Below are 57,671 nucleotides of genomic sequence, written 5' to 3'. Positions count from 1 at the left end.
TATTGGAGTAACGATGCATATAGTTAAAGAAGGTAATTAAAAACAAGCAGAGAACTATAATGTATATAAATATAAAGGGAATGATTTTGTTGAAGCAGCATATCTCTATTGAAGTTGATTTAGAAACTTTAGAAAACAGACAAAACGTTATTGGGAATATATATTTCGTTATTGACTACCATCGTTATTTTCCCGAAGAAGGATGGTCTGATTTCGTTGTTATTATATTATCCAGGTGGATTAATTCAATTAAGGGGTTAATGGTTTCTGGTTTCGGAAGAACTTTTGAGTTTGATTTTATGGACGGCACCCCACTTGTCTTAGCTAAGAAGTTAGATAAAGAAAATTTAGAATTACGCTTTTGCATGGATGAGGCAGCAAAACGCCAAGTCATTCTAACGGCAAATTGTTCAATTAAGGAAGTTAGAGATTCAATCCTGTCTGTTTCAAAAAGAGTAATAAGGTTATTTGAAAGAGAAAATTGGAACAGGGAAGATATTGATGAACTTAAGGGCCTAGTTTTATCTTTAGAACGATACCCCTTTCCTTATTAAGCTACCGGGTGCTTATTCAAAATACATACCTTTTTTTAGGGGGAGGAAAAGTTTTAATGGGGACATACTGGACTATTCAGACCATTGATGCTTGGGAAAATGCTAAACAACTTGGTTTTCTTAGTGGTGACCCGAATAAAATTTGGCCAGAATTTAGTGATGCTTATAATTGGATGATGCAACAAATGAAGAAGAAAATTCCTAAATACACAGGTGAATATCCAATCTGGCTCTGGACAGAAAAACCAGACTTACGAAGATATGGGCATCTTAATAAAGGAGAACGAGGAGTGCTTCTGAAAGTTGAAATAGAGGATAGCAGATTATTATTGTCAGATTTTATGGCATGGCACTCCGTTATTTATAATACTTATTTCTTCATAGATGAAGACGAGGATCACTTGTTTTATACTTCCAATAGAACGGCCATTGAGGAGAGTTGGCAAAGAATTTTTGATTTGGAGTTTTTAGAACAAAACTCAAACTGGGGTGACGTACGTATTCAAGGGGTCACAGGAAAATTAACCTTAGATGAAATTTCTATAGTAAGGGAATTTATTGCTCGTTAATCTATTAAGACTTCATAAACAGACTTTAGCTACTTAGGCCAAACAGATTTGTGAAAAATTGTTCTTAAAAACGGGTGCTTTAGCATAAGAACAAAGTGACATAAATGTGGGAACTTCATTGGAAGTTCCCTAATTTTTTGATTTTGATGAAGATGCTATTAGCGTATGAAATCGCACACGAAAACGCAAGACCATAATTTTTATTATAGTGTATGCCAATGGGTATGTGGTTTAAGATGCGATTTTAGCCCTAATTTCCTTAATAAACCTTAATAAATCAATAAAAGGTGGAGCAATTTCCATTACAAATTACACTGAGAAATGGGTTGCTTTTATATATGGTTTTATAGGTGCGGGTACTTCAAAAGAGGACGGCTTAATGCCCTATGCGGGCTTCTTTTTTCAACAATTCACTATGCAACGTGGAAATCCATTATCAATTTGATATTATTGAATAGTAATGTTATATCAAAATGTATCCTATATAATGTAATAAATAGGGAACAATACTGTCTAGCATCTAGGAGGAGTATCATGCAGAAATACCATTGGGGAAAAATTGTTTTCTTTTCCTTGTTTTTTTTAGTGCCTATCTTAATATTTGGAACCAGCTTTGCTAAGTCTGCCAGAAAAGTAAATACGCAAGAAAAGCCAATAACAGTCTATTTAGCTGGGGATTCGACTGTATCTAACTACTCAAGCTCGTTGGCACCTAGGGCAGGATGGGGACAAGTTCTCAATCAATTTTTCGATAATCAAGTTGTTGTGAAAAACGCAGCGACCCCTGGCAGAAGTTCAAAAAGCTTCATTGATGAAGGGCGACTTGATACGATCTTGAATAAGATTGGTAAAGGAGACTATCTTTTTATCCAATTTGGCCATAACGATGAAAAAATACAGGATCCAAATCGGTACACTGAACCGTATTCCACATACAAAAGTTATTTAAAACAATATATTGATGGTGCACGTGCTAAACAAGCTATACCTGTTCTTGTGACCCCCGTCGAACGAAGATATTTTACAATGGATGGAGTCCTAAGTAGGACGCACGGTGATTATCCGGCTGCGATGAAGGAACTTGGATTAGAAGAACATGTACCGGTCATCGACCTTACCGCTAAAAGCCATGCATTATTTCAGAAGCTTGGACCAAAAAGTACGAAAGATGTGTTTCTTTGTCTTGATGCTCAAGAGAATGGGAACTATCCAAATGGTGTTCAGGATAATACTCATTTTCAGAAGACCGGGGCTAAGATGATTACTCAACTAGTTATTGATGGGATCAAAGAATCTAACCTAATGACACTCACCAACCACTTAGAAAAAGACCACAATGAATGAGGTCTTTTTCTCTTTTTTTCATATCTACATAGTTAACATTAAAATATCTAAGTTCGATAGGTGAGTCGATCCAGAGTCTCGAATGTTTTTTAAACGATTTATATCCAAAATGTCAATCGTCCGTTTGGATAGTCGGATTACCTTTTGACTTTTCCATTTATTAAGTATTTTATTTACGGTAATCCTAGAGGTTCCTATGTACCGGGCAAAAGAGGTTTGGTCAATGGAAAAAATTCCATTTTCATTAATGAGCTTTAATAAATAATGTGCCATCTGTTGTTCAACAGGGGAGTTAAGAAAGGAAATAATTTCTGCTAATATCCTAAATTTATAGATTAGTGAATTAGTAAGAGTACATGCAGCTTCAGGGTGTTCAGTACAAATTTTTGCTAGTGCTTCATCCGAAAAATGATAGATGACAGAGTGAGATGTTGTGATGGCTGAGGTTAAATAAGTTTCCTTTCTAGCTCCATGCTCACCAAACAACATTCCTTCTGGAACATAATTCACGGTGCGTTCCACACCTTCTTGAGATAAAAGGGTAATCTTTATTCCTCCCGTAGACAAGAAAAAAAATCCTCTCCCAGGCTCTCCTTGATGGTAGACAACCGAATTTTCCTCTAGCTCAAGTTTTTTTCCATAATGTAAATATGGTGTCCATGCATATCGAAGATTCTTCATATGATCACATCCCCAAGCAGGTTCTTTAATTCCTCGGGTTTTCGAATGAGTACTTTTTTACCATGAATCTCTACGATTTGTTCTTCTTTCCATTGCTTTAAAATTTTATAAATGGTAATTCTAGTTAAACCCGTACATTTGGTTAAATCTTGCTGGGTGAGGGGAACTTCAAAATTTTTAAATTCGTAACAGATATTCATTAGAATGGCGGCTAGTTGTTGCTCAGGTAAAAGAGTATCCAAATATATTTTATCAGCTAGAATATGCATTTTATGTATGACGGTTTTGATTAACATATTTAGAATAGAGGGTTGATTTTTTATTAGTTTTTGAAAATGATCACATGAGAAAAAATAAAGAATGGAGTCATTAACAGCTGTAGCCGTTGTAAAATGGGGCTGTCGGTCCATCGCTTGAACACCTAATAGTTGTCCAGGAATGGCAATGTTTAATAAACGCTCTTTTCCCATTGCAGTTGTTGTCGTCACTTTAATTAACCCCTGTTGGATATAATAGAATCCTTCCCCAGTAGTGCCTTGCTGGTAAATACAAGCCTTTTCCTTAAAAAATTTTCTTGTACCAAACTGCAAACATGTTTCCCAATTAATATCACTATCAAACAGGATTGCCACGAAATCAACTCCTAAGTGAAATTTGACTGCATTGGTAGAGGAATGTCTAAATGATTTTTGATAACGCTTACATTATTGAAAACACCTTAATGAAAAAGTTTAATAGGTCTTTTCAACTTAACAATAGTGTAAAAGAATTTTGATATTTAGAAAAGAAAAAAGTATTTTTTCAGAAAAAATGTTAAATAGACTACAATTACTCAAAATATTCAGATTTATAATATCCCTATGAATCATAAGGAGGATGTTTATGGGAATTCGTACGGGAGAACAGTATATTGAAGCATTAAAATCTCGGAATCCAGAAGTTTGGCTATCGGGAAAAAGAATTGAAAATGTCTTTGAGGAACCAGTTTTTAATCAGCCTATCCTTGAAATGGCAAAGTTGTATGATTTACAGCATGATCCTCAATATCAAGAGGACATTACACATATTTGTGAAGAAACGGGTGAAAGAATTTCGAATGCATTCTTGGTGCCTAGAAGTTATCAAGATTTAGATGCTCGAAGAAAAACTTTTGAGGTCTTTGCAAAAGCAACATTTGGTTTAATGGGAAGAACTCCTGATTTTCTAAATGTCGTTGTAACTTCCATGGCGAGCAATTCAGAGTTCTTGGATAAATATAATCCTGAATGGGGGAAAAACATTCGGGCTTATTTCAAGTATGTTCGAGATCATGATTTGTTTTTAACTCATGCTATTATTAACCCTCAAAATGACAGGAGTAAATCTTCGCATGAACAACAGGATATGTTTACCCATTTAGGTGCAGTGAAAGAAACTCCTGATGGCTTAGTCGTAAGGGGAGCTAAAATGTTAGCAACTCTTGCTCCAATAACCGATGAAGTGATTGTATACTCTTTCCCTGGTTTTAAACCTGGAGATGAGCGTTATGCACTTGCCTTTGCACTTCCACTTGATACCCCAGGTCTTCGTATTTTATGTCGTGAAGCAATGCAAGACGGAAAACGACCAGTTTACGACCATCCATTAGCATCAAGATTCGAGGAAATGGATGCAGTCCTTGTGTTTAATGATGTTTTAGTGCCATGGGACCGTGTCTTCCTTTATAACAATGTGGAAGCTGCTAATCTACTTTATCCGAAAACTGGAATTGGGCAGCAACCAGCCCATCAATCGGGAGTAAGAGGGTTAATTAAGCTTCAATTTGCTACTGAAGTGGCTTGTAAGATAGCTAATTCTATTGGCGTAGATGGATACCTAAATGTTCAAAATGATTTAGGTGAATTGGTCCAATCGGTTGAAACCATTAGAGCTTTGCTTAGGATAGCAGAATATGAATATGAAGTGCTGCCATCTGGTGAGGTTATGCCGGCCTATGCATCACTAGAAACCATCCGGGGGTTACTGCCAAAAATGTACCCACGTGCGATTGAAGTCATGCAAATTATAGGTGCTGGCGGTCTTTTGATGTCTCCTACAGATGCCGACTTCCAAAATCCGGAGTTAAGAGAGGATTTAGAGAAGTACTATCTTGGAAGAGAGGGAGTATCCGCAGAAGAACGTGTTCACCTCTTTAAACTTGCTTGGGATTTATGCGGTGAGGCGTTTGGACAAAGGCTTCTTCAATATGAACGCTATTATACAGGAGACCCAATTCGGAAAAGAGCAATTTTCTATAACAACTTCAAGAGGAAACATTCTTTTGAGCTCGTTGATGAAGCGATGAAAATATTTGAACGCAAAGGTGAAGTGCCCAGTTTATAAAAATAATTAGTTAAATATGGGGAGGTGTGATCGATTGAGACGCTAACAGATGGAGTTTTGACACTTACGGGTTCTGTAATTGCTATAGGTGCATTTGATGGGGTTCATAAAGGACATCAAGCCGTGATTAAGCAGGCGGTGAAAAAGAGCCGGATCTCACAAGTCCCCAGTGTAGTGTATACATTCGATCCACCTCCTCGACATTTTTTTAAGGGTGTTCAAACATTGACTTCTATTGAAGAAAAGCTGAGAAGGATCTCAATGTTAGGTGTAGATTATGTGATTGTTGCTAGTTTTAATGAATGGTATGCAACTCGTCCACCTGAGGATTTTATCTGTGAATTATCGAAACTTAATCCGATGGAGATTACGGTTGGTTCCGATTTTCATTTTGGTAAAGATAGAAAAGGTGATGTGAGTCTTTTAGAAAAGTATTTTAGGATACATGTAGCATCACCTGTTTATTGTAATGGAGGCAAACTTATTTCATCTACACGAATTCGACAGCTTATTTCAGAAGGTGATTTTAAGCAGTCCTATACATTGCTGGGGTGGCAAGCAGGAATTGACTAACAAATAGGCTTGGTATAACGGAGGTTTTAGTATATGAAACTATTGGGGATTTCAGGAACAATAATTGGAGCAAAGACGAGTATTGTTGTCCAAAAGGTTCTAGAGGAAGCAAAGAAATACCAACCAGATCTTGAAGTAGAACTCTTGGATTTAAGAAATTATGAAGTCCAATTCTGTGATGGTCGTAATCCTTCTTCCTACAACGAGGACACAAAAAAGGTTCTTGAAGCGATTCATTCCGCTGATTTTTATATTATCGGTACACCGATTTTCCAAGGATCTTTATCAGGTCCGCTCAAAAATTTATTTGATTTGATTAATCCAAAAGATTTTCGCAATAAAGTGATGGGGTTTGTTGCCACAGGCGGAACATATCAGCACTACCTTGTGATCGAAAATCAATTGAAACCAATTGCCGGCTTTTTTCGGGCGTTTGTTGCACCTGGGTACGTATACGTTAATAATGATCATTTTAATAAAGAAAATGAAATCATAGATTCTGATGTACTATCCAGAATCTCAGCCTTAGCGAAAGAAGTGGTCTTCATGCAGGAGGCATTTAAATCGTCAGAAGAAAAATTAGTAGGAATAGTTCATTAAGTCTATGCCAATCGTTGAACTGAAAATAGTAGAAGGCAGAGAACCCAATGTCAAAAAGAAGCTAGTGAAAGATATCACCGATGTCATTGCAGAAAATCTTAGTGTTCCACATGACAAGATTCGGATTCTGTTATATGAAATTCCTTCAGAAAATTGGTTCGTTGGGGGAACCCCTAAATCTAGCATACCTGAAAATTGAGAGGAGACGATTATTCATGTCACATACATTGAAACCAATAAACCTTTGGGGGTTTATTGAAGAAAACAAGGACTTACTAAAGCCGCCAGTTAATAACAAAGTAGTTTGGAAAGATTCAGAATTGATGTTTATGGTCATCGGTGGCCCCAATAAACGACGCGATTTTCACGTGGACCCTTCTGAAGAGATTTTCTATCAAATTAAGGGTGATTGCTACGTTGAGATTATTAATAACGAGGGAAAGCGAGAAGTCATTACAGTGAAAGAAGGAGAAGTTTTCCACCTGCCTGCGAATGTTCCTCATTCCCCACATCGAGTCGCTGATACAATCGGTATTGTCATCGAAAGAGACAGAGCTACAGGAGAATTAGAGGATTTTGTATGGTTCTGTGATGAATGTGATCATGAGATGCACCGCGTTACCGTTCAATTAACAAATATTGAAGTTCAAGTGAAAGAAGCAATCAACGGGTTTAATGGAAATCTTGAACTTCGTACTTGTAAGAATTGTGGACATATCATGCCGGAAGAAGCGAGTGAATGGAAATGCGAGTAGATTTTCATACACATATTATCCCTGAAAATTTTCCGGACTTTGCGAGCAAGTATCAAAATAACAGGTGGCCGGTGCTCCAGCCAACTTGTTCATGTGGTGCCAATATTATGGTGGATGGCAAAGTTTTTCGAGAAGTGACAGACCAGGTTTGGAGCCCTGAGAAACGAATTAGTGATATGGAAAAAGAAAATGTAGATATACAGGTTTTATCACCTATTCCTGTTACCTTTTCTTATTGGGCACCGATTGAAGAAGCAATAGCCATGGCTCAATTTCAAAATGATTTTATTGCTGAGACAGTTTCACAGCATCCTAGCAAATTTATCGGTTTAGGAACGGTTCCTCTGCAAAATGTGGAGGCTGCTATTCGTGAATTGGATCGCTGTGTCCATGAGCTTGGATTAAAAGGAATTGAAATTGGTACAAATATAAATGGGAAAAACCTTGATGATGAATCGTTATTAGACTTCTTCGCAATGTGTGACAAATGGAATGTTCCTATATTCGTTCATCCGTGGGAAACATTAGGAAGTGATCGATTAGCTTCTCATAACCTAATGTATACCGTCGGTATGCCAAGTGAGACAGCATTAGCTGCCGCAAGTTTAATACTCGGTGGAGTTATTGAGAAATTTCCGGGACTAAAAATTTGTTTTTCTCATGGTGGGGGTTCACTTCCTTACATCCTTCCAAGACTAGATCACGGGTGGAATGTGTGGCCGCACTTACAGATGACGGAAAAGCCGCCAAGTTTTTATGCAAAGAAATTTTTCTATGATTCAATCGTCAATAGCCCGGTAAATATTAAATTCTTAGTTGAAAAATTTGGAGCAGAACAAGTGATTATGGGTTCTGATTATCCATTCTTACTCCGTGAAACTCCACCAGGAAAAATCATAGATGATACTTTAACACTTACCGAAGCTCAGAAAAGAGCCATGTTAGGTGAAAACGCATTACGATTCTTAAATTTACCGGTTAATCAACTAATCTAGCAGGAAAAGAGATGAGAACATGGTTGAAAAAGTGATGACACCAGAAGAGAGATTAGCAAGTCTTGGTTTGAAGTTGCCGCCTCTTCGCTCCGCTTCTGGAAATTATGTTAGCTGTGTTCGGACAGGGAATCTTATTTTTACCTCGGGTCAGGGTACAGATGAATATCGTGGGAAACTTGGTGAAGATGTATCTATAGAGGTTGGGTATCACGCCGCAAGACAGTGCATGCTTAATCTTTTAGCGGTTGTTAAACATGAGCTAGGTGATCTTAGCAAAGTAAAACGGGTGGTCAAAATTCTTGGTTTTGTCAACAGTACCACTGACTTTACAGCACAACCAAAAGTCATGAATGGCTCTTCTGATTTATTGGTTGAAGTGTTTGGGGAAAAGGGAAGGCATGCGAGATCGGCAGTAGGAATGGCACAGTTGCCTCACAATAACGCAGTTGAGGTTGAAATGATTTTAGAGGTTGAGGATGGTGATCAAGATGAGTAAATTGCTTGAAAAACAGCTACAAATCAACGATGCAAAGCTTTTTATTAATGGAGAATACGTTAATGCTATTTCAGGAGAAACCTTTGACACGATTAATCCAGCAACCAATCAAAAGTTAGCTTCAGTCGCAAGTGCAAGTGAACAGGATGTAGAAAGAGCTATACAAGTTGCACAACGAACCTATGAAAGTGGGATATGGAGCAAGATGCCAGTTGAAGAGCGAGCAAAAATTCTCTGCCGCATGTCCGACCTAGTGATGGAACGTGTAGATGAGCTAGCTTTAATCGAAACTTTAGATGTAGGTAAGCCTATTAAAGAAAGCAGAGATTTTGACATCCCTAGAGCAGCATCCAATTTACGATTTTTCGCTGAAATGGCTAAATATATCCATCATGAGCATTATGAACAATCCAAGCATATGAGCTATACAAAATATGCGCCAGCAGGTGTAACAAGTTTAATCATTCCGTGGAATTTACCTTTTATGCAAATGACTTGGAAGGCTTCAGCTGCCCTTGCTGCAGGCAATACAGTAATTGTTAAACCAGCATCCTATACCCCGTTGAGTGCAGTCATGTTAGGTGAAATTGCCAATGAAGCAGGATTACCGCCCGGAGTGTTGAATATACTTACAGGACCCGGTGGAACAGTGGGTACTGCGATGACTACTCATCCGAACGTTCGTCGAATATCCTTTGTTGGGGAAAGTTCGACTGGGAAAACGGTTATGAGAAATGCCGCATCACAGTTAATTCCCGTTTCATTAGAATTAGGTGGAAAATCAGCCAATATTGTGTTTGAGGATGCAGATTTAGACGAAGCAGTTGCGGGATCTATTGAGGCAATTTTTAGAAATCAAGGAGAAATTTGTTTAGCAGGCTCACGATTGTTAGTTCAAGAATCCGTTTATGATAAATTCCTCGAAAAATTTGTTGCAGCCGTTAAGAAAATCAGAGTGGGGGATCCATTGGATGAAAGTACAGATATGGGTGCTCTGATTTCCAAAAGTCATTTAGAAACTGTCGATAATTATGTGCAAATAGGAATCTCTGAAGGTGCGAAGCTGGCAATTGGCGGCAAACTAGTAGAAGGTTTAACACAAGGGAATTTTTACGAACCTACAGTTCTCTTTGATGTAAATAATAAAATGAGAGTGGCACAGGAAGAAATTTTTGGCCCAGTATTAGTAGTCATTCCGTTTAAAACGGAAGAGGAAGCGATTCAATTAGCTAATGATTCAATTTATGGCCTCGCAGGCGTCGTTTGGTCAAACGATTTAAGACGTGCCCACCGTGTAGCAGCCCAAATTAATTCAGGCTTATTCTGGATTAATTGTTGGTACTATCGTGATTTAAGAACTCCATTTGGAGGTTCGAAAGCTAGCGGGATTGGTCGAGAAGGCGGACGTCACAGCTTTGAATTTTATACAGAGGCCAAGACCATCACAATGAAATTATAAGATTGAAAGAGAAAGGTGGCTGATTGGCCACTTTTTATCTATAGGCTGTGTTAAAGAGCTATGATAAGTTTTATACCCTGTTGATTGGAGTGGAAGGCACGAAGACTCCTGTGGGAGTATGGTTCAGGGGAGACCCCGCAGGCGCAAGCGCCGAGGAGGCTCGCCGAAACACCCACGGAAAGCGAAGTGCCTGGAACGGAAATCAACAGACAAATTCAACAAAACATATCTATAAAAATAGTAAAGGCTGGTGCAGGACAATTGAAAACTTTAGTAGAATCGATTGCTCATGAATTACTTGAGGCAGAAAATCTTCAACATTCCGTAGCTCCATTAACACAGCGCTTTCCTGAGTTAAATGTGACTGATGCATACCAAATACAGCTAGAAGTAATTGATAAAAGATTGAAAGAAGGGCACGAGGTAATCGGGAAGAAGGTAGGACTTACAAGTGTGGCAATGCAGCAAATGCTTGGTGTGAATGAACCAGATTACGGCCACCTGTTAGATGATATGAAAATAGCAGACGGTGAAACCGTGAAAATAGCTGAATTCATAAGTCCTAAGGTGGAAGCGGAAATAGGTTTTATTTTAGCCCACGATTTAGTAGGGCCAAATGTGAATTACCTTGATGTATTAATGGCTACCAAATATGTGGTGCCTACTATAGAAATTATAGATAGCAGAATAACAGATTGGAAAATTAAATTAGTTGATACAGTGGCAGATAATGGATCATCAGCAAGGGTTGTCGTAGGAAATAAGCTATCAATGATTGAAGGCCTTGATTTACGAACTCAAGGAATGGTTCTTTATAAAAATGAAGAACTTGTGGCAACTGGGTCCGGAACAGCCGCGCTTGGCCATCCAGCCCAAGCAGTGGCCTGGTTAGCTAATAAATTGCATGAATTTGGTATTCATCTAAAAGCGGGTGAGCTCATTCTTCCTGGAGCACTTTCTAGTGCCATTGCTGTAATAGAAGGCGACACGATTACTGCAAAATTCGGTCCATTAGGAACGGTTACCGTCACATTTGAGTAAGGGAGGTTTTTTTATGGGGAAATTAAAAGCTGCGATTATTGGTTCGGGCAATATTGGAACGGATCTTATGTATAAGCTTGAAAGAAGTGATTGGTTAGAATTAACGGCCATGATTGGGATTGATCCAGAATCAGATGGATTGAAACGAGCACATGAACGAGGCCTTCAGGTTTTTTCAAATGGAATTCAAGGACTCGTAGATTCACCTAACCTTGCAGACATCGTTTTCGATGCTACATCTGCTAAAACCCATGTTAGACATGCGAATATTTTAAAAGAATTAGGTAAGCTGGCCATTGACCTTACGCCTGCAGCTAGAGGTCCATTTGTATGTCCAGCTGTAAATATTGATGCACACTTGAATGAATGGAATGTAAATATGATAACTTGCGGCGGTCAGGCAACAATCCCGATTGTTCATGCCATTAATCGTGTGGCTGATGTAACATATGCTGAAATCATTGCCACAATTTCCAGCAAAAGTGCAGGTCCCGGAACAAGGGCAAATATTGATGAGTTCACGATTACTACACGTAGGGGGATTGAAGAAGTTGGTGGTGCCGATCAAGGTAAAGCCATAATTATTTTAAATCCAGCAGAACCTCCTGTGATTATGCGTGACACTGTTTTTTGCGAAGTGAAGAATTTGGATAGAGACAGCATTCTCCAATCTATTTATGAAATGATTGATACTGTAAAACAATATGTCCCAGGTTATCGATTAAAACAAGAGCCATTATTCGATGGAAATAAAGTGACTGTATTCTTGGAAGTTGAAGGGGCAGGAGATTACTTTCCTAAATATGCCGGGAATTTAGACATTATGACAGCGGCAGCAGTAAAAGTGGCTGAAGATTTTGCCCGTGCCCAATTAGGACAAAAAACGGTAGGAACTGCCGCATTGGATTAATCATTTATGGGGAGGACATAGAAAGATGAATGTAAGTAAGAACCTGCCAATCAAACTTACCGAGGTATGTTTACGGGATGGAAGTCACGTCGTTGCACACCAATACACAGAAGATCAGGTACGTTCGGTAACACGTGCTTTGGATCGTGCTGGAATGCACTATATTGAAGTGAGTCATGGTGATGGCTTAGGAGGATCAACGCTTCAGTACGGTCGTTCATTAGTAAATGAAATGAAATTAATCGAAGCGGCAGTAGAGGAAGCAAAACAGGCAAAGATTGCCGTATTGCTGATTCCTGGAATCGGCACGGTCCATGAATTGAAACAAGCACATGGGCTTGGGGCTGGATTGGTTAGGGTTGCAACTCATGTAACTGAGGCAGATGTATCAGCACAGCATATTGCCATGGCGAGAGAGTTAGGGATGGAGTCATTTGGATTCCTCATGATGGCCCACATGGCACCCGTTGAAAAATTAGTGGAACAGGCAAAACTCATGGAGAGCTATGGTGCACAAGCAGTTTATGTGACGGATTCTGCCGGTGCCTTATTACCTCATCAAGTTCGTGAACGAATTCGTGCCCTAAGAGACTCCTTAGATATTGAAATAGGTTTTCATGCTCATAATAATTTATCACTTGCCGTTGCCAATACGCTGGTTGCAATTGAAGAAGGGGCTACCCGTATTGATGGAAGTGTTCGCTGTTTAGGAGCAGGTGCAGGGAATACACAGACAGAAGTGTTGGTTGCTGTATTAAACAAAATGGGAATCGATTTAGGGATTGATCTTTACAAAATGATGGATCTTGCTGAGGATATTGTAAAGCCGTTAATTCCTGGTTCACAGGAAATTAGTGAGGGTAGTTTAGTTATGGGATATGCCGGTGTTTATTCTAGCTTCCTCCTCCATGCCGAACGAGCAAGTAAACGCTTTAATCTAGATCCTCGTGATATTTTACTTGAACTTGGAAAAAGAAAGGTAGTTGGCGGTCAAGAAGATATGATCCTTGATATTGCGGCTGAAATGGCAAATAAGAACAAAGTGGAGGTTCAATCATGACACTAATGCAAGGAACAGAACAAGAGATTGTAGAGTACCTGCTAGAGGCAGAGAAGGAACGGCGAGAAGTAGAAAAAATCACCACAAGTTATCCATCTTTAACGTTTGAGCAGGCCTACGAAATACAACAGAAATTAATTGAACGTAAAGAACAGGAGGGGCAGCGTCGAATCGGTGTAAAGCTGGGATTAACGAGTAAGGCGAAGCAGGAGATGATGGGGGTTCATGAAGCGATTTATGGTTACTTGATGGATGATATGCTTGCGCCTGAATGGGAACCGTTACAATTTAGCGGGTTTATCCATCCGAAAGCAGAGCCTGAAATTGCTTTTTTAATTGATGAAGACATCCAAGGTACTTCTGTGACAGCAGAAGACATCTTAAGAGTAACTAAATATGTGGCACCAGCGATCGAGATAATTGATAGCCGCTATTTAGATTTTAAATTTACACTCGTTGACGTGGTAGCAGATAACTGTTCGTCTTCCAAATTCATTGTTGGAAACAAGTGGGTATCACCTAATGCTCTTAACCTGAAAGAAATTGGCGTGTATATGTCAAAAAATTCAGAGGTAGCTACGGTTGGTACAAGTGCCGCTGTGTTAGGCCATCCTGCCACAGCTGTTGCCTGGGCTGTAAATAAGCTTGGAGAAAAAGGATTAGGACTAAAAAAAGGTGACATCGTTCTTAGTGGTGCGATAACCGAAGCGATTAGCTTTCAAGCGGGAGATACCATTCTCGTGCAGTTTGCAGAGCTAGGAAGTGTATCATTTTCCTGCAAATGAAATCATAATCAAAAAAATAGAACGGTAATACTTTAACCTGTGGAGGGGCTAAATGGTGAACAAACATACTCATTTGAATAAAGGGAATGAATCTGAAATTGGATTAAAGCGAGCATTAAAAACCAATCAGCTTGCAATGATTGCCATGGGGTGTGCTATTGGAACAGGCCTTTTCCTTGGTAGTGGTCTGGCTATTAGTACAGCAGGACCGGGTGTTTTAGTAAGTTACGGAGTTGGTGCCATTATCGTCCTCCTGTTAATGGGCTGCCTTTCTGAAATGACGGTGGCTCATCCTACCACAGGTGCTTTTGGTACGATAGCTGAGAAATATGTTAGCCCACTCGCAGGATATCTTGTGAAATATTCCTACTGGGTAGCAAACGTTCTAGCTGTTGGGGTTGAGGTAAGTGCCATTGCTGTATATATGAAGTACTGGTTTCCTCAAGTGCCCGGAATGGTTTGGATATTATTATTTGCGGCGGTTCTTATTATTGTCAATGCAACAAGTGTAAATGCTTTTGGTACATTTGAATATTGGTTTTCAATGATTAAGATTAGTGCTATCGTTGGATTCATTTTGCTAGGATCATATATTCTATTTGGTGGTTCACATCAGTCCGATTTAGGGCCGGAAAACCTAGTAAATGACAAAGGTTTTTTACCGTTCGGATGGTGGGGAGTATGGGTTGCGACTTTTATTTCCTTATTTAGCTTTTTAGGAACAGAATTGATTGCGGTTACAGCTGGTGAAGCGAAGGATCCAGATATTGCAGTGCCGAAAGCGTTGAAAGCTACTGTTTTCCGCTTATCCACCTTTTATATTTTAACAATTGGCATCATGTTAATGATCGTACCTTGGAAATTAGCAGGTGTTGAAGTAAGTCCTTTCGTAAAAGTAATGGATCTTTTAAATATTCCAGGGGCGTCAGGAATTATGAATTTTATTATCTTAACAGCCGCCTTATCATCTATGAACAGCCAATTATATGCCTCTACGCGCATGATGTTCTCTCTATCCAAAGGAAATGATGCACCTGCATTTTTAGGGAAATTAAGTAAAAAAGGAGTTCCAATAAGGGCGCTAGCTGTTTCTACATTAGGAATTTTTCTTGCTGCATTAGTAAATGCTCTATTACCAGGTTCCTCCTATGCATTTATGATGGGCATTTCCATGTTTGGTGCTATTTTCACCTGGTTTATGGTGTTTGTTTCACATTTATTTTTCAGAAGAAAGTGGGAGAGGTCTGGCGGCCGAAAATTGCCGGTAAAAATGCTAGGATTCCCATATTTGACGGTTATTGGGGCAGTTCTTTTATTAAGTTTAATGATCACAACATGGTTTACAGACTTTAAAATCATGCTTCAATTTGGTGTTCCATGGTTACTTTTTTTAACTATTTCATATTATCTTTTTAAAAAGAGGTCACCCAACCAAAATCCAGAAAAGAGATTAGATGATATTCTAACCGAAAATGTTAATTAAGTGAGTAGCGGGATTTTAATAAAAATGGGGGAGGCAAAAATAAATGAGTACGCAAGAAAAAAACACAAAGATAGAACTAGAAAAAGAGATACAAACAGATTTCCAGAAATCAATGTCGTACGGAGATTACCTCCACCTTGAAAATATTTTATCAAGTCAAAGTCTGGTATCCAATCACCATGATGAAATGTTATTTATCATCATTCATCAAACAAGTGAGCTATGGATGAAATTAATTATTCATGAACTGACATCGGCGATTGGGTATATAAGCCGCAATGACCTTGAACCATCCTTTAAAATTCTCTCAAGAGTTTCTAGAATTCAACATCAATTAATCCAGTCATGGAGCGTCCTTTCTACTTTAACACCGGCAGAGTACTTGGAATTTAGAGATAAACTGGGGAAGGCTTCAGGATTTCAGTCGTATCAAAACCGACTCATTGAATTTGCATTAGGAAACAAAAATGTTCATACATTAGCAGTCTATCAGCATCAACCTGAGCTTTACGAAATAATGCAAGAGGCACTTGGAAAACCAAGTATATATGATGCAGCAATCAATGCTCTTGTTGCACGTGGATTACCTATTGATCAAGAGGTTATCAATCGTGATTTGTCAAAAATCTATGAATTCAATGCAAGTGTAGAAGAAGCATGGCTTACGGTCTATCGTAATGTTGATCAATATTGGGATTTATACGAATTAGCAGAGAAATTAGTTGATATTGCCAACCAACAGCAATTATGGCGTTTTAACCATTTGAGTACAGTGGAGAGGATCATTGGGCATAAGCAGGGGACTGGTGGATCTTCTGGTGTAACCTATTTAAAAAGAGTTTTAGACCAACAGTTTTTCCCTGAGCTTTGGAGTTTACGAACAAAGCTTTAATTAGTAGTATTTTCTATCCATTCACATAATTCATATACTCATATATTATTAGTATCAGAAGATCTAACGTGTGAATGGAGGAACATTGTGAACACAGACCAGGCTTTTGACTTTTTAAGAGAAGCAGGAGTTACAGAGGATATTTGTATTCAAACAGTCAGGCGTTGGCTTCGTGAAAGAAAAATTAATTACGAGGGTAACGGACTTCAAAAATCAGGGTACATACTGGAGGATACAGATCAGGCCTTTGACATGTTGTTAGATGCAGGTGTCCCGCAAATTATGAGTACACAACTAGTGAGACGCTGGCTCAGAGAAGGCAAGATTCAAAATGTAGGCAATGGGACACGGGAAAATGAAAGCATTCCAAAAGATAATGTTATAAAGCGTGGCGCGAGTACTGATCTAGAAAAAATGATCCGTCAATTTAAAGCAAAAATCAAAGCGCAAGAAGAGCATATAGAAGGAATGGAAAAGCTGCATCAAAATTCAATCAACACCTTAATTCAGCAGCGAAATAAACTAAAGATTGAGATTGCTCACATAGACAAAGAAAAAAATGAACTACAAATGGAAATGAAAAAGCTTCTTCAAGAGAATATTACATTGCGTAATGAAATGTTAAAGCTTAAGGAGGAACTTTCTAGAGGATCCAAAAAGGAGCAAGAGCAACAGGCACACACGCCTCCTCCCCAGATGCAGACAAACTATCGTCATAAATTAGGTCTTTCAAGAACAGCAAGTTCTAGAGACGTTTTAGCAGGGTATAAAAAATTATTAAAAATCACCCACCCTGACCACGGGGGAAATGCAGCGGCATTTCATTATATTAAAGCCGACTATGATCAATTCAGAAGTACAATAAAAGAAAAATAAAGTTGGGGACAGTCCCCCGCTGCTTTAGCGCAGTGGGGGACTGTCCCCAAAATCTACTAACAGTCGTTATGTTTTTTTAGGTGCAGTGGTGGTGGAATGAGCCAACCTTTTTCTTTATTTAGACGTAAGACTTTTGCGCCAAGTACTGCCTTTTGGTTATGAAATTGTCCATACATCATAGCCACATCTTCACGAATAGATTTTCCGATGACCTGACTACATGCAACTAATCCAGCAGCGATATCAACTGAAAGGGTAGCTGCAATGGCTGGGTCTGGAATTCTTGCTCCTACAGGAATATCATCTAAACATGCTTCAGGAGGTTCAGGTGCAGCAGGAGGTAACCCAATACCGTTTTCCTTTAACAACACTTCAATCTGCTTTTTCTCCTGTTGGCAATTTTCGATGGCCTCGGCGATTAATTTCTTTAGATCGTCATCACCTGCATGGTTCATCATGGTTTGGTAACCAGCAATCATACTGTTTCCAGCTAATAACGATGCCCAAATATCAAAAACTTCTCCATAATGTAAAGGCTCTTCTTTAGGGTTTCCACTTAATATCCCCATTGTAACCCTCCTTATTTTATAAGAAAATTTATTCACTTGAAGTGCCACCTTTCTTGAAGCACATCAAATAGTCTGTCCAAGTTCGGAAAAAATAATTGATAAATTAAATTACTTATTTGTAAATTCCTAAGTGAAAACGAGCGCATTTAAGCGCTCGTTTGAAAACTAACGACGGTGTTCGACTAGGTCGATGGCGCCTAAAACAATATGTGCTAAACCAAAACCAAATATTGTATTAGCAACCATTTTATTGGATCTTCGTCTATGTTTTAATACGTAACCAGTAGCTGTTGCAGCAGTTCCTAAAGCCGTTGGTATTAAACCTTCACGAATATTCAATTAGACCTACCTCCCACTTATCATTAGACACTTAAGGCAAATGTCCTTCATTAGTTTTTGATAGAAGAGAACAACCTATACTTTATGAAAAAGGTTATATTTTTTTAATGAAAGAATAAATTCGCTAAAAATAATTAACCTAAAGAGAGTGGTTATATTAGGAGAAAAGAGGGAGTTCAATTATGGAGCAATCAGGAGTAAGCAATAATCATTCGGTTCAAACACACTTAAATAACTATAAAGAAGGAATTGGAACATATACGCAAATGATGCCAGATTTAATAGGCGCATATAATGAATTTACAGGTGCGTGTTTTAAAGAAGGAGAGATATCACAGAAAAATAAACACTTGATAGCTCTTGGCATTAGTGTTTACTCACAGGATGAATATTGTATCATTTATCATACAAAGGGTTGTTTGGACCAAGGTTGTTCGGAAAAAGAAATCTTTGAAACCATTGGAGTTGCAGCAGCCCTCGGAGGCGGGGCAGCAATGAGTCAGGGAGTTACACTCGTGCAGGAATGCATCAACCAACTATCGAGCACAAAACATTAAGATACTACAAAAGAAGTAGGTCCGAATTGACCTGCTTCTTTTTGTGTCCATTTAATAAACTGTAAAACTGATTACAGTTTTTAACATTAATTTTTCAATGTTTGTTCATAATCTGTTCATAATTAGCTTGTATGCTAGATGTTAGGATATTTGGCACAAATCTCATATACTAAAATCAATTAATTTATGTCATAATACGTTTCTAGTAAAGGAAGGTGTAAAAATGAATAAGATTCTGCACAGAAGTCAAAGTATTTTCAACAAATATATTGGCTTTTTCTTTTTAACAGTAATATTCCTTTGGGTTAAAACATATATAGTTCAATTAACACAGTTTCATTTAGGAATAGAAAACTCCTTGCAAAAGTTTCTATTATTCATGAATCCATTGGGTTCATCATTGATATTTTTAGGTTTTTCATTCTTTCTTAAAGGAAGAAAGAAGTATATTGGATTAGTAGTTATTGAGTTTCTTATGTCGTTTCTCTTATATGCCAATGTATTATTCTACCGATTCTTTAACGACTTTATTACACTTCCAACGTTAACACAGACCCAAAATTTTGGGGATGTAAGTGGAAGTGTTGTTACGCTTTTAAGACCATATGACTTTCTATTTTTTATCGATACACTTATTTTAATAGGATTGCTTGTTTCCCGTGTAATTAAAATTGAAATGAAAGATATGAATCGCAGGAAAGCATCCGTTCTTTTTTCCTTATCATTAGCCATTTCATGTGCCAATTTATCATTGGCAGAAGTTGATCGCCCTCAGTTATTAACAAGAGGATTTGACCGTAATTACATCGTCAAATATTTAGGTATGTACAATTATACGATTTATGATGCAGTTAAAAGCACAAAAGCTTCTGCACAAAGAGCGATGGCAAGCAGTGATGACGTAACGGAAGTCATTAACTATACAAAATCAAATTATGCAGCACCGAACCCTAAGTACTTTGGTGCTGGAAAAGGGATGAACGTCATTTACTTGCATCTTGAATCGATGCAGAACTTCCTTATTAATTACAAGTTAAACGGGGAAGAAGTCACACCATTCCTAAATTCAATGGTAAACGAAGAAAATACCATGTATTTTGATAACTTTTACCATCAAACTGGACAAGGTAAAACATCTGATGCCGAATTTATGTTAGAAAACTCATTATTTGGTTTACCGCAAGGGTCAGCATATACAACTAAAGGTTTAAATACGTACCAAGCAGCACCGGCAATTTTAGGTCAACAAGGCTATACATCAGCTGTGTTCCATGGAAATTCAGGAAGCTTTTGGAACCGAAATGAGATTTATAAATCCTTCGGCTACAACAAATTTTTTGATGCAGATTATTATGATTTGAAATCTCAGGATCTAGCAGAATATGGATTAATGGATAAGCCATTCTTTAATCAATCGATTCCATTATTAGAAACACTACCACAGCCGTTCTATACAAAATTTATTACAGTATCAAATCATTATCCGTACCCAATTCCTGCAAAGGATGCGACAATTGCACCAGCAACAACAGGTGATTCATCAGTGGATACTTACTTCCAAACGGCTCGTTATGCTGATGAAGCTATGAAGCAGTTTGTTGATTACTTGAAGCAAACTGGCTTGTACGATCATTCTATTATTATTATGTATGGAGATCATTATGGTATTTCGCAAAACCATAATAAAGCAATGAAGCAAATAATGGGTAAAGAAATTACTCCTTTCGAAGGCTCTGGATTGCAACGTGTACCATTATTTATCCATGTTCCAGGCATGCAGGGCGGAGTGAACCATGAATATGGCGGTCAAATTGACCTTCTTCCAACTCTACTTCATCTTTTAGGCATTGATTCAAAAGAGTATGTACAATTTGGTACAGACCTATTATCTGAACAGCACGATGATCTTATCCCATTCCGAAATGGAGACTTTGTAAGTCCAACGATCACTTCTGTAGACGGTAAGTTCTATGATTCAAAAACAGGTTTGAAATTGGGCAAGAATCAACTGGAAGAGGCAAAAAACTATCAGAAGTCAGTCATGCAAAAATTAGCCCTATCAGATAAAGTGGTAAACGGAGATTTATTACGTTTCTATACGCCAGATAATTTCACACCGGTAGACCGCTCAAAATATGACTACAAAAAAGCGGACAATTCAACAACCGAAAAATAAATTCAAAAAGACTGCCTAAGAATTTCTTGGGCAGTCTTTTTTATGCATTAATTCAATTACTTTTCCTAAAGCTAAACAAGAGAAAATGTCAATGATAAGGGTGAAAGCGGATGGGAAGGGTTTGGGGTATATATAAAACTGACTGGATCAATATTTTTAGAGTTCCAACCGTTGTGTTATTAATTTTCGCTCTAATGGTATTACCATCCGCTTATGCTTGGTTTAATATCAAGTCTATGTGGGATCCATACAGTAACACTTCCGGCATTAAAGTCGCTGTTACGAACGGAGATGTAGGAGCTGAACTAAATGGTAAGAGGATCAATGTTGGAGATGAAATTATCCATACCTTAAAAGAAAATCATAAGCTTGGCTGGATATTTGTAAACGAGGGTCAGGCGGTGAGAGGAGTACGAAGCGGAAAATATTATGCATATTTAATTATTCCCAAGGACTTCTCCAAAAAGTTAACGAGTATTTTAGAAATAAACCCACAAAAGCCTAAAATTGAGTTCGGAGTAAATGAAAAAATTAATGCGGTTGCCCCTAAAATTGCGAGCTCGGGCGCCTCAAGTGTGACATCGCAAATTAGTCAAGCTTTTATTAAGTCGGTAGGTGATGCGATTTTTTCGGGATTTTTCAAGGTAGGGGTGGAATTGGAGAAAAATTTGCCATCCATTCAAAAAGTGGAAAATCAGATCTTTGAGCTTGAAAAGGCATTACCACAGATTCATGAATTGGGAGCGAAAGCAATAGAACTTGAAGGGGAATTGCCGGAATTACACGAGAAAGGGCAGAAAGTGATTGAACTGGAACAAAGAATCCCAGAGATTCAAAAAGCAGGGGAAAGTATATTAAAGGTTGAAAGTGCTTTACCTCGCATTCATGAAGCTGGTGACAAGATTGTAGCTCTTCAAGGGAAGATGACAGATTTAAAAGGGGCCTCTTCTATTATTTCGGATGTTTTAACGAATATTTCGGATATCGAGAAAAAAGTACAGGAGGCAATTGCAAGTGCACAGGAGTCGGATCAGGTTAATACAGATGAAAATCAGGAAGCGTTAAGGAAGTTTCAAGCTGAATTAGAAAAAATTCATGCAACAGTGCAAGAAATTCATTTAGGGCTTAAACAAAAAGTAACCTCGGTGGAAAATGATATGGCCACTGCTTCTAACTTTATTAGTAATGAGTTGCCTGTTGTTGAACAAAAAGTACATAAAGCAGCTGATTTTGTAAGGACCGACTTGCCGAAATTGGAGGATGATATTAGAAAAGCAGCAAATCTTGTTCGTACAAAACTTCCTGAAGTGGAAAAGATGATTCACAAAGCAGCCGATTTTGCTAGAAATGATCTTCCAGGATTTGAGTCACAAATTAAAAATGCAGCAAATAAGATTCGACAATTCGAGAGAAGTGTGAATATTAATGATCTGATTGAACTTTTAAAGCATGATCCTGAGAAAGAAAGCAGCTTCCTTTCTAATCCCATACTATTAGAGACAAAAAGGATCTTTCCAATCCCTAATTATGGTTCAGCTATGTCACCTTTTTATACGATGCTGGCACTTTGGGTTGGAGCGACACTACTTATAGCCTCCCTTAGAGTAGATGTAGAAAATCCTAATGGTGACTATCGTGGTTATCAGATGTATTTAGGGAGACTCCTGACTTTTTTGACCATTGGAATATTTCAGGCTGCCATTGTCTCTTTAGGAGATTTGTTTTTAATTCACGCGTATGTAGTTGATAAGCTTTGGTTTGTATTGTTAAGCATTCTTGTAAGCATGGTATTTATCATCATCACGTATACTTTATGTTCTGTGTTTGGCAATATTGGAAAAGGGTTAGCAATCATTTTCTTGGTCTTGCAAATCTCGAGTTCCGGTGCAACTTTTCCAGTAAGTACGACATCATCTTTTTTTCAAGCATTGAATCCTTTTATGCCATTCACTTACGCGGTAAGCATGCTTCGTGAGACGGTTGGAGGAATGGTAAGAGAGGTGGTTATAAGGGATATTATGTACTTATTGGCTTTTGCAACAGCAAGTTTCCTTTTAGCCCTTGTCTTAAAAAAGCCTTTAGAGAACAGGATTGAACGAACAGCACAAAAGGCAAGAGCCACGAAAATTATTCCTTAAAGAAAGAGCAGCCTAGTAAGCTGCTCTTTCTTTAATCACTCTTTAGAGTTACCGAATAATGGTCTCAAGGGCAACTTCAATCATTTCGTTAAAAGTAGTTTGACGCTCTTGAGAAGTAGTTTGTTCCCCTGTTAGGATATGGTCACTAACTGTTAAAAGAGTTAAGCCTTTTACACCAAATTTAGCTGTTAGGTAATATAGGCCCGCGGCTTCCATTTCTACGGCAAGAACACCGTGTTTACTTAGTTTGCTATACGGGTCTTCCTTTTCAGAATAAAAAATGTCTGACGAAAGAACTGTTCCTACATGTAGATTTAGTCCTTTTTCTTTTCCAAACTCATAAGCGTTTTTTATTAATTTGAAGTCTGCGGTTTGAGGGACAGCATATCCTGGGAAACTATCACGAATTATCATGGAATCGGTTGCAGCAGCTTGTGCGATAATGACATCACGGATTTTTACATCTGATTGAATTGCACCACAGGTACCAATTCGGATAAGGTTTTTTGCACCATATTCTGTGATAAGTTCATGAATGTAAATGGATGCAGAGGGCATACCCATGCCAGTACCTTGAACAGATACACGCTTTCCTTTATATGTACCTGTATATCCTAACATTCCGCGAACATTGTTATAGCAGACCGCATCATCCAAAAATGTTTCTGCAATGTATTTTGCGCGTAATGGATCACCTGGCAGTAAGACAGCTTCAGCGATATCTCCAACCTTTGCTTCAATATGTACACTCATCTCAAAATCCTCCCGTAGACTGTAATAGTATCTAGCTTCATATTTTCAAAATTAGCATACCACATTGTCATATTACAATCTGTTAAAGGGATAACTTCATTTTTGTGAACCAGTTAACAAAATATTCGTTACTGAGATAACTGATTAGAACGCTTTCATTTGGTATAGTAGGAATGCGTTAAATGTTATACCACTTTCTTAAGGTTGGAACTTCTTCTGTTTCACTACACATTGCTTCCAATCGAGTCTTATCTAAAAGGTAAAAATATTTTTCACGAATATCAATTAGACCTTCATTTTGAAAGTCACCCAATGTTTTTGATATGGATTCTCTAGTTACACCCAACATCGAGGCTAATAAAGATTGATTAATTTTAAAATCAATTTTAAAAATTGTGCCACTAGGTTCACCAAAATTATAATAGAGGTCCATGAGCAAATTCGCTGCTTTGGTCCGAACATCATAAAAGGTTAAGTAGCGAACTAAACGGTTGAGCATTCGTGTGCGTTCTACCAAAATCATATAGGCTTTTCTTAATACAGAAGGATATTTATCTACGATCATTAGGAAGTCCTGTTTCGTAATTTGCCAGGCGGACACATTTTCAAGTGCTTCAATAGAGGAAATTCGATGGTTGTCATTAGACAAGGCTTCTACTTCTCCTACGATATCTCCAGGCATGGCTATGCTGAGGACAATTTCCTTTCCTTCATGATTACGATAAATTTTCACCATTCCTGAACGGATGATATAAACATCATCACCTTTATCATTTTCAAACATGAGGACATGGTTCTTTTTAAATTTTCGTTCCTTTAAAAGAGGTAGGATATTTGGTAAATCAACCTCAGGAATATCCGAGAAAATTGTGATTTCTGAGATATTGGTAATCATGAACATACAACCTTTCGGGGTCTTGGTAACAAGATAATAAATGTTATTAGCTAATTATAACACGATTTACATTATTGAACTCGTGTAATCAAAAAGGGGTAAATACGGTTGGAAAAAATTTTAAATGGATTATTTCAGATTAATAAACAACAAACCAGTATACGTACTGAGGTACTTGCTGGATTAACAACGTTTATGACAGTCGCTTATATCATCGCTGTCAACGGAGCGATTTTGAGTAAGGCAGGTATGCCGTATGAGGCTGTCACACTAGTAACAGTAATTAGCTGTTTTTTGGGTTGTATGTTGATGGCATTATGGGCGAATTCACCGTTAGTCCTTATACCGGGTATGGGAGACAATGCATTTTTTGTTTTTACGCTTGTCTTTTCACTTGGGCTATCATGGCAACAAGCACTTGCGGTTGTTTTTATTGCGGGGCTAATCTTTTTCCTTACAACAGTGACCAAAGGAGCGGAGTATCTATCACGCTCCATTCCGAAAACAATGATTCATTCGATGACTTCTGGAATTGGTCTTTTTATCGCTTTTTTAGGATTGAAAAATGGAGGTATTATCGAAGCGAGTGAAGGTACATTTGTACAACTTGGAGACTTGGGAAGTCCGCATACACTTACGACAATCCTTTCATTGGTCATTTTAGTTCCGCTTTTCTTGCGTAATGTGAAAGGGAACTTCTTGATTGGGATTATTGCTGGTACCTTAATTGGTGCAGTACTTGGTATCGTGGATTTCTCTTCTCTTAAGGATTTTAGTTTTTCCTTTAGTGGATACGATCAGATTTTCCTTGCATTTGATTTTAGCCAAATTGGTACGGTCAATTTCTGGACAGCTGTTTTCTCATTGTCAATGGTAATCATCTTTCAAAATATGGGGGCACAGCTTGGGATGCTTCCTGATAAGTCAAAGTTTCAAAAATCTTTTCAGGCAAATGCTTTATCCGTTATGAGTGCAGGATTACTAGGCTGTAGTCCAACGACAACAGCAGCTGAATCGGCTACTGGGATTGCTGCCGGAGGAAAAACAGGTTTAACTTCGTTTACAACTGGATTGTTGTTTTTACCGGCACTTTTTCTAGTTCCACTTTTTAAAGTCATTCCGAACGAAGCGATTGCACCGGTTCTGATTATTGTAGGTTGTTTAATGGTTCAGAGTTTGAAAGAAATACCTTTTAGTGATTTTACAGAAGCCTTTCCAGCTTATTTAATGATGGCAATCATGCCTCTATCTTTTAGTATTGCAAACGGGATTGCATTTGGATTTATCGCCTATCCCATTTTAAAGGTGGTAACAGGTCGAAAGAAGGAAGTCTCCGTTACAATGTACGTGATTGCATTTTTCTTCTTGGTCTATTTTATATTAGGATCACTCTAATAAAACCAGGCAGTTGCCTGGTTTTTTTTTCGACTAGAGCCCGTAGCCGGGATAAATCTGTCATCATGGGAACTAGAGTAAGGGACTAGTGCCCGTAGACTGAATAATTTTGCCATCACGGGAACTAGAGTAAGGGACTAGGGCCCGTAGCCCGGATAATTCCGCCATCATGGGAACTAGTGAGACGGACTAGAGCCCGTAGCCCGGATAATTCCGCCATCATGGGAACTAGTGAGACGGACTAGAGCCCGTAGCCCGGATAATTCCGCCATCATGGGAACTTGTGGAACGGACTAGTGCCCATTGACCGTAATAATAAATAATAATATACATGCATGAAGACTTACTGGTAAAATTTACACAAAAGGATTTTCTCATCTACCTGTTTGAGAGGAGCTTTACTAATGAATAAAAATAAAAATAAAAATTGGTACCGTATGTGGAGAATCTTGTGCTTTGCCTTATCTGTATTAATAAGATTTTACTGGTTCCGGTTATTAAGAAAACCTTTATCCGAGAGAGAAAAGTTATGGGGCAGGATCGGTCAAGAGTTCCGACAAACATTGTTTGAGTTAGAGGGCCTATTAATCAAAGTAGGTCAATTTCTAAGCATACGTGCAGATCTACTTCCCGGAAAATTTGTCGAACAAATTCAAGATTTAGTGGATAATGTACCGGCTTCTCCATGGAAAGAGATAAAGCTAGTCTTGGAAAGGGAGTGGGAGGGGCCGATTGAAGAAAAGCTGCTATCAATTGATACAGCTGCCATAGCATCCGCATCCATAGGGGAAGTGTATCGAGGGAAACTTATAGATGGTACTGATGTTGCAGTAAAGGTGCAGCGGCCGATAATTAGGTCTATCATTCGATCTGATTTTCGCTCACTTTCTATTATTATTTGGTTTGCCCACCATTTTGCACCTGTTCCAAAGGGGTTCATTAACTTTAAAATGTTATTCCAAGAGTTAAAGACAGTCATTGAAAGAGAAGTTGATTTTACGAAAGAGATGGAATCGGTTAACCATTTTAGACAACGGTTTCAATCAATTCCCAATTTGATAATCCCAAAAGTATATTCTCGGCTATGCACCTCACAGGTTTTAGTAATGGATTGGGTTGAAGGTACAAGAATCACAGATGAGGAGTTTTTAGACCGTTACACGATTGATAGAGAAGAATTATCACAACGATTATTTCGGATTTTTATTCCTCAGTGGTTAGAAGCCGGAACATTTCATGCAGACCCACATGCAGGGAACGTACTAGTAAAATCAGATGGGACGATAGTACTTCTTGATTTTGGGATGGTAGGCGAAATTTCGAAAAAAGATGCGGCGAATTTTCAAGAACTTCTACAGGCCATATTAGCAAAGAACTATTCAATGGCTGTAAAAGTATTATCTGATTTAGGGTTCTTACTTCCAGATACGAATCTCAAAACAATTGAACCTGTTTTAAAGGAAGCATTGTCAATTGATTTAAATCAGTTGAAAGAAATGGATCTTTTTCAAGTAAAAAAGGATCTTAACGATATGGTAAAATCACTTCCTATTCAAGTTCCAACTAGGTTTATTTTTTTAGGACGTTCATTTGTAACGATAGAAGGGATGCTACATACGATAAACCCGAATCAAGAGTTCTTGAAAATTGCCAAACCTGGATTTATGGAGTGGCTGAATCAAGGGAACCAAAACAAATGGAAACTAATCGTAAAATGGATTCAGTCACAGCCTATTTTCCGAGTGTTTCACTCCATTAATGAAATGATTGAAATTCCACACAAACTTCTTGCATTAAAGGAAACAGAGAAAAAAAAGGAATTCCAATTTCAAATCTATGAAAATCAAAAGAAACAGTTAGCATATCTAGGTATGCTTGGAGTTGCTGGCAGCTTTACAGGATTTTATATTGATAATCCTTTGACGTGGAAAGGGTCATTTTGTGTAACTGGTGTTTCTCTGCTGTTTTACATAGTATGCAGTCTGCAACAAAGAAAATGGTTAAAGAAATTAAACTAGTCAAATTATTGACAGAAATGAATTAAATATGATATTTAAATATTGGGTTAGCACTCTATGTTTCAGAGTGCTAAAAATAGATGTTGCTGTGAAAACGCAAAAATAAAGGAGAGGTCTTAATGGAAACAAAACAGTTTAAAGCAGAATCCAAACGATTATTAGACATGATGATCAACTCCATCTATACTCATCGTGAAATTTTCTTACGAGAGTTAATTTCTAATGCCAGTGATGCGATTGATAAAATCTATTACAAGGCCTTAACTGACGAGACATTAAGTTTTGACCAAGATAATTACTTTATTAAAGTGGTTGCAAATAAAGAAAACCGTACGTTGAGAATTATCGACACTGGTATTGGTATGACAAAGGAAGAGTTGGAAAATAACCTTGGAACAATTGCAAAGAGTGGATCTTTAGCATTTAAAAGAGAGAATGAATTAAAAGACGGTTACGACATTATCGGGCAATTTGGTGTCGGGTTTTATGCTGCATTCATGGTTGCAGATGTAGTGACTGTTATTAGTAAAGCTTTAGGAAGCGATGAAGCATATAAGTGGGAATCTGAGGGTGCCGAGGGCTATACTATTGAGCCGGTTACAAAGGATTCAGTAGGAACTGAAATTATTTTAAAAATTAAAGATAATACAGAAGATGAAAGCTATGATGAGTATTTAGAAGAATACCGCCTCAAGACAATTATCAAAAAATACTCAGATTTTATTCGCTATCCAATTAAAATGGATATCACCGGAAGAAGGCTGAAAGAAGGCAGTGATTCGGAATACGAGGACTATCAAGAAGAACAAATCATCAATAGTATGGTTCCTATTTGGAGAAAGAATAAAAGTGAATTAACAGATGAAGACTATCAAAATTTTTATGCGGAAAAGCGCTATGGCTTTGATAAACCGATTAAACATGTTCATATAAGTGTTGACGGAACAATCCGTTATAATGCGATTTTATATATCCCAGAAAAAATTCCTTTTGACTTTTACTCTAAGGAATTTGAGAAAGGTCTAGAGCTGTATTCGAACGGTGTATTAATCATGGATAAGTGTGCCGACCTGCTTCCAGACTATTTCAGTTTCGTAAAAGGGATGGTTGATTCAGAAGATTTATCACTTAATATTTCTAGAGAAATGCTGCAGCATGATCGTCAGTTGAAGCTGATCGCTAAAAATATTAACAAAAAGATTAAAAGCGAATTACAGAGCCTCTTGAAAAATGAACGAGAAAAGTATGAAGAATTCTATAATTCCTTTGGACGCCAATTAAAATATGGTGTATATAGTGACTTTGGCGCCAATAAAGAAGTATTACAGGATTTGTTAATGTTCTACTCTTCCAAAGAAAAGGATTTGATTACTTTAGAAGAATACGTTTCAAAAATGCCTGAGGAACAAAAGTACATTTACTATGCAGCAGGAGAATCAGTTGAGAGATTAGAAAAACTGCCACAGACTGAATTTGTTACTGAAAAAGGGTATGATATCTTATTCTTTACTGAAGATATTGATGAATTCGCTATCAAGATGATCATGTCTTATAAAGAAAAAGAATTTAAATCCATCTCAAGTGGGGATCTTGGTCTTGAAGGGGAAGAAACGAAGGAAGATTCCGAAGTACAGGATAACGAGCACCAAGAACTTTTAGAATATATGAAAAATATACTAGCTGGAAAAGTGAAGGATGTAAGAGTTTCTAAGAGACTAAAGTCCCATCCTGTTTGCCTGGCATCTGAGGGTGAAATCTCCATCGAAATGGAAAAAATCCTTGCTGCAATGCCAGATAATCAAAATATCAAAGCAGAAAAAGTACTAGAAATTAATAAGAATCATGAAGTATTCCAATCATTAAAAGATGCTTTTGAGAATGACAAAGGAAAGGTAGACCTCTATACAAAGTTATTATTCAATCAAGCATTATTAATTGAAGGATTACCAATTCAGGATCCAGTTGAATTTACAAATGATATTTGTAAAATTATGGTGTTGAATTAAGGGATAACAAAAAGGATCTGTCAGGCTGGGAGCCGCAGATCCTTTTTGTTATTTAATGACCAATTTCAGCATCATCAACATGCTTAATATGTGAACTATTCATTAAGATAAATATAACAGAAATGAAAACAAACCCTGCTCCAACGATGAATGGAAGACTTGGATTATAAATCTCCGCCAATTTCCCTGCTGTAAATGGAGCAATCGCTCCGCCGATAAAGCGAAGGAAGCTATAAGCAGCAGAAGCAGTTGATCGTTCAACCGGAGCTGCGTTCATTACAGCTGTTGTAATCAACGTGTTGTTATTTCCAAGGAAAGCACCTGCTAAAATAACAGCACCAATCACTACCCATTGTGTAGAGGTCCAAACGCCCATGGCAACAAGTAGCAAAGCGAAAAGCGTTAGCATTGCGCACATTGATTTGATCGTACCAAACCACTGTTGAAGCTTTGGCGCCATGAACACGGAAGTAATCGCCAATAATATGCCCCATCCAAGGAATACATAACCTAAACCATGCTCATCTAACCCCATAACAAATGGAGCATAAGCTAATAAAGTAAAAAAGCCAAAATTATATAGTGCTGCAGCAATACCGAAAATTAATAATGATCGGTGCTTTAAAGCTCGGAATGGGTCTAATAATGAAGTTTTATTTTGTACATTTGTTGCTTTAGTCCCTTTTGGCATGAGGAGCATCAGGCCGATAAAAGCAATAACCATAAGTGACGCAACACCAAGGAAAGGGCCTCTCCAGGACATGGCGCCCAGCCAGCCTCCAAGTAATGGTCCGACAGAGATTCCAAGACCAATGGCAGCTTCGTATAAAATAATCGCTTGTGCCGTCCCGCTATTTGAAAGCGAAACAATGGCAGCTAATGCGGTTGCAACGAACAAGGCATTACCAAGTCCCCAGCCTCCACGTAAACCAACAAGTGTCCAAATCCCATTGGAGAATCCGCCAAGCGCAGAAAATACAGCGATAATTACAATACCAGATAACAGAGTCCATTTTATCCCCAGTCTGGATGAAATCATTCCGGTGATAAGCATGGCAACTGCCATAACAGCATTATAGCTAGTGAACAATAACGTTACTTGACTATGTGAAGCATGAAGTTGCTCCGCTATCGCTGGTAAAATAGGATCTACCAGTCCAAGCCCCATAAAGGCTATAATACACGCAAAAAAAACGGCCCACACCGCTTTTGGTTGCGCTAATAAGCCTCCCTTTGCAGCAGATGGGTCAGGTACTTGTGGTGGTACAGAAACAGATTTTGTTGAAGATGACATGCACATTTCTCCTTTTTATATATTTTCTCCCTATGTCCTTGTGTTTTATAAATAACTAATTGATTTCCTTGTTTTTCAATTAGTTGTATTATGAAAGTACATGATTGTATTATACAACTATTTTACACTTCGTCAATAGTGTTTACTCTAGAAAGGTGGTCATTCGTTATAATTAAATATTTAATATGTTATCATATAGGAAGAAGAAAATTGTTTATTGTGGGGTTAATATAATGTATGAACAATCTTTGGAAACGATTGAACTGGAATTAGCCATATTAATTCGCCGTTCAACATCTGTCTCCAGTAATAAAAAACTAGGTAACCTGGATCGCTCTGCCTATTTATTGATGCGACGAATTGCAAATAGAGGAGCTGCAGGGGTAAAAGTACTAGCTGGTGAGTTTCAATTGGACATTTCCACCATCAGCAGACAAGCAGCTGCTTTAGAACAAAAAGGTTATTTGTACCGTATTCCTGACCCGCTAGACGGCAGGGCCTATTCACTGCAAATCACAGAGATTGGAAATAGGGTGTATAAAGAGCACAAACAGGCACGCTTAGAGAGATTAGAAGAGCTTATCAATGATTGGTCTGAAGAGGAACGTGAAATTTTTGGCCAGCTATTAAAAAAATTCAACCAATCGTTCTATTAGATAAAAAATAGGCTGTCAAAATGTGACAGCCTTAATTTGTTTCAACAAGATGGGCAAACTGTTCAATGGTGGTCGAGTAGGAGATACGGACACGATGCATTAACAGCAGTTCATCCGGCTCTTCTTTTTCAATGAATAGACCTGGCTTTGTGGTTGTGGCAAATTTGTAGTATTTTTTAGTTTCCTCTACTACCTGTTGATTAAAGTGACCATATGGGTAGGCAATAGCAATAACTGGTTTTCCCGTTATTTGTTCGATTTTTTCCTTAGAAGTTTTTAGTTCTTCCTCAAAATTTGTAATTTTAGGAAGATCAGCGTGTGACATCGTATGGGATTGAACAGAGAAAATACCTGAAGCCACCATTTCTTTAATATCTTCCGAAGTTAATTGATAGGAGCCACTATCAATGTAACCGGCAATAGTATATTCTGTCGCAGTGGGATGGAATGTCGCATCCTTTAGACGCTGTAAAATATGGAAGGCATTTAGATTGTTTTTCATCCCATCATCAAATGTGACAAAAATCGGCTTGTTTACTTTATTGATTTTTTCCCATTTCTCAAAAGTGAGAAGCGTATAGCCTTGATCCTTTAAATATTGCATCTGTGCTTCGAAATTGGAAGGCGTTACAAACAGCTCTTTTAAGCCCTCCCCCTTAAAATCATCAATCGCATGATACATAAGAATGGGAACATGCTGTTGAAAGGTTACAGTTGATTTAGCCAGAAGCTCCTCCGTACCCGTTTCTCTTTTTCCGTAGACCTCAATTTGATATTCTCCACGTTTTCCAGATAATTCTGTTGACCCAAAAGTAAGCGAGAATCCATTCTCTTTATCGGAAGAAGGAAATATTTTACCACTCTTAACACCATCAGCTGTTCTCCAAATATAATAACTAACCTCTGAAATATCTGAAGGTAAGTTGGTTGTTGTTAAAACAGCACTACCAGAGTTAGATGTAACTGGACTAATAGATAGTACAACCTTGGATTTGAATAATGGAGTTTCTTTCAATTTAGGTGAAACTTTGCTAGATTGCATTTCTATCTTTGGCGAAATGGACCTTTTTTCATTTATACTGGCATTCGCCGTCTTCAAACTACATCCAGTTTGCAGCAGTAAAGCAGCAAAGAGTGCTAAATAAAGTACCTTCTGCATGTCATCCATCCTTGTATATAGTAATCTCGCAGAATATCATAGCACTTACTTGTTTTTTAGAAAAGATACTTAATGAATTTTCTAATTCAATTATTTGTAAAAAAAATTTACTAATTATTGAGATTACTATAAATAGTAAAATAATAGTTAAAATGGAGACAAAAACAGGGTGTAACTGTTATTATTTTGGTGTACCAAATGGTCTAATATAGAAATTTATTTGTTTTTAAAAGGGTGGGAGACAAATGACAGCGGACAAGATAAGAGTAGAACAAGACTTTCTAGGGAAAAAGGACATACCTGCCGATGCTTATTATGGGATCCAAACGTTAAGAGCAGTAGAAAACTTTCCTATTACGGGATACCGCATTCATGAAGAACTTATTAAAGCGCTTGCAATGGTAAAAAAAGCAGCAGCGATTGCAAATATGAATACAAAGCGGTTGTATAGTGGTTTAGGGGAAGCAATTAGTCAAGCAGCAAATGAAATCATCGATGGTAAATGGAATGACCAGTTTATCGTAGACCCAATTCAAGGTGGGGCAGGAACATCGATGAATATGAATGCAAATGAAGTGATTGCCAATCGGGCTCTTGAGCTTCTTGGTCATCAAAAGGGTGCATATAACCACTTAAGTCCAAATACACATGTAAACATGTCCCAATCGACAAATGATGTATTTCCTACTGCTATTCATATAGCAACTCTAAGAATGCTGGATAAATTGCTCGATACGACGAAAGAAATGCAAAAGGTGTTCAAGTTAAAGGCGAAACAGTTTGAAAATGTAATTAAAATGGGCCGTACTCATCTTCAAGATGCCGTCCCAATCCGCTTAGGACAAGAATTTGAGGCATACAGCAGGGTGCTTGAAAGAGATATTAAACGAATCGAGCATTCAAAGATACATTTATTTGAGGTGAACATGGGGGCAACTGCTGTTGGTACTGGATTAAATGCGGACCCTAAATACATCGAAGACGTGGTTATTCAGCTCGCAAAAATCAGTGGATTACCATTAGTCAATGCTGAACATTTAGTGGATGCTACGCAAAATACCGATGCGTATACAGAAGTTTCAGCGGCATTAAAGGTATGTATGATGAATATGTCTAAAATAGCTAATGATCTTCGCTTAATGGCATCAGGTCCACGTGCTGGACTTGCAGAAATTTCTCTTCCGGCACGTCAACCAGGGTCTTCCATTATGCCAGGGAAGGTAAACCCAGTTATGCCAGAGCTTATTAACCAAATTGCCTTCCAAGTTATTGGTAATGACCATACAATTTGTTTAGCTTCTGAAGCAGGACAACTCGAACTAAATGTCATGGAACCTGTATTGGTATTTAATCTGCTCCAATCCATTAGCATTATGAACAATGGATTTGCTTCCTTTACGGAGCATTGTCTAAAAGGAATTGAAGCGAATGAAGCCCGTATGAAAGAATACGTAGAAAAGAGTGTCGGGATTATAACAGCTGTTAATCCTCACTTAGGATATGAAATAGCAGCACGTATTGCTCGTGAAGCCGTTCTAAGTGGTAAATCTGTTCGTGAGCTTTGCTTACAACATGATGTGCTAACAGAAGAAGAGCTTGACCTGATTTTGGATATATATGAAATGACCAAGCCTGGTATTGCAGGGGCGGAATTGTTAGAGAGAGACTAATGATTAATATAATGAAAAACCCAAAGAAAATTTTCTTTGGGTTTTCATTTTTAATTGATAAGAAAGAAAATTCGACTTTGAGAATTGTCGAGCTCCAGCGCCTAGTCAGTTTTCACCCTGAATACTCTACATTGAGTAGCTTGTAACAATCATGGCTTGATATAGCGATGATTGTTACAGCTCGGGTCAAATAACCTTCGGCAAGTAAAGTCAAAGAGCGACTTTTCTTGCCGAAGAACATTTGCCTGTCGGGGCTGACCAAGGCGCTTGCGCTTTTCTATTAGGCATAATTATTTTTTTTGATCCTTTTTAGCCATTTTTACCTCGCCTAATGAGCGTAATATTTGGGTATGCATGCTTCCTTCCGCGATATGGTCCAGGAAAAAAGGACCGATTAGCTCCAAATACTCTTCATCTTCAAACAATTTTTTGCTTTGCAGTTCCATTTCAGCTAATCCATCATAGGTAGATAGCAGGGCATAGGTGTGGTCATCTCCAGAAACGGGTGTTAAAATCTCTACATGATGGCTGTAGTTTTCGTTTCTAAATTTTTTGAGCTCCCTTAAATTATCAATTCCTTCTTTAAATTTATCTTGTTTAATAATAAATGTTTGATAAACAAAAACGGACATAAAAAACACCCCTAGAATAATTTTTCCTAGGGATTAGACTTCCTCAAAACTGGAAAATTATACAGGTTTACAAAGACAACAAATAAATAACTCCGATTAAACTAATAATAGAGAGACTAAGAAAAACCCACCCAGTTTTTGGTTTCGGTTGTTTAAGATAAGATGCTACCCCTAAAATAAGAAAAATGAGCATTAGAACAAAGAAAAGAAGAAATAAGATTTTTGACATGATTTATTCCCCCTTTTAATACGTACTTGACTAAAGAACAGAAACGTTAGAAACCCTTAATATTATCGTATTTATGATGAGCACTTTTATTTCCATATTTTTTTTCTATTAAAAAAGAAATTATCTATCGAAAAGATGATGGTAAAATAAAAATAAATTGGAATAGAATAGAAGAATGAGTGAAACCTATTCTTCTTGATGAGCGTCAAATAGTATATTGATAGAGATTAGTGGTAGCTTTAAGAATAAAAGGGAAAAGATGGGGGATCATGGGAAAACTCACAAGGGTTATTTCAATTTTATTGGCAGGAAGTTTTGTGTTGTTGGCAGGGTGTGCAGACCAGCCTGTAAAAGAAACAAAGGCATCTGAACAGCCAAAGGTCGAAAAAGAGAAAAAAGTAGAAAAGAAACAGGAAGAGGAAAAACCGGTTTTTGTAAATATTATTGACCCGACAACAAAAGCCATAATCAAAACGTTAAATCCAAAGGAATTAGGCTTTGGCATGAACGACGAAATGTATAAAACAAAGATTAATAAGATGGCTCGAGAATTAGCTAGAGGAAATGAAACAACCCCTGGATACGATAAAAGAATGATTCTTGACAAGTTGGATGAAAACGGCCAAGTCATCAAAGGGACTCCACAAACAATTCTCGACGAAAACGAATTAACAGATAAAGTATTCCAGGCATCTGTAAAAGGTGGAGATGTGGAAATACCTTTATATGTGACAGCAAGTGGATATAAAATGGAAGATGCATCCCATTTAGGAGAAGCGCTAGTTGCATCCTATACTACTCATTTTAACAGTGCAGTTGTAGGTAGAACAAAAAATATTGCATTATCTGCTGCTGCGGTTAACAATGTGATCCTGGGAGAAGGGGATTCATTCTCGTTTAATACCACCGTTGGCCCAAGTGATGCTGCTCACGGTTTTCAAAACGCACCTGAAGTAGTTGAGGGTAAACTTGTGGATGGTGTAGGCGGAGGGATCTGCCAGACTTCGTCAACACTATTCAACGCCATTGACAAAATAGGTGTCAGCTATATCGAAAAGAATCACCATTCTCTAGAGGTAGGATATGTTCCAAAAGGAAGAGATGCAACAGTGTCCTACGGAGGAAAAGATTTTCGATTCAAAAATACATCAGGTGCCCCTGTCTTACTTAAAGCAATTGTTAAAAAAGGATCATTGACCATTGAGGTTAGGACAGCAAAAGCCTATCTAGAATTAATTAAGAAAAGTATGTAAATAAAAAATAAAAAGCCCTATTGAAAAAACGGGGCTTTTTGTGTTTTGGTTATTATCTCATATCTTCCCAATCAGTATAATGGCCGCTTCCCTGGCAACCAGGACATTCGTACGAATTATAGTAGGCATATTCATTATAAGGATATACAGTATAACCACGGCCTTGACAGTCAGGACATTTGCCAAGTTCTTTCATGGTGGAAACATGATTTTGATACTTTGTTTCTCTCCACTGATTAAATGAGTTAAGAAGTCCCATTATTTTCACCTCATCTTTTTTTATATTATGATGAAAAAATGGGAATGTTATGCAGTATTTCTTTGTTATTTATTCTCTAATCTTAATTTCTTCATGCGATATTGCAAGCTTTGGCGGCTCAAGCCAAGTGCCTTAGCTGCTCTTGAAATATTAAAATCATGTTTATTTAAAACGTGCTCAATATAGGTCTTTTCAAATAATTCCATTTGGTCTTTTAATGGTATAGTGATCTCTGAATCTTCCTCAATGAATGTTTCAACGGTGGCTAAGGGCATCATTCTTTCTTTCAGCTGCATCTTACTGCGATATTGGTAAGGTAAATGGGAGTACATAATGACTTCCTCATCCATCATAACATTCATGGCCGCTTCAACAATATGCTCAAGCTCCCGGATATTGCCGTGCCAATCATATTCCGTGAAAGACAATTGGACTTCATCTGATAAGCCCTTGACATTCATTTGAAAGCGTTCATTATATTTCTCTATAAAGTGTTCCACTAGTAACGGAATATCTTCTTTGCGGTCTTTAAGGGGAGGGACAAATATTGTTACTACACCAAGCCGGTAATATAAGTCTTTTCGAAGACGGTTGTTTGCAATCGCGTCAATTGGGTCCTCGTTCATGTTTGCTATGACCCTAACATCAATTGGTGTATCCTTTGTATCTCCTATTCTCCTAATCGTTTTTTCTTGTAAGACGCGAAGTAATTTTGCTTGCAGGTTTAAATTTAATGAATTGATTTCGTCCAGTAACAATGTTCCTCCATTTGCCTGTTCAAATAGTCCAGGGGTATCGATTGCACCTGTGAAAGCTCCTCGCTTTGTACCGAAAAGGAGACTTTCGATTAAATTATCAGGTAATGCAGCACAATTTTGAGAAATAAATGGAGCAGATAAACGGTTACTAGCATTATGGATACTTTGAGCAAAAAGCTCTTTCCCCGTACCAGTGTCACCTACAATTAATACATAGGAGGAGGTCCGAGTCGCCCGTTTTGCTGATTCCTTAACCTCTAAGATAGCTGGACTAGTGCCAATAATATTCTCAAATGTATATCTGGTTGATCCCTTACTCATATTTCCTTTTATCAGCCGTTCAAGTTTCGTTACATCATTCGCAATCTCCACTGCACCTTGCAGGCTCTCCTCTTTATAGATAGGGATAGTATTATTAATAGTAGTAATTTCGCGGCCCTTGTTATTAAAATAGGTTTGTTTTACGTTACTAGTTTTTTTCCCTTCTTGAAGGGCCTTTACAAGTGTACTAGACTGGTCATCCTTGAACATAAAGACATCTAGCAGGTTTTTATCCATAACGTCATGAAAATCCATTGATTCCATTTGCATCATTTTTTTATTATAGATAATGGTTTTCCCTGTCTCGTCAACTGCATGAACCCCTACATCCACCTCATCTAAAATTCGTTTATACATACTTGTTAAATAGAGTAAATAATTTTTCGATTGATCCATGATGGTTTATACCCCTTGTTTAAAACTGTATTCATCAATTTAATCAAAAAAAACGAGATAATGCAAAATAATTTTGCGGTATTTAACTAAAATAGTAAATTGGTTGCAAAAATATATGGCACTTTATTCTTAGAAACGTTATCAGTATGCAGAATTATTATTGGCATGAAACTTGCATAATAGATTTACATACAAAGAAGGGGGAATAAAAATGGCTGAAGTTACAACAAAAACAACAAAAATCATTGAACAAACAAATAGATTTGGTGCTAATAACTACCATCCACTTCCAATTGTGATTGCAAAAGCAGAAGGAGTATGGGTGGAAAGTCCTGAAGGAAACCGTTATATGGATATGTTAAGTGCATATTCAGCAGTCAACCAAGGGCATCGACATCCAAAAATTATTCAAGCATTGAAGGACCAGGCAGACAAAGTAACGCTAACCTCTCGAGCCTTTCATAATGATCAACTTGGCCCTTGGTACGAAAAAATCTGTAAGTTAACAAATAAAGATATGGCACTGCCAATGAACACTGGTGCCGAGGCTGTTGAAACCGCGTTAAAAGCCGCAAGACGCTGGGGGTATGATGTAAAAGGAATTGCTGAAAATCAGGCGGAAATTATTGCATGTGTTGGGAATTTTCATGGACGTACAATGGGGGCAGTATCGTTATCGTCTGATCCAGAATATAAACGTGGCTTTGGTCCGATGCTTCCTGGCATTACATTAATTCCATATGGTGACCTTGAAGCATTAAGAGCGGCCATTACACCTAATACTGCAGCATTCTTAATGGAACCTATCCAAGGTGAGGCAGGAATCATCTTACCTCCTGAAGGATTTTTAAAACAAGCATCCGAATTGTGTAAAGAGCAAAATGTCTTGTTCATTGCAGACGAAATTCAAGTAGGCTTGGCACGCACTGGTAAAATGTTTGCCTGCGACTGGGAAGAAGTAGAACCTGATATGTTGATTTTAGGAAAAGCACTTGGGGGTGGAGTCTTCCCTATTTCCTGTGTTGTAGCTAACTCTGACGTGTTGGGTGTATTCAATCCAGGATCACACGGATCGACTTTCGGTGGGAACCCGTTAGCATGCGCTGTTTCAATTGCTGCACTAGATGTAATTGAAGAAGAAAAATTAGCTGAACGCTCGCTTGAATTAGGGGAGTATTTCCTTGAACAATTAAAAGCAATCAAAAATCCTGTGATTAATGAAATTCGTGGAAGAGGCTTGTTTATCGGTGTTGAACTTACAGAGGCTGCTAGACCCTATTGCGAGGATTTAAAAGAAACTGGTTTGCTATGTAAAGAAACACATGATACAGTAATACGCTTTGCACCTCCATTAATTATCACTAAAGAAGAAATTGATTGGGCAATCGAAAAAATCAAGAACGTGCTATCTTAATTTTATTTAAAAGAATGCTCTTTCCACTTTTGTGGAAAGAGCATTTTTGCATTTTATGTGCAAATTATTTTACGATAATGCCAAAAATTTTGGCATCTATGTTCAAGGAATGCTCACAAGTAAAGGATTCCTATTTTGGCATAGAAATTGCAAATGTATTTGATTAGAATAGTAAAAATATTATAAAAGTTACTATTTTACGAAAATGGGTAATGGATTAATTGTAAGCGTTCTTATAGCCAGAAGGGGGAAAGTTTATGAATTTACAAGAAAACAATGCGACAAATGAATTACAGAGAACGATGAAGACCCGGCATTTATTTATGATTTCTCTAGGAGGGGTAATTGGGTCAGGTCTTTTCCTCGGATCGGGTTACACGATAAGCCAGGCAGGTCCAGCAGGTGCCATTCTTTCATACATAGTTGGCGGTATTATCATGTTCTTGACCATGCTTTGTTTAGGTGAATTATCTGTTGCCATGCCTGTTTCTGGATCATTCCAAACTTATACGACAAAATTCATTGGACCAGGAACCGGATTTGCACTAGGATGGCTATACTGGTTAGGTTGGTCGGTAACGGTAGCTCTAGAGTTATTATCAGCAGGACAGTTAATGCAAAGATGGTTTCCAGAGTCTCCTGTATGGATTTGGTGTGCAATTTTTGCGGTAGTTTTATTTTCACTTAATGCATTATCAGCACGCGCGTTTGGAGAGACTGAATTTTGGTTCTCAAGCATCAAAATTTTTGCCATTTTAGCTTTCATTGTTCTTGGTGGAGCTGCTACTTTTGGTTTGATTGACATGGAAGGCGGAAAGCCTGCTCCATTTTTCTCTAATTTTACAGCACATGGTCTTTTGCCACATGGAATTACAGCTTTAATTATCACAATGATTGCCGTGAATTTTTCATTCCAAGGCACAGAACTTATCGGGATCGCTGCTGGTGAGAGCGAAGAGCCAGAGAAAACGATACCGAAATCCATTAAACAAACCGTATGGCGAACACTATTTTTCTTCGTTTTAGCTATTTTTGTTTTATCAAGCTTAATCCCTATGAATCAGGCTGGGGTAGTTGAAAGTCCATTTGTTGTTGTTTTTGATAGTATCGGTATTCCTTATGCTGCAGACATTATGAATTTTGTTATCCTTACAGCATTATTATCTGTAGCCAACTCTGGTTTGTATGCTGCAACAAGGATGTTATATGCGATGTCAAAAGAAAAGATGACGAGCCCTGTCCTTGCAAAGGTTAATAAAAGAGGTGTGCCGTTTAATGCTCTAGTCTTAACTATTGGAATTGCATTATTATCATTGCTTTCTGGATTTTTTGCAGAAGAAACAGTCTTCGTTTGGTTGCTTTCTGTTGCGGGCTTAGGTGCTCAAGTAGGCTGGATTTCTATTACAGCTTCCCAAATCGCCTTTCGAAGAAAATTTATTCGAGAGGGAGGAAAAGTGGAGGATCTCAAATTTAGAACACCACTTTACCCACTGCTTCCTATAATTGCCTTAACCCTAAACTGTATTGTTTTAGGAAGTTTAGCGTTTGATTCTGAACAAAGATTGGCCTTATATTTAGGAGTTCCATTTGTAGTAGCATGTTATCTTATCTATCATTTTAAAATTAAAAAGAACCGAGAAGTGGATAATGTATTGGAGCAAGAATTACAACTTCAAGATAATAAAAAAATGGTAATTTAACAATGGTAAAAACGTTTGGAAACTTCCAAGCGTTTTTATTTTGGATAAATGGTTTGGACACATCGAATAATAGGATAGGGGTGATTTATTATGGGAAAATGGAACGAGCAAGCTGCACCAAATAATAATCTGCCACCAAAGACCATCAAGCCTTGGGAAGTAATGGGGCAAAATACTGCACATGAATTTTCTGAGGAATTATCTGATGGTGGTGAACGGGATCAATTCATTCAGAGACAAAAAAATAACCCGAAGCTGAAATAAATAGAAAAGTGACGATTAGAATTCGTCACTTTTTTTTTCGTTCTATACTTTACAAAATGTTTTAGACGTTGTAGAATTTCTATGTACCTAATAAAACTAGGTAGGTGATAAGATGTTTAATCGTGAATTGGTCAAAGGCAGTACGTCGTTAATTCTGCTCCAATTATTGAATGAGCGTGATATGTACGGTTATGAGTTGGTGAAAGAGCTCGAACAGCGAAGTGATAATGGTCTAAGTGTAAAAGAAGGCACTTTATATCCAGCCCTTCACAAGCTTGAAAAACAAGATTATATTGAATGTTATTGGGTGGAACAGGAAAAAGGACCGGCTCGGAAGTATTATCGGATTACAAAAGCTGGCAAGGAACTATTAAGTGAAAAAAACCCGTGAATGGCAAGATTTTGTTCAAGTAATGAACAAAGTAATAGGGAGATCAAAGCATGGAACGGCCGAAGAATAGGTTTCTTAAAGAACTGGCAAAGGGATTAGGAAATCATAGAGATAAGAAAAATATCTTGTTGGAATATGAAACACACATTGATGAAATCGTCCTCGAATCATTACAAATGGATGACGAGGAACTGTTAGACCATTTGACTGTAAGACTGGGTAGCCCTGAAGAGATTGCTGAATTATGGAAGGAAGAACTTTCGGTTACGCCAAGTAATATGAAATGGCTGTTTATTTTATTAAATATCCTTTTTTTTGGGGGAGGAAGCATATTAACGTTAGCCCATAATCTTTATGATTGGGTTTGGTTAACAAAGATTTGGGACCACTTAACCTCTATTCCATCCTTAATTGCCTTCTTGTACTTGTTTTTTTGGGCATTACTTGGATACGAAATTGGAAAGGGTTTTGGGCACAGGGGAAGAACACTCTTAAGGAAGACGTTCTTATTATCGCTCATTCCTAACCTATTATTGATGATCTTAACAATTTTTCACATTATTCCACATTCATGGTTCGCTCCATTGTTAACAAAAACATTTATTATTGCTTGTATCATTCTTACAATTATTCTTTACCCAATCAGCTGGCTTGGTTACAGGTGGGGGAAGAAAGCATCGATATAAGCAGTTTTTTTTACCTATATACCTAGAAAAACTATATATATAGAAAATCTATATAAAAAAGAGGGATGCTTAATGGAAATAAAAATTGGTAAAGCAGATTGGCTGTTTTTAATTATATGTTTATTATTAGGAATTTTAGCGGAAGAATCATTTTTTCGTGGGGAAGTAGGAATTTCCTATTTAGTCTTCGTAATGTCTTTCTATTTAGTCTTCTTTTGGAAATTTCGAAAGTATCCCTTTTCTCATCAGCGGCTGGGGTACTTAATCGTCTGTTGCATTTGGCTCTTATCTGTCAGTTATTTTATGAATGATAATTCTCTTTTCAAAGTGTTAAATATCCTTGTGATTCCTGGCTTGGTGATTATTCATCTCGTATTAATCACAAGTCCTAAAAATATTAAATGGAACAAGTTATCGTTTATCGCTCTCATTTTTTCAAAATTACTAGGAATCCTTAAATATAACGCAAAATTTAGTGCTGTATTAGGAGCTGGAGCAAAACATGGAGTGGGGGGCGACAAATGGTTGGTGTGGAAAAAGATACTAATTGGTGTTGTCATCTCATTCCCTGTCTTATTGGTAGTATTAAAATTACTTATGGCTGCGGATTCAGAATTTGAACGGATTGTGGGTGGCATTCCGGAGTGGTTCACTGTAGTTGATGCAGAAGGAGTTATACGAGTTATCATCGTCTTAATTATGACACTTGGTTTCTTTGGTTTTATGCAGGGGCTACTAATCAAACAAATAAGCGTGTTAAAACAACAAGACCATACCGGCAGGTTTCAAATGGACGGCGTTATATCTATCACTGTTCTTGTACTTATAAATATGGTATATATTTTATTTACACTTGTTCAGTTTAAATATTTCTTCAGTGGAACGTTGCAAGGGAACTATACTTACGCAGAGTATGCAAGAAAAGGATTTTTTGAGCTATTATTTGTTACATTAATCAATTTGTCGATTACCATTCTTGTCATTACATTTGTACAACGAACAAATGTGTTAATTAATCGAGTAACGCAAATTATGCTTACCATCCTAGTTCTCTCAAGCTCAATAATGCTTAGCTCCGCATTTTTACGCTTAAGTATGTACGAGGAAGCGTATGGATTTACTTTTACCAGAGTTCTCGTTCATACCTTTATGATTTTTCTAGTAATCATTTTTGCATATACCTTGGTTAAAATCTGGGTGGAAAAACTATCATTGCTTCATTTCTATTTTGTCTCCTCGCTAATCTATTACACGGCTATTACAGTGATAGACCTGGATAAATTAGTGGTAAAAGAAAATATAAACCGGTACGAGACAAGCGGGAAAATAGATGTATACTACCTTAATCAGTTGTCTTATACAGGTGTGGAGGGATTAGTCAATCTTTATAAGGAAAATCCTGATATTCCTAATTTAGAAACGATCTTAGTAGACAGAAAAAAGGAAGCACTCACGTCCGATCTACCTTGGCAATCCTATAATCTAAAGAGAGAGCAAACATTTGCTAAACTAAAGAAATTAGATTTGGAATAGCTTTCATGTAAAAAAGAAGCAGGACCCACGACGGGATCCTGCTTCTTAAAATATATATTAATCACCATTAAACATATCAAAAATTCCTCGTGCGATGCTTCCTTCATCTTTTGACCCACCGCGAGATGGAGCCGCAGCAAATACCCGGCTTGCGAGACGACTGAATGGAAGTGATTGAATCCAGACAGATCCAGGTCCACGAAGTGTTGCGAAGAATAACCCTTCACCACCAAATAGAGCGGTTTTTACACCTTTAACAAACTCAATATCGTAACTCACATTACTCGTCATAGCCACTAAACAGCCAGTATCTACTCGGAGAGATTGGCCTGGCAGAAGATCCTTTTTAATAATGGTTCCACCTGCATGAACGAAGGCCATTCCATCTCCTTCGAGCTTCTGCATAATAAATCCTTCGCCGCCAAAGAAACCGACACCAATTTTACGTTGAAATTCAATGCCTACCTGTACCCCTTTTGCAGCAGCTAGGAAGGCGTCCTTTTGACAAACAATTTTGCCACCATACTCACTTAAATCCATAGGAATGATTTTTCCTGGATAGGGGGAGGCAAAGGAAACTCGTTTTTTACCCATTCCAGTATTACTAAAGGTCGTCATAAACAGGCTTTCTCCTGTAAGCACACGTTTACCAGCGGAGAAGAGCTTACCCATTAGTCCGCCGCCACTGCTGTTAGATCCGTCTCCAAAAATGGTTTCCATATGTATATCGTCTTCCATCATCATAAAGCTACCCGCTTCGGCAATAACAGTTTCTTGTGGATCAAGTTCTACCTCAACGAACTGCATGTCATCGCCATAAATCTTATAATCGATTTCATGGTTATTCATCGTATTCCCTCCAATTTTTATAAAAATATAAGCCTATATTTATTATAAAAAATTTAGGTAAAAAGTGCTAATTTTAAATAAAATAAAAAAGACGTCTGTATAAACAGACGTCTTTTGCGTATTGAGGCGAAAAACCACACTCCACATAGTGTGCTCCTAAAGGAATGTTTCTCGACTTACACAACTCAGCTCATCGCTTTGCTATTATAACACGAATATATTCTGTAAACAAGAGAAAACGGAAGAAAAAATTTCATTCTATTTATATAAAATGCTTGATAAGATATTTGAATTATTCTATATTCAAATAATCAGATATACAAATTAAAAAGATAAGAAGGGTTAATATGCTAAGTGATAAAAGATTCCATGAATATTCCTTAAGGAGTGTACCCAAGGATATCCTGTCAGGAGTGATTGTTGGAGTAATTGCTATTCCACTCGGCATGGCATTTGCCATCGCTTCAGGAGTGAAGCCAGAGTATGGAATCTATACGACAATTGTGGCCGGGATTCTTATCTCTTTATTTGGCGGATCAAAATACCAAATAGGCGGTCCAACTGGAGCGTTTATTCCTATTTTATTTGGAGTTGTGATGACCTATGGTTATGAGAACTTATTAATAGCCGGTTTTATGGCAGGCATTATCTTACTTCTGATGGGAGTCTTTAGACTAGGTTCGCTAATTAAATTTATTCCTCGACCCGTTACGATTGGATTTACAGCAGGTATCGCAGTTACGATCTTTATGGGACAGATTGCTAGTTTCCTAGGTTTAGAGGGGATTAAAAAGCATGAGGAGTTCATTGATAATAGTAAGGAAATCTTAATCCATTTAGAAACGTCTAATATCTATAGTATCTTAACAGCAACGATTTGCTTGGTTACGGTCATTCTTACACCTAGAATAGCCCCTAAAATTCCTGGACCGTTGATTGGTTTAGTGGTCTCTACCTTGACAGCTACTTTACTTTATCCCAATCATGTGGCAACCATTGGAACAGCCTATGGTCAAATTCCAAGTTCCTTACCTCATATCCAAATTCCACATATAGATTTGGATATGATGATAAAGCTATGGAAGCCGGCCTTTGTGATTGCTATGCTCGGAGGAATTGAATCCTTATTATCGGCAGTGGTAGCGGATGGAATGACTAACAGCCGTCATAATAGTAATAAAGAGTTAATAGGGCAAGGAATTGCCAATATTGTTACCCCGTTATTTGGTGGGATTCCAGCCACTGGGGCCATTGCCCGTACGGCTACAAATATCAAAAATGGAGCTGTTTCTCCTTTGTCCGGAGTGCTTCATGGAATAGTAGTTCTGTTGGTTTTACTGTTTTTTGCACCATATGCTTCCTATATTCCGTTAGCAAGCATGGCACCGATTTTGATGGTTGTTGCTTGGAATATGAGTGAAAGAAGAGTGTTTTCTCATATTCTAAAAACCAAGTCGACAGACTCACTCATCTTAACTGTTACTTTTTTATTAACTGTTTTTGACAACTTAACAACAGCTGTTGAAGTAGGATTAGTGATGTCTGCTATCCTCTTTGCGAAGAGAATGAGCGATGTGATGGTTACTGCAAAGGCATTGCCAAATAGAGAACATAAGCATGAAAAAGTAGAGACGGGGATGGTCTCTGATACGCACGATTGCCCACAAATTAGTATTTTTAATGTGGAGGGACCGTTATTTTTTGGTGCAGCTGACACCTTTGAAAAAACAATTATGAGCACCATAAACTATCGACCCAAAATTCTTCTACTCCGCATGAGTAAGGTGCCATTAATAGATACAACTGGAGAGGCAAATTTAGCAAGCATTGTTCACCATTTTTCGAAAAATGGTATAGTAATGATATCAGGTTTAAATGAACAGCCAGAAAATGTATTGAAAAGGACAGGGCTATATCAGACTATTGGGGAAGCCCACTTTTTTGAACATACTGGTGAGGCAATACAATATGCTTTGGAGCAAATAAACAAAAATAAATGTTTAGGCTGTAAGCATTTTGCTTTTAGAGAATGTAAAAAGCTATCAGCTGAACAAATGGTGGAAGGCGGTAGGACGAAGTTGACTGCAACCTTCTAAAAAATCTTAGGAGTGACCATTTTGAATCTTGAAATGCAACAATTTAAGGCGGAATTCTTCAAAGCTTTAGCACACCCTTTGAGAATCCGGATCTTAGAGCTCTTATCGGAAGGGGATAAAAGCGTTAACGAAATTCAAACCCTTGTAGGAAGTGAAGGTTCGGCTGTTTCTCAACAATTGACCATCCTGCGAGCCAAAAATATTGTGATAGGTACTAAAGAAGGAAATAAAGTCATTTACACTCTTAAGGATCCAATGATTATTGAACTATTAGCTGTTGCTAGGCAAATATTCAATAACCATCTAGTTGATACGATAACAATACTGGATAAATTTAAAGAAGAGGATGAAGAAGCCGCTATAACACCGAAGAATTAATCACTTCGGTGTTTTCTTTGTTGAGTAGTGGGAAAATAGTTGCTTTTAAGGGTAAGAGAATGTAAGTTTAAGTTGCTTAAATTTTTATGCAACTAATTATTCATTATTTTCCTACAAAATGTGACACTTTCCCACGGTGGACCATGTTAATGAAGGACCATCCTCCTATGAAAAATCTAGGAAAACCCGCTAAAAATGTAGAATTGTGAAGGTTTCTGTCGTCCTCTCCTTCCTTGACAGTTAGGCTGGTATCATGATAAATTTTAAACAGCCGTTGCACGAGATTAGATTTATAAGACTAGCTTGTTCAAAGTTTTAACCGATGTTTGGATGAGAGAATGAAAGTAAAGCTATCACGTTGTTAATTGGTGAATTTTACACATGGCTTTTGTTAGCCAATCTAGGAGGATTTTTTCACATGAAAAACGGTAAAGTAAAATGGTTTAACTCAGAAAAAGGTTTCGGATTCATTGAAGCAGAAGACGGAAACGATGTATTCGTTCACTATTCTGCAATTCAAACAGAAGGTTTCAAAACTTTAGAAGAAGGTCAAGAAGTTTCTTTCGAAGTTGTTGAAGGAGCTCGTGGACCACAAGCTGCTAACGTAACTAAGAAGTAAATCTAACTAAAAACTAATTACAACAGCCCGGACATTGTTCGGGCTGTTTTTCAGTTTTCCCTCACTCAAATCATCCTTAATTTCCCCCATTCTATAATGATTTCCAGCCTCATTATTAATGGTATTTTGCTATAATGGTATTATTCGTAAATGTGCTTTTAATGAAAATTGGGGTGATTCAGATGAAATTTATTCATACTGCGGATTGGCATTTGGGCAAATTAGTTCACGGTGTATATATGACAGAAAATCAACGAGAGGCACTGGATCAATTTGTTCAAATTGTTGCCGATGAGAAACCAGATGCGGTTGTCATTGCAGGTGATTTATATGACCGATCTGTGCCGCCAACGGATGCAGTCGAGTTATTGGATGAAATCCTTTTTAAGATTAATGTAGAGTTAAAGACGCCGGTTGTCGCTATTGCAGGTAACCATGATAGTGCAGAGCGACTTTCGTTTGGGAGCTCTTGGTATAAACATAGTCAATTCTATCTGTCTGGTAAACTTACAAACAGCTTTAAGCCTGTACACATAAATGGAGTGAACTTCTTCCTTGTTCCTTATGCAGAGCCTGGCGTTGTCCGTCAGCTGCTTGGGGATGATACTATCCATTCTCATCAAGATGCTATGAAAGCTCTAATTGGAAAAATGGAAGAATCGTTAAACCCAAATGAACCGAATGTTTTGGTTGGACATGCTTTTGTGCTAGGAGGCCAGACTTCTGATTCCGAGAGGGTATTATCTGTAGGTGGTTCTGGTTGTGTCGGGGCGGAATTGTTTGAACCATTTTCCTATACGGCACTAGGTCATTTGCATAGTCCTGATGCCATTAACCATAGCAAGGTGAAATATTCAGGCTCACTATTAAAATATTCTTTTTCAGAAGCGACACAAAAGAAGTCAATCAGTATCATTGAAATGGACGAGAAGGGCCATTTCACCCATCGATACCGTTCACTTACTCCAAGACATGATATGCGTGAAATTGAAGGGAATTTGGAACAATTACTGGATCCTCTTTTTTATGAAAAGGAACAGATTCATGATTATTTGAAAATTACTCTACTTGATGAAGGGGCGCTAATTGACCCTATTAATAAGTTGCGACAAGTGTACCCGAATGTACTTCATCTTGAAAGAAAAATTGATATTACAGATTTGAAAAAGAAACAGTCGTATAGCGCCATCCGAAGTGAGAAAAAGTCGGAATTAGAGTTATTTGAACAATTTTACTCAGAAATGACAACCTCTGATTTTACGAGTGACAAAAAAGAGGTTATGGCAGAAATTATTGATATGGTACTGCGTGGGGAGGGAATTAAGTGAAACCGTTAAAACTAACCATACAGGCATTTGGTCCTTATGCAGGCAGAGAAGTGATTGATTTTTCACATTTAGGCAATCGAACGATGTTTGTTATATCTGGAAAAACCGGTGCCGGCAAAACAACCATATTTGATGCCATCAGTTATGCCATTTATGGAAAGGCGAGTGGGGAGGACCGGAATGGTCCAGAGCTGCGAAGTCAATTTGCCAGCGATGAATTTTTAACAGAGGTATCGCTTGATTTTTCTCTACGCAGCAAAGTGTTTTCTATCACCAGATCTCCTCAGCAGTTAAAGAAAAAGGACAAAGGGGAAGGTTACACGCAGGTTGGAGCTAAGGCTGAACTATATATGTGGGACGAAAACGGTGAGAAGAAGCTGCTTGCTTCTAAGATTATTGATGTGGAGGAGAAAATCAAAGAGATTATGCTGATTGACGCCAATCAATTCAGGCAAATTCTCATGATTCCACAGGGAGAATTCCGCAAGCTGTTGACATCAGATAGTAAGGATAAAGAAATGATCCTCCAGCGACTATTCCATACGCAGTTATATAAAATGGTCGAAGAAAAGTTAAAAGTAGAAGCTACTGACCTAAAAAAAGCTGTTGAGGATCAAGTGCAGACACGAAATGAATCTATCCGCCGCATCCAGGCAGTAACAAATGAGGAACTGCGGGAGTATATGGAGGCAAACAGTGTAAATGACACCATTATTATGCCTTTGTTAAAGGAAGAGATTTCGGGTATAGGCGAAATGCTCGTAAAATTGGATATCCAGTCCAAAGAAATGATAGTGGAACAGGATAAATTGAAGTCTCAGCTTTTTGAAGCAGAGAGGATTTTAAAACAGCTACAGACAAAGGAAGAATTGAAGGATCAAAAAACAAGTCTTGTCTCACAAGAAGATCTATTTACCGAGAAAGAAAAACAGGTTCAACGGGCGCAAAAGGCAGCTCTATTAGCCAAACAAGAGGAGCTTTGCCACCGATTGAAGAAAGATGTAGATTTGCTCCAAAACAATGTTCATTCCATCAAAACGGAAATGGAAAAGCTTATTCAATTGTCCAACCAGTATGAACAACAGCATCAAAGAGAGCTTGAGCGGGAGAGTGAACGGCAGGAAGCACTTAATGAAATCCATCAATTAGAGAATATGAAAGAGGATGTTTATTCATTTGCCACTCTTCTTAAGGAGACGTCACTAAAAGATTCGGAATTAAAGTCCTCAAAAGAAAAAGTTAGCCAATACGAACGAAATCTGGAACAGATACTGGACCACATCAACACTCTTAACATACAAAAAGAAGAGATTGAAAGAGGAAAGCTTACATTTTTAGAAAATGAAAGCAAATTGGAAAAATTAAAAGTGGATCTCGAACGATTTGAAAAATTCGAATCCTTGCTTGCCCGTCACCAAAAGTCTGAGCAAGATCTAAAGATAATGAAGGGACGTTATGAAAATACTGTTGCAAGATTTACAGATGCCAGAGCTCTCATTGATGAGATGGAAAAGAGATGGATGCATGGGCAGGCTGTCATTTTAGCAACAAAACTTCAAACGGGCGAAGCCTGTCCTGTCTGCGGTTCGGAACACCATCCGTCTCCGGCGTTACAGCACGAAGGGGATATTCCAACAGAGGACGATCTGAAGGATGCAAAAGAACAACTAGCTAAATGGGAAAAAGAAAAATCTTTGGACGAGGCGAATTTTTACCAAAGTCAATCTACTGAAAAAACACAGAGAGAAGCAGTTCAAGAAATGGTAATGGAAATTCGTACTCACCGGGCAGATTTTACAAATGAGACATTAGCGCAAATAAAATCAGAGACTCTAACTGCGAAAAACCAACTTGTACAGGTACAGGGTAATCTAAAAGAGCAGATTAATCAGTTAGACGGAGTAAAAGGAGTTATTGAAAAGCGAGAAACAGAAAAGAGTCAAATGCAGCAAGCGATTCAGAAATTGAATGCAAAAGTGAACGAAATAACGGTTGAATTTACTGAAAAGAAGACGAATCTGACAAGAATGATGAAAAGGATTCCGGAGAATCTTCGTTCAGAAGCCGAATATGAAAAAGCTTTTTCTTTCTCACGTCAACGCTATGATGGTTTGTTGAAACAGTTTGAGGAAGCACAACGCCGCTTACAGGAAGTTAACGAGAAGCTTTCGAATGAATCAGCAAGATTAAAAGATGCTGAAAATCACTTGAACAGCAAGCAAGAGGAACTTCATACTGAACGGGAAATCTTTAAGGATAAACTGTCTGAGCAAGGATTTGAAAACTATGGTGTCTATCACTCTTCGAAACTATCGGAGGATGAAATCCGTATTTTGGAAGGGCAAATTCGTGCTTACCGTGAAGAGTTGCGTTCAGTAACAGATCGTCTGAACGAACTGATTGAACTATTACAAGATGTAAAAGTGCCTGATGTAGAAGATTTAAAGCTTGAGCTTGCTATGAAAACAAGTGAATTAGAAAAACTTAATCAGCAACGAACAGATTTATTTGTTAAAAAGCGGGATAATGAAGAAATTTTTAGTAAGGTAGAAAGCTTGAATGAACAGATGAAGGTGCTTGAGGAAAGGTATAAGTTAATTGGACATCTTTATGAAATTTCCAAGGGGCAAAATAACTTCCGAATTACCTTTGAACGGTATGTGCTTGCTGCCTTTTTAGATGACATTTTGCGAGAAGCCAATGTCCGCTTAAGAAAAATGACTTCTGGGCGTTTCCAGTTGCTACGAAAAACGGACCGGGCAAAGGGAAATGCTCAAAGTGGTCTGGAATTGCTTGTGTTCGATCAGTATACGGGACAGGAACGGCATGTTAAAACATTATCTGGTGGAGAAAGCTTCAAGGCATCATTGTCGCTGGCTCTTGGCCTTGCAGATGTGGTTCAAAGCTATGCTGGCGGTGTATCACTTGAGACCATGTTTATTGATGAAGGTTTTGGCACGCTTGACCCTGAGTCATTAGACCAGGCGATTGAGGCGTTAATGGATATTCAGAGCAGCGGTCGCTTAGTTGGAATCATTTCGCACGTACCTGAACTCAAGGAACGTATTGATGTGAGGCTTGAGGTTATTGCTGGGCAGACGGGTAGTCGGACGGAATTTGTGTTTGTTAACTAGGGGACATTTGAAAAAATTTGAGATAGCTATGTTTTTTTCTACGCGACCGATTTCTGTGAGATGCAGATCGGAAGGTCACGTAAGGAGGGTCTATGAGCCCAATGAGCGAGAAAAAGAGAAAGAAAGGTCTCGTAGGGAGTGTCTATGAGCCCGTTGAGCGGGAAAAAGAGAAAGAAAGGTCCCGTAGCGAGTGTCTATGAGCCCGTTGAGCGAGAAAAAGAGAAAGAAAGGTTTCGTAGCGACGGTCTAAGAGCCCGATAAGCGAGAAAAGATGAAATAAAGGTCTCGTAGGTCGATAAGAACATCCTTAAGCATCACAAATAGAACCACTAAAAAGCAGTGATAACCAAACTAGGTTTCACTGCTTTCTTTCGTTTATTATCACAACTCTTTTGCTAGCGCCCGGCCGGCTTGCCTTCCTGTAAACAGGCAGCCCCCGACGAAAGTTCCCTCTAACGATCGGTAGCCATGAATCCCGCCGCCTCCAAATCCAGAAACTTCGCCTGCAGCATACAGACCTGGCACTGGATTACCAGAGGCATCCAGGACTCGACCAGACAAATCTGTTTGGAGACCGCCAAGCGTTTTACGGCTTAAAATATTTAACCTCACTGCAATCAAAGGTCCCATTTTTGGATCGAGAATCTTATGTGGGGGAGCAACCCTGATCAATTTATCTCCTAGATAATTCCTGGCGCCGCGCATTGCAGTAATCTGGAGATCCTTCGTAAATTTATTTTCAATTTCACGGTCTCTGGCAAGAATTTGCCTTTCAATATGTTCAAGATTTAGTAATTTATCACCAACCAGCTTGTTCATACCTTCAACTAGTTCGGGAAGAGTATTCGCTATTACAAAGTCCTCTCCCTTATCCATGAACGCCTTAACAGGAGCAGTTGGACCTGGGAGTACACGTGCTAACACCTTCTTAATACTTTTACCTGTTAAATCTGGATTCTGTTCGGAACCGGATAATGCAAATTCTTTTTCAATTATCTTTTGAGTTAGAATAAACCAAGAATAGTCATAGCCCGTCTTCATTATCGCTTCAAGCGTCCCTAATGTATCGAATCCGGGGAAGTTCGGTGCAGGGAAGCGATTCCCTTTGGCATCCAGCCAGAGAGAGGAAGGACCGGGTAGGATACGAATTCCATGCATTGGCCACACAGGATCCCAGTTTTTAATGCCTTCAGTATAATGCCACATTCGGTCGCGATTAACAATACGGCCCCCGGCTTTCTCCGTTATGCCTAACATTCTCCCATCTACATGCTCAGGCACACCTGAGATCATATTCTTGGGTACTTCACCAAGGCGTGAAGGCCAATTTTTCTTAATCATCTCGTGGTTTCCGCCAATTCCACCGCTAGTAACTACTACCGCTGAACTAAGAAATTCAAAATCACCAATGACTTCACGGGAACTTGCTTCTCCTCGGGCGGCATTACTTGGAACAAGAACGTCTCCTCGAACACCGGAAATAGCCCCATTGACTTTGATCAACTCATTCACTCGATAGCGCGGGCGGTAATCGACAAGCCCTTTCTCCATAGACATACGGACTCTCTCCTCGAAGGGTCTAACAAGTCCCGGGCCAGTTCCCCAGACAATATGAAATCTTGGGACGGAATTGCCGTGTCCTTCAGCTGTATAGCCACCCCGCTCAGCCCAGCCGACAACTGGGAAAAAACGAACACCCATACCAGTTAACCACTCACGTTTTTCACCTGCTGCGAAATCAACATAGGCTTCTGCCCACTTTTTTCCCCAATAATCCTCATCCTCTTCACGGTCAAAACCTGCAGAGCCTAACCAGTCTTGCCAGGCTAGCTCACGGGAATCTTTTATGCCCATTCGTCTTTGTTCAGGCGAATCGACTAGAAATAATCCACCAAAAGACCACCACGCCTGCCCGCCGAGAGATGCCTCAGGCTCTTGGTCTAAGAGTAGTACCTTTTTTCCCGCATCTGCCAGTTCAGCTGTGGCGACTAAACCCGCAAGCCCGGCACCTACCACAATGACATCGAATTTCAAATTATTTTCCTCCCCGTCATAACAACACGTTTATATGTTAATGGTAATTTTTGTTTTCTGAAAAATCAATAATTTTAATAAGAGAAAAAAATAAAATGACTAAATACTTTTTTGATATGATAGGGGTAATGGAAAAGACGAAAGAGAGTGGAGTTTACGAATGAAAACGGAAAAAGAAAAAATGCTAAACGGAGAAATGTATAATCCAGTTGACCCAGAATTAGTTCAAGGAAGAGAAAATGCCCGAAGATTGACACGATTATTCAATCAAACTATAGAAACAGAAATAGAAATACGGACTGAATTATTAAAAGAACTATTTGGTTCAACAGGGGAGAACATTTATATTGAGCCTACTTTACGATGTGACTATGGCTATAATATTTATGTGGGTGAGAATTTTTATGCCAATTTTGATTGTGTATTTTTAGATGTTTGTGAAATCCGTATTGGAGAAAATTGTTTTATAGCTCCAGGAGTACACATATACACTGCTACACATCCCCTTAATCCTTTTGAAAGAATTTCGGGAAAGGAATACGGGAAACCAGTTTCAATAGGTGATAATGTATGGGTCGGAGGAAGAGCGGTTATTAATCCAGGAGTAACAATAGGAAATAATGTTGTTATTGCCTCGGGGGCTGTCGTAACTAAAGATATTCCGGATAATGTAGTAGTGGGTGGGAATCCCGCAAGAATAATCAAAGAAATTGATTGTTCGAGATGATAAAGGCTGTTTTATTTGATCTTGATGGCACTTTACTCAATCGTGACGCGTCGGTTAAAAATTTCCTATTAAATCAATATGAGCGATTTATCTATTATCTAGGACATATTAAAAAGGATATGTATATATCCAGGTTTATCGAACTAGAATGCCGAGGGTATGTCTGGAAGGATAAAGTATACCAACAATTAATCGATGAGTTTACTATTCAAGGTTTAAGCCCTGACGAATTACTAAATGATTATGTTCAGCACTTTAAAGAACATTGTGTCCCTTTCCCGAATCTAATAGAAATGTTGAAGGAACTACAGAATCAATCGATCTCCTTAGGGCTAATAACCAATGGATTAGGACAATTTCAGATGGAAAATATTAGAGCCCTAGGAATTGAAAAATACTTTCAGGTTATTCTCGTTTCAGAATGGGAAGGAATTAAGAAACCGAATGCTGAAATATTTTTTAAAGCGATAAACTCACTGGGAGTTTTACCGAATGAAAGTTTTTACGTAGGAGACCATCCGGAAAACGATATCCTTGCTGCACAAGCTATAGGTATGTTAGGAATTTGGAAAAAAGATACCCAGTGGGACCATGTTGATTCAGATTTTACTATACAAAACTTAGCGGAAATTCCTCATTTAATTCATTCGCTTACCCCGAAAAATTGTATCTAAGATTAGCTTGTCCATAAAAAGGAGCCGTTATTTTCCCGCAATTATCCAATCATAAACACCATATCAAACATCCAAAATAAGATAGTTCACTCATTCAAACAAAGGGGATGATGGAGTTTGAAATGGCACAAAAAGATTCTTGCTATGATTCAGGAACGACAGGACAAAAAAATCGCTTTAGCCGTAGACACATCTACAAATGAAGCACCAGTGATCCTTATTAATAACATAGTAAAGCTGTTTGAAACCTTAAAACCAGATACGATATTGGTTCAAGCAGATTTTAAAATCCGAGACGTTTCCCCAATAAAAAGTGATGCGCTTACTTTCTATACACATGGGAAATCCTCCTATACATTAGTTCTTGAGTGGGCAAAAGAAGAACAGGTGGACACATTGTTCTATATTACAGATGTAACAGGATTCTTTTCTGAAGAAATGGAAAAAGTCGATTTTGAATTATTTTGGCTTGTACCTGGGGAATTCTTACCAAGGGTACCCTTTGGCAAAGCAATTAAAGTGGCGTAAGATTTCAATCCCTCACATTAGTGGGGGATAATTTTATTTTCACAAAAGAAGGATAGCCGTAAATACAAAGCGAATAATTGGAGAAGAGAAAATCTTGTGTTAGAAACTAATTTATGTTGAAGAGGGACGAAATGAATGATTAAAGTGATTGATTTACAAGAGATAGGTTTAGCCAAGGAATTGTTAGAGCTTCAACGGGCGTCCTACCTAGTAGAGGCAAAGTTAATAAATTTTTTTGAAATCCCTCCACTAAAAGAGTCTTTGGAAGAATTAATAGAATGCGGGGAAACCTTCCTCTGTTATTTTGAAGAGAAGTCACTCGCAGGAGCGATTTCCTATTCAGTAGATGAGGACGAGTTGACGATCTGCCGAATGGTTGTGCATCCTGACCATTTTCGAAAAGGGATTG

54 protein-coding genes and 1 pseudogene (1 of these 55 cut by a window edge) are annotated in these 57,671 nt (G+C 38.1%); 42 read left to right on the top strand and 13 right to left on the bottom strand.

Annotated elements, in window-relative coordinates; genetic code table 11:
* Positions 1-89: 89 nt before the first annotated feature.
* The 3 genes from QE429_RS16940 to QE429_RS16930 all read left to right on the top strand — a co-directional run bounded on the left by QE429_RS16940 (position 90) and on the right by QE429_RS16930 (position 2,467).
* Positions 90-554 carry a hypothetical protein gene (locus tag QE429_RS16940; RefSeq protein WP_307288589.1) on the top strand — a complete coding sequence of 155 codons (465 nt, stop codon included), beginning with the start codon at positions 90-92 and terminating at the stop codon, positions 552-554.
* Between the two features lie 56 nt (positions 555-610).
* Positions 611-1,123: a DUF3841 domain-containing protein gene (locus QE429_RS16935; RefSeq protein WP_307288587.1), complete on the top strand. Its 513-nt coding sequence runs from the start codon at positions 611-613 to the stop codon at positions 1,121-1,123.
* Positions 1,124-1,657: 534 nt separating this feature from the next.
* On the top strand, positions 1,658-2,467 hold the full coding sequence (locus tag QE429_RS16930) for a rhamnogalacturonan acetylesterase (protein ID WP_307288585.1): 810 nt from the start codon (positions 1,658-1,660) through the stop codon (positions 2,465-2,467).
* A gap of 24 nt (positions 2,468-2,491) precedes the next feature.
* On the opposite strand, the gene QE429_RS16925 is transcribed toward QE429_RS16930, so the two are convergent.
* Entirely contained in the window at positions 2,492-3,148 is a 657-nt protein-coding gene (locus QE429_RS16925; protein ID WP_307288583.1) for a Crp/Fnr family transcriptional regulator, read from the bottom strand.
* On the bottom strand, positions 3,145-3,780 hold the full coding sequence (locus tag QE429_RS16920) for a Crp/Fnr family transcriptional regulator (RefSeq protein WP_307288581.1): 636 nt from the start codon (positions 3,778-3,780) through the stop codon (positions 3,145-3,147). Before QE429_RS16920 ends, QE429_RS16925 begins: the two co-directional genes overlap by 4 nt.
* A 250-nt stretch (positions 3,781-4,030) precedes the next feature.
* Between QE429_RS16920 and QE429_RS16915 the strand changes: the two genes are divergently transcribed.
* From QE429_RS16915 to QE429_RS16845, 15 genes are all read left to right on the top strand, one after another.
* The gene (locus QE429_RS16915) at positions 4,031-5,509 is read left to right on the top strand and encodes a 4-hydroxyphenylacetate 3-hydroxylase family protein (protein ID WP_307288580.1); all 1,479 of its coding nucleotides are present in this window, start codon (positions 4,031-4,033) and stop codon (positions 5,507-5,509) included.
* Positions 5,510-5,566: 57 nt separating this feature from the next.
* Positions 5,567-6,082: an FAD synthetase family protein gene (locus tag QE429_RS16910; RefSeq protein WP_307288578.1), complete on the top strand. Its 516-nt coding sequence runs from the start codon at positions 5,567-5,569 to the stop codon at positions 6,080-6,082.
* Between the two features lie 33 nt (positions 6,083-6,115).
* On the top strand, positions 6,116-6,682 hold the full coding sequence (locus QE429_RS16905) for an NADPH-dependent FMN reductase (protein WP_307288576.1): 567 nt from the start codon (positions 6,116-6,118) through the stop codon (positions 6,680-6,682).
* A gap of 4 nt (positions 6,683-6,686) precedes the next feature.
* A complete protein-coding gene (locus QE429_RS16900; protein WP_307288575.1) occupies positions 6,687-6,881 on the top strand; it encodes a tautomerase family protein in 195 nt (64 codons plus the stop codon).
* A 16-nt stretch (positions 6,882-6,897) separates the two neighbouring features.
* A complete protein-coding gene (locus QE429_RS16895) occupies positions 6,898-7,437 on the top strand; it encodes a 3-hydroxyanthranilate 3,4-dioxygenase (RefSeq protein ID WP_307288573.1) in 540 nt (179 codons plus the stop codon).
* Positions 7,422-8,432, top strand: coding sequence for an amidohydrolase family protein (locus QE429_RS16890; RefSeq protein WP_307288571.1), 1,011 nt, complete (start codon positions 7,422-7,424; stop codon positions 8,430-8,432). The genes QE429_RS16895 and QE429_RS16890 overlap by 16 nt, the downstream gene beginning before the upstream one ends.
* A 19-nt stretch (positions 8,433-8,451) precedes the next feature.
* On the top strand, positions 8,452-8,928 hold the full coding sequence (locus QE429_RS16885) for a RidA family protein (protein WP_307288569.1): 477 nt from the start codon (positions 8,452-8,454) through the stop codon (positions 8,926-8,928).
* The gene (locus QE429_RS16880; protein WP_307288568.1) at positions 8,921-10,387 is read left to right on the top strand and encodes an aldehyde dehydrogenase; all 1,467 of its coding nucleotides are present in this window, start codon (positions 8,921-8,923) and stop codon (positions 10,385-10,387) included. Before QE429_RS16885 ends, QE429_RS16880 begins: the two co-directional genes overlap by 8 nt.
* A 261-nt stretch (positions 10,388-10,648) precedes the next feature.
* On the top strand, positions 10,649-11,428 hold the full coding sequence (locus QE429_RS16875; RefSeq protein WP_307288565.1) for a 2-keto-4-pentenoate hydratase: 780 nt from the start codon (positions 10,649-10,651) through the stop codon (positions 11,426-11,428).
* Positions 11,429-11,441: 13 nt separating this feature from the next.
* Positions 11,442-12,338, top strand: coding sequence for an acetaldehyde dehydrogenase (acetylating) (locus tag QE429_RS16870; RefSeq protein WP_307288563.1), 897 nt, complete (start codon positions 11,442-11,444; stop codon positions 12,336-12,338).
* 25 nt (positions 12,339-12,363) lie between these two features.
* Positions 12,364-13,398 carry a 4-hydroxy-2-oxovalerate aldolase gene (gene dmpG / locus QE429_RS16865; protein WP_307288561.1) on the top strand — a complete coding sequence of 345 codons (1,035 nt, stop codon included), beginning with the start codon at positions 12,364-12,366 and terminating at the stop codon, positions 13,396-13,398.
* Positions 13,395-14,183, top strand: a complete 789-nt coding sequence (locus QE429_RS16860) for a 2-keto-4-pentenoate hydratase (RefSeq protein WP_307288560.1) — start codon at positions 13,395-13,397, stop codon at positions 14,181-14,183. Before dmpG ends, QE429_RS16860 begins: the two co-directional genes overlap by 4 nt.
* A 52-nt stretch (positions 14,184-14,235) precedes the next feature.
* On the top strand, positions 14,236-15,666 hold the full coding sequence (locus QE429_RS16855; protein WP_307288558.1) for an amino acid permease: 1,431 nt from the start codon (positions 14,236-14,238) through the stop codon (positions 15,664-15,666).
* Between the two features lie 43 nt (positions 15,667-15,709).
* Positions 15,710-16,558, top strand: coding sequence for a tryptophan 2,3-dioxygenase (gene kynA, locus QE429_RS16850; protein ID WP_307288556.1), 849 nt, complete (start codon positions 15,710-15,712; stop codon positions 16,556-16,558).
* Positions 16,559-16,645: 87 nt separating this feature from the next.
* The gene (locus tag QE429_RS16845; protein ID WP_307288554.1) at positions 16,646-17,434 is read left to right on the top strand and encodes a serine--tRNA ligase; all 789 of its coding nucleotides are present in this window, start codon (positions 16,646-16,648) and stop codon (positions 17,432-17,434) included.
* 56 nt (positions 17,435-17,490) lie between these two features.
* Here QE429_RS16845 and QE429_RS16840 read toward each other — a convergent pair whose 3' ends face one another.
* Positions 17,491-18,003, bottom strand: a complete 513-nt coding sequence (locus QE429_RS16840; protein WP_307288553.1) for a DUF3231 family protein — start codon at positions 18,001-18,003, stop codon at positions 17,491-17,493.
* 165 nt (positions 18,004-18,168) lie between these two features.
* Positions 18,169-18,342: an asparagine synthase gene (locus QE429_RS16835; protein WP_307288551.1), complete on the bottom strand. Its 174-nt coding sequence runs from the start codon at positions 18,340-18,342 to the stop codon at positions 18,169-18,171.
* 182 nt (positions 18,343-18,524) lie between these two features.
* Between QE429_RS16835 and QE429_RS16830 the strand changes: the two genes are divergently transcribed.
* The 3 genes from QE429_RS16830 (at position 18,525) to QE429_RS16820 (ending at position 23,213) form a co-directional block, all read left to right on the top strand.
* On the top strand, positions 18,525-18,899 hold the full coding sequence (locus QE429_RS16830) for a carboxymuconolactone decarboxylase family protein (protein ID WP_307288549.1): 375 nt from the start codon (positions 18,525-18,527) through the stop codon (positions 18,897-18,899).
* A 223-nt stretch (positions 18,900-19,122) separates the two neighbouring features.
* Positions 19,123-21,075, top strand: a complete 1,953-nt coding sequence (gene ltaS, locus QE429_RS16825; protein WP_307288548.1) for a lipoteichoic acid synthase — start codon at positions 19,123-19,125, stop codon at positions 21,073-21,075.
* Between the two features lie 110 nt (positions 21,076-21,185).
* Entirely contained in the window at positions 21,186-23,213 is a 2,028-nt protein-coding gene (locus QE429_RS16820) for a YhgE/Pip domain-containing protein (RefSeq protein WP_307288547.1), read from the top strand.
* 48 nt (positions 23,214-23,261) lie between these two features.
* Here QE429_RS16820 and deoD read toward each other — a convergent pair whose 3' ends face one another.
* A complete protein-coding gene (gene deoD, locus QE429_RS16815; RefSeq protein WP_307288545.1) occupies positions 23,262-23,966 on the bottom strand; it encodes a purine-nucleoside phosphorylase in 705 nt (234 codons plus the stop codon).
* A 178-nt stretch (positions 23,967-24,144) separates the two neighbouring features.
* A complete protein-coding gene (locus tag QE429_RS16810) occupies positions 24,145-24,861 on the bottom strand; it encodes a Crp/Fnr family transcriptional regulator (RefSeq protein ID WP_307288544.1) in 717 nt (238 codons plus the stop codon).
* A gap of 108 nt (positions 24,862-24,969) precedes the next feature.
* Between QE429_RS16810 and QE429_RS16805 the strand changes: the two genes are divergently transcribed.
* From QE429_RS16805 to htpG, 3 genes are all read left to right on the top strand, one after another.
* Complete coding sequence (locus QE429_RS16805; protein ID WP_307288543.1) at positions 24,970-26,256, top strand: NCS2 family permease; 1,287 nt, start codon at positions 24,970-24,972, stop codon at positions 26,254-26,256.
* A 404-nt stretch (positions 26,257-26,660) separates the two neighbouring features.
* Complete coding sequence (locus tag QE429_RS16800; protein ID WP_307288541.1) at positions 26,661-28,274, top strand: ABC1 kinase family protein; 1,614 nt, start codon at positions 26,661-26,663, stop codon at positions 28,272-28,274.
* Positions 28,275-28,393: 119 nt separating this feature from the next.
* Positions 28,394-30,280, top strand: a complete 1,887-nt coding sequence (gene htpG, locus QE429_RS16795) for a molecular chaperone HtpG (protein ID WP_307288539.1) — start codon at positions 28,394-28,396, stop codon at positions 30,278-30,280.
* Between the two features lie 52 nt (positions 30,281-30,332).
* Here the strand turns inward: htpG and QE429_RS16790 are convergent, their stop codons facing one another.
* Positions 30,333-31,574, bottom strand: coding sequence for an MFS transporter (locus QE429_RS16790; protein WP_307288537.1), 1,242 nt, complete (start codon positions 31,572-31,574; stop codon positions 30,333-30,335).
* Between the two features lie 233 nt (positions 31,575-31,807).
* Between QE429_RS16790 and QE429_RS16785 the strand changes: the two genes are divergently transcribed.
* Positions 31,808-32,230, top strand: a complete 423-nt coding sequence (locus QE429_RS16785; protein WP_307288535.1) for a MarR family winged helix-turn-helix transcriptional regulator — start codon at positions 31,808-31,810, stop codon at positions 32,228-32,230.
* 31 nt (positions 32,231-32,261) lie between these two features.
* On the opposite strand, the gene QE429_RS16780 is transcribed toward QE429_RS16785, so the two are convergent.
* Positions 32,262-33,389, bottom strand: a complete 1,128-nt coding sequence (locus QE429_RS16780) for a polysaccharide deacetylase family protein (RefSeq protein WP_307288533.1) — start codon at positions 33,387-33,389, stop codon at positions 32,262-32,264.
* Between the two features lie 245 nt (positions 33,390-33,634).
* Here QE429_RS16780 and aspA point away from each other — a divergent pair, with 245 nt between their 5' ends.
* Positions 33,635-35,059 carry an aspartate ammonia-lyase gene (gene aspA / locus QE429_RS16775; RefSeq protein WP_307288532.1) on the top strand — a complete coding sequence of 475 codons (1,425 nt, stop codon included), beginning with the start codon at positions 33,635-33,637 and terminating at the stop codon, positions 35,057-35,059.
* A 290-nt stretch (positions 35,060-35,349) separates the two neighbouring features.
* On the opposite strand, the gene QE429_RS16770 is transcribed toward aspA, so the two are convergent.
* Positions 35,350-35,691, bottom strand: coding sequence for a hypothetical protein (locus QE429_RS16770; RefSeq protein WP_307288531.1), 342 nt, complete (start codon positions 35,689-35,691; stop codon positions 35,350-35,352).
* A 498-nt stretch (positions 35,692-36,189) separates the two neighbouring features.
* On the opposite strand from QE429_RS16770, the gene QE429_RS16765 reads away from it, so the two are divergent.
* Positions 36,190-37,173 carry a VanW family protein gene (locus QE429_RS16765; RefSeq protein ID WP_307288530.1) on the top strand — a complete coding sequence of 328 codons (984 nt, stop codon included), beginning with the start codon at positions 36,190-36,192 and terminating at the stop codon, positions 37,171-37,173.
* Between the two features lie 52 nt (positions 37,174-37,225).
* On the opposite strand, the gene QE429_RS16760 is transcribed toward QE429_RS16765, so the two are convergent.
* Together QE429_RS16760 and QE429_RS16755 are read right to left on the bottom strand one after the other, a co-directional pair.
* Positions 37,226-37,432: a methionine aminopeptidase gene (locus tag QE429_RS16760; protein WP_307288528.1), complete on the bottom strand. Its 207-nt coding sequence runs from the start codon at positions 37,430-37,432 to the stop codon at positions 37,226-37,228.
* Positions 37,433-37,497: 65 nt separating this feature from the next.
* On the bottom strand, positions 37,498-38,907 hold the full coding sequence (locus QE429_RS16755; RefSeq protein ID WP_307288526.1) for a sigma-54 interaction domain-containing protein: 1,410 nt from the start codon (positions 38,905-38,907) through the stop codon (positions 37,498-37,500).
* A gap of 211 nt (positions 38,908-39,118) precedes the next feature.
* On the opposite strand from QE429_RS16755, the gene QE429_RS16750 reads away from it, so the two are divergent.
* The 6 genes and pseudogenes from QE429_RS16750 to QE429_RS16725 all read left to right on the top strand — a co-directional run bounded on the left by QE429_RS16750 (position 39,119) and on the right by QE429_RS16725 (position 44,895).
* Positions 39,119-40,321, top strand: coding sequence for an ornithine--oxo-acid transaminase (locus QE429_RS16750; protein WP_307288525.1), 1,203 nt, complete (start codon positions 39,119-39,121; stop codon positions 40,319-40,321).
* A 257-nt stretch (positions 40,322-40,578) separates the two neighbouring features.
* Positions 40,579-42,021: an amino acid permease gene (locus tag QE429_RS16745; RefSeq protein ID WP_307288524.1), complete on the top strand. Its 1,443-nt coding sequence runs from the start codon at positions 40,579-40,581 to the stop codon at positions 42,019-42,021.
* A 90-nt stretch (positions 42,022-42,111) separates the two neighbouring features.
* Positions 42,112-42,285: a hypothetical protein gene (locus tag QE429_RS16740; RefSeq protein WP_307288522.1), complete on the top strand. Its 174-nt coding sequence runs from the start codon at positions 42,112-42,114 to the stop codon at positions 42,283-42,285.
* Positions 42,286-42,397: 112 nt separating this feature from the next.
* Positions 42,398-42,746, top strand: a pseudogene (locus QE429_RS16735) (PadR family transcriptional regulator).
* A complete protein-coding gene (locus QE429_RS16730) occupies positions 42,727-43,362 on the top strand; it encodes an HAAS signaling domain-containing protein (RefSeq protein ID WP_307288520.1) in 636 nt (211 codons plus the stop codon). Before QE429_RS16735 ends, QE429_RS16730 begins: the two are co-directional and overlap by 20 nt.
* 72 nt (positions 43,363-43,434) lie before the next feature.
* Complete coding sequence (locus QE429_RS16725) at positions 43,435-44,895, top strand: DUF4153 domain-containing protein (RefSeq protein ID WP_307288519.1); 1,461 nt, start codon at positions 43,435-43,437, stop codon at positions 44,893-44,895.
* Between the two features lie 57 nt (positions 44,896-44,952).
* On the opposite strand, the gene QE429_RS16720 is transcribed toward QE429_RS16725, so the two are convergent.
* Positions 44,953-45,744 carry a TIGR00266 family protein gene (locus QE429_RS16720; RefSeq protein ID WP_307288518.1) on the bottom strand — a complete coding sequence of 264 codons (792 nt, stop codon included), beginning with the start codon at positions 45,742-45,744 and terminating at the stop codon, positions 44,953-44,955.
* Positions 45,745-46,091: 347 nt separating this feature from the next.
* Between QE429_RS16720 and QE429_RS16715 the strand changes: the two genes are divergently transcribed.
* The 5 genes from QE429_RS16715 to QE429_RS16695 all read left to right on the top strand — a co-directional run bounded on the left by QE429_RS16715 (position 46,092) and on the right by QE429_RS16695 (position 53,299).
* Positions 46,092-47,840 carry a SulP family inorganic anion transporter gene (locus tag QE429_RS16715; RefSeq protein WP_307288517.1) on the top strand — a complete coding sequence of 583 codons (1,749 nt, stop codon included), beginning with the start codon at positions 46,092-46,094 and terminating at the stop codon, positions 47,838-47,840.
* A 21-nt stretch (positions 47,841-47,861) separates the two neighbouring features.
* On the top strand, positions 47,862-48,218 hold the full coding sequence (locus QE429_RS16710; protein ID WP_307288516.1) for an ArsR/SmtB family transcription factor: 357 nt from the start codon (positions 47,862-47,864) through the stop codon (positions 48,216-48,218).
* A 418-nt stretch (positions 48,219-48,636) separates the two neighbouring features.
* Positions 48,637-48,837 carry a cold-shock protein gene (locus QE429_RS16705; RefSeq protein ID WP_007083969.1) on the top strand — a complete coding sequence of 67 codons (201 nt, stop codon included), beginning with the start codon at positions 48,637-48,639 and terminating at the stop codon, positions 48,835-48,837.
* 182 nt (positions 48,838-49,019) lie between these two features.
* Entirely contained in the window at positions 49,020-50,165 is a 1,146-nt protein-coding gene (locus QE429_RS16700) for an exonuclease SbcCD subunit D (RefSeq protein ID WP_307288514.1), read from the top strand.
* Entirely contained in the window at positions 50,162-53,299 is a 3,138-nt protein-coding gene (locus tag QE429_RS16695) for an AAA family ATPase (protein ID WP_307288513.1), read from the top strand. Before QE429_RS16700 ends, QE429_RS16695 begins: the two co-directional genes overlap by 4 nt.
* A gap of 381 nt (positions 53,300-53,680) precedes the next feature.
* Here QE429_RS16695 and QE429_RS16690 read toward each other — a convergent pair whose 3' ends face one another.
* Positions 53,681-55,333, bottom strand: coding sequence for an FAD-binding dehydrogenase (locus QE429_RS16690; RefSeq protein ID WP_307288512.1), 1,653 nt, complete (start codon positions 55,331-55,333; stop codon positions 53,681-53,683).
* A gap of 160 nt (positions 55,334-55,493) precedes the next feature.
* Between QE429_RS16690 and QE429_RS16685 the strand changes: the two genes are divergently transcribed.
* The 4 genes from QE429_RS16685 to QE429_RS16670 form a co-directional block, all read left to right on the top strand.
* On the top strand, positions 55,494-56,060 hold the full coding sequence (locus QE429_RS16685) for a sugar O-acetyltransferase (RefSeq protein ID WP_307288511.1): 567 nt from the start codon (positions 55,494-55,496) through the stop codon (positions 56,058-56,060).
* Complete coding sequence (locus QE429_RS16680; protein WP_307288510.1) at positions 56,057-56,734, top strand: HAD family hydrolase; 678 nt, start codon at positions 56,057-56,059, stop codon at positions 56,732-56,734. The genes QE429_RS16685 and QE429_RS16680 overlap by 4 nt, the downstream gene beginning before the upstream one ends.
* 117 nt (positions 56,735-56,851) lie before the next feature.
* The gene (locus QE429_RS16675; protein WP_307288509.1) at positions 56,852-57,262 is read left to right on the top strand and encodes a vWA domain-containing protein; all 411 of its coding nucleotides are present in this window, start codon (positions 56,852-56,854) and stop codon (positions 57,260-57,262) included.
* Between the two features lie 135 nt (positions 57,263-57,397).
* Positions 57,398-57,671 carry the 5' portion of a GNAT family N-acetyltransferase gene (locus QE429_RS16670; protein WP_307288508.1) on the top strand. The gene runs 188 nt beyond the window's last position, so the window shows 274 of its 462 coding nt (coding positions 1-274); the start codon lies at positions 57,398-57,400; its stop codon lies off the right edge, out of view.

Origin of the sequence: Bacillus sp. SORGH_AS_0510, from assembly GCF_030818775.1 — a bacterium.
Classification (GTDB): Bacteria; Bacillota; Bacilli; order Bacillales; family Cytobacillaceae; genus Neobacillus.
Note: the sequence above shows the minus strand (reverse complement) of the source record. Positions and strands in the feature narration are given on the sequence as shown.

Coding starts and splice junctions, on each gene's coding strand:
- QE429_RS16935 (WP_307288587.1), top strand. CDS start 611: ATGGGGACATACTGGACTATTCAGACCATTGATGCTTGGGAAAATGCT.
- QE429_RS16930 (WP_307288585.1), top strand. CDS start 1,658: ATGCAGAAATACCATTGGGGAAAAATTGTTTTCTTTTCCTTGTTTTTT.
- QE429_RS16925 (WP_307288583.1), bottom strand. CDS start 3,148: ATGAAGAATCTTCGATATGCATGGACACCATATTTACATTATGGAAAA.
- QE429_RS16915 (WP_307288580.1), top strand. CDS start 4,031: ATGGGAATTCGTACGGGAGAACAGTATATTGAAGCATTAAAATCTCGG.
- QE429_RS16905 (WP_307288576.1), top strand. CDS start 6,116: ATGAAACTATTGGGGATTTCAGGAACAATAATTGGAGCAAAGACGAGT.
- QE429_RS16900 (WP_307288575.1), top strand. CDS start 6,687: ATGCCAATCGTTGAACTGAAAATAGTAGAAGGCAGAGAACCCAATGTC.
- QE429_RS16895 (WP_307288573.1), top strand. CDS start 6,898: ATGTCACATACATTGAAACCAATAAACCTTTGGGGGTTTATTGAAGAA.
- QE429_RS16890 (WP_307288571.1), top strand. CDS start 7,422: ATGGAAATGCGAGTAGATTTTCATACACATATTATCCCTGAAAATTTT.
- QE429_RS16885 (WP_307288569.1), top strand. CDS start 8,452: ATGGTTGAAAAAGTGATGACACCAGAAGAGAGATTAGCAAGTCTTGGT.
- QE429_RS16880 (WP_307288568.1), top strand. CDS start 8,921: ATGAGTAAATTGCTTGAAAAACAGCTACAAATCAACGATGCAAAGCTT.
- QE429_RS16870 (WP_307288563.1), top strand. CDS start 11,442: ATGGGGAAATTAAAAGCTGCGATTATTGGTTCGGGCAATATTGGAACG.
- dmpG (WP_307288561.1), top strand. CDS start 12,364: ATGAATGTAAGTAAGAACCTGCCAATCAAACTTACCGAGGTATGTTTA.
- QE429_RS16860 (WP_307288560.1), top strand. CDS start 13,395: ATGACACTAATGCAAGGAACAGAACAAGAGATTGTAGAGTACCTGCTA.
- QE429_RS16855 (WP_307288558.1), top strand. CDS start 14,236: ATGGTGAACAAACATACTCATTTGAATAAAGGGAATGAATCTGAAATT.
- kynA (WP_307288556.1), top strand. CDS start 15,710: ATGAGTACGCAAGAAAAAAACACAAAGATAGAACTAGAAAAAGAGATA.
- QE429_RS16840 (WP_307288553.1), bottom strand. CDS start 18,003: ATGGGGATATTAAGTGGAAACCCTAAAGAAGAGCCTTTACATTATGGA.
- QE429_RS16830 (WP_307288549.1), top strand. CDS start 18,525: ATGGAGCAATCAGGAGTAAGCAATAATCATTCGGTTCAAACACACTTA.
- ltaS (WP_307288548.1), top strand. CDS start 19,123: ATGAATAAGATTCTGCACAGAAGTCAAAGTATTTTCAACAAATATATT.
- QE429_RS16820 (WP_307288547.1), top strand. CDS start 21,186: ATGGGAAGGGTTTGGGGTATATATAAAACTGACTGGATCAATATTTTT.
- deoD (WP_307288545.1), bottom strand. CDS start 23,966: ATGAGTGTACATATTGAAGCAAAGGTTGGAGATATCGCTGAAGCTGTC.
- QE429_RS16810 (WP_307288544.1), bottom strand. CDS start 24,861: ATGATTACCAATATCTCAGAAATCACAATTTTCTCGGATATTCCTGAG.
- QE429_RS16800 (WP_307288541.1), top strand. CDS start 26,661: ATGAATAAAAATAAAAATAAAAATTGGTACCGTATGTGGAGAATCTTG.
- htpG (WP_307288539.1), top strand. CDS start 28,394: ATGGAAACAAAACAGTTTAAAGCAGAATCCAAACGATTATTAGACATG.
- QE429_RS16790 (WP_307288537.1), bottom strand. CDS start 31,574: ATGTCATCTTCAACAAAATCTGTTTCTGTACCACCACAAGTACCTGAC.
- QE429_RS16785 (WP_307288535.1), top strand. CDS start 31,808: ATGTATGAACAATCTTTGGAAACGATTGAACTGGAATTAGCCATATTA.
- QE429_RS16780 (WP_307288533.1), bottom strand. CDS start 33,389: ATGCAGAAGGTACTTTATTTAGCACTCTTTGCTGCTTTACTGCTGCAA.
- aspA (WP_307288532.1), top strand. CDS start 33,635: ATGACAGCGGACAAGATAAGAGTAGAACAAGACTTTCTAGGGAAAAAG.
- QE429_RS16770 (WP_307288531.1), bottom strand. CDS start 35,691: ATGTCCGTTTTTGTTTATCAAACATTTATTATTAAACAAGATAAATTT.
- QE429_RS16765 (WP_307288530.1), top strand. CDS start 36,190: ATGGGAAAACTCACAAGGGTTATTTCAATTTTATTGGCAGGAAGTTTT.
- QE429_RS16760 (WP_307288528.1), bottom strand. CDS start 37,432: ATGGGACTTCTTAACTCATTTAATCAGTGGAGAGAAACAAAGTATCAA.
- QE429_RS16755 (WP_307288526.1), bottom strand. CDS start 38,907: ATGGATCAATCGAAAAATTATTTACTCTATTTAACAAGTATGTATAAA.
- QE429_RS16750 (WP_307288525.1), top strand. CDS start 39,119: ATGGCTGAAGTTACAACAAAAACAACAAAAATCATTGAACAAACAAAT.
- QE429_RS16745 (WP_307288524.1), top strand. CDS start 40,579: ATGAATTTACAAGAAAACAATGCGACAAATGAATTACAGAGAACGATG.
- QE429_RS16740 (WP_307288522.1), top strand. CDS start 42,112: ATGGGAAAATGGAACGAGCAAGCTGCACCAAATAATAATCTGCCACCA.
- QE429_RS16730 (WP_307288520.1), top strand. CDS start 42,727: ATGGAACGGCCGAAGAATAGGTTTCTTAAAGAACTGGCAAAGGGATTA.
- QE429_RS16725 (WP_307288519.1), top strand. CDS start 43,435: ATGGAAATAAAAATTGGTAAAGCAGATTGGCTGTTTTTAATTATATGT.
- QE429_RS16720 (WP_307288518.1), bottom strand. CDS start 45,744: ATGAATAACCATGAAATCGATTATAAGATTTATGGCGATGACATGCAG.
- QE429_RS16715 (WP_307288517.1), top strand. CDS start 46,092: ATGCTAAGTGATAAAAGATTCCATGAATATTCCTTAAGGAGTGTACCC.
- QE429_RS16705 (WP_007083969.1), top strand. CDS start 48,637: ATGAAAAACGGTAAAGTAAAATGGTTTAACTCAGAAAAAGGTTTCGGA.
- QE429_RS16700 (WP_307288514.1), top strand. CDS start 49,020: ATGAAATTTATTCATACTGCGGATTGGCATTTGGGCAAATTAGTTCAC.
- QE429_RS16685 (WP_307288511.1), top strand. CDS start 55,494: ATGAAAACGGAAAAAGAAAAAATGCTAAACGGAGAAATGTATAATCCA.
- QE429_RS16680 (WP_307288510.1), top strand. CDS start 56,057: ATGATAAAGGCTGTTTTATTTGATCTTGATGGCACTTTACTCAATCGT.